52 protein-coding genes (2 of these 52 cut by a window edge) are annotated in these 57,671 nt (G+C 51.2%); 36 read left to right on the top strand and 16 right to left on the bottom strand.

Annotated elements, in window-relative coordinates:
* Both ACPW75_RS24910 and ACPW75_RS24905 read left to right on the top strand, forming a co-directional pair.
* On the top strand, positions 1–1,672 hold the 3' portion of the coding sequence (locus ACPW75_RS24910; RefSeq protein WP_210538279.1) for a hypothetical protein. It extends 302 nt beyond the left edge of the window; only the last 1,672 of its 1,974 coding nucleotides appear in the window; its start codon lies off the left edge, out of view; its stop codon occupies positions 1,670–1,672.
* 536 nt (positions 1,673–2,208) lie between these two features.
* Entirely contained in the window at positions 2,209–2,853 is a 645-nt protein-coding gene (locus tag ACPW75_RS24905; RefSeq protein WP_210538280.1) for a hypothetical protein, read from the top strand.
* A 3,072-nt stretch (positions 2,854–5,925) separates the two neighbouring features.
* Here the strand turns inward: ACPW75_RS24905 and ACPW75_RS24900 are convergent.
* The 5 genes from ACPW75_RS24900 to ACPW75_RS24880 all read right to left on the bottom strand — a co-directional run bounded on the left by ACPW75_RS24900 (position 5,926) and on the right by ACPW75_RS24880 (position 7,990).
* Complete coding sequence (locus ACPW75_RS24900) at positions 5,926–6,174, bottom strand: hypothetical protein (protein WP_210538478.1); 249 nt, start codon at positions 6,172–6,174, stop codon at positions 5,926–5,928.
* On the bottom strand, positions 6,167–6,361 hold the full coding sequence (locus ACPW75_RS24895) for a hypothetical protein (RefSeq protein ID WP_210538479.1): 195 nt from the start codon (positions 6,359–6,361) through the stop codon (positions 6,167–6,169). The genes ACPW75_RS24900 and ACPW75_RS24895 overlap by 8 nt, the downstream gene beginning before the upstream one ends.
* Positions 6,362–6,440: 79 nt before the next feature.
* A complete protein-coding gene (locus tag ACPW75_RS24890) occupies positions 6,441–6,842 on the bottom strand; it encodes a hypothetical protein (protein WP_210538480.1) in 402 nt (133 codons plus the stop codon).
* A gap of 47 nt (positions 6,843–6,889) precedes the next feature.
* On the bottom strand, positions 6,890–7,639 hold the full coding sequence (locus ACPW75_RS24885; RefSeq protein ID WP_210538481.1) for a hypothetical protein: 750 nt from the start codon (positions 7,637–7,639) through the stop codon (positions 6,890–6,892).
* Positions 7,640–7,657: 18 nt separating this feature from the next.
* On the bottom strand, positions 7,658–7,990 hold the full coding sequence (locus tag ACPW75_RS24880) for a hypothetical protein (protein ID WP_210538482.1): 333 nt from the start codon (positions 7,988–7,990) through the stop codon (positions 7,658–7,660).
* A gap of 311 nt (positions 7,991–8,301) precedes the next feature.
* Between ACPW75_RS24880 and ACPW75_RS24875 the strand changes: the two genes are divergently transcribed.
* From ACPW75_RS24875 to ACPW75_RS24865, 3 genes are all read left to right on the top strand, one after another.
* Positions 8,302–9,506, top strand: a protein-coding gene (locus tag ACPW75_RS24875) for an IS3 family transposase (RefSeq protein ID WP_102948393.1) whose coding sequence is annotated in 2 segments (ribosomal slippage) — positions 8,302–8,620 and positions 8,620–9,506 — 1,206 coding nt in all. Because the reading frame shifts where the segments join, the coding sequence is not laid out codon by codon here.
* Positions 9,507–9,760: 254 nt separating this feature from the next.
* Positions 9,761–10,990 (top strand): ParA family protein, encoded by a 1,230-nt coding sequence (locus tag ACPW75_RS24870; protein ID WP_210538483.1) that lies wholly within the window; start codon positions 9,761–9,763, stop codon positions 10,988–10,990.
* Positions 10,990–11,988 (top strand): ParB N-terminal domain-containing protein, encoded by a 999-nt coding sequence (locus tag ACPW75_RS24865; protein ID WP_210538484.1) that lies wholly within the window; start codon positions 10,990–10,992, stop codon positions 11,986–11,988. The genes ACPW75_RS24870 and ACPW75_RS24865 overlap by 1 nt, the downstream gene beginning before the upstream one ends.
* A gap of 107 nt (positions 11,989–12,095) precedes the next feature.
* On the opposite strand, the gene ACPW75_RS24860 is transcribed toward ACPW75_RS24865, so the two are convergent.
* From ACPW75_RS24860 to ACPW75_RS24820, 9 genes are all read right to left on the bottom strand, one after another.
* On the bottom strand, positions 12,096–12,845 hold the full coding sequence (locus tag ACPW75_RS24860) for a PRTRC system ThiF family protein (RefSeq protein WP_210538485.1): 750 nt from the start codon (positions 12,843–12,845) through the stop codon (positions 12,096–12,098).
* A gap of 41 nt (positions 12,846–12,886) precedes the next feature.
* Complete coding sequence (locus tag ACPW75_RS24855; protein ID WP_210538486.1) at positions 12,887–13,633, bottom strand: hypothetical protein; 747 nt, start codon at positions 13,631–13,633, stop codon at positions 12,887–12,889.
* Entirely contained in the window at positions 13,614–14,945 is a 1,332-nt protein-coding gene (locus ACPW75_RS24850; RefSeq protein WP_265216443.1) for a hypothetical protein, read from the bottom strand. Before ACPW75_RS24850 ends, ACPW75_RS24855 begins: the two co-directional genes overlap by 20 nt.
* 20 nt (positions 14,946–14,965) lie before the next feature.
* Positions 14,966–15,268 carry a hypothetical protein gene (locus ACPW75_RS24845; RefSeq protein WP_236748011.1) on the bottom strand — a complete coding sequence of 101 codons (303 nt, stop codon included), beginning with the start codon at positions 15,266–15,268 and terminating at the stop codon, positions 14,966–14,968.
* A gap of 188 nt (positions 15,269–15,456) precedes the next feature.
* On the bottom strand, positions 15,457–15,672 hold the full coding sequence (locus ACPW75_RS24840; RefSeq protein WP_210538489.1) for a hypothetical protein: 216 nt from the start codon (positions 15,670–15,672) through the stop codon (positions 15,457–15,459).
* Positions 15,673–15,683: 11 nt separating this feature from the next.
* Positions 15,684–16,160 (bottom strand): hypothetical protein, encoded by a 477-nt coding sequence (locus tag ACPW75_RS24835; protein ID WP_425904486.1) that lies wholly within the window; start codon positions 16,158–16,160, stop codon positions 15,684–15,686.
* A gap of 124 nt (positions 16,161–16,284) precedes the next feature.
* Positions 16,285–17,439 (bottom strand): DNA polymerase III subunit beta, encoded by a 1,155-nt coding sequence (locus ACPW75_RS24830; RefSeq protein WP_210538612.1) that lies wholly within the window; start codon positions 17,437–17,439, stop codon positions 16,285–16,287.
* A 287-nt stretch (positions 17,440–17,726) separates the two neighbouring features.
* Positions 17,727–19,481 carry a PRTRC system ParB family protein gene (locus ACPW75_RS24825; RefSeq protein WP_425904485.1) on the bottom strand — a complete coding sequence of 585 codons (1,755 nt, stop codon included), beginning with the start codon at positions 19,479–19,481 and terminating at the stop codon, positions 17,727–17,729.
* Positions 19,482–19,640: 159 nt separating this feature from the next.
* On the bottom strand, positions 19,641–24,647 hold the full coding sequence (locus tag ACPW75_RS24820) for a helicase-related protein (protein WP_210538610.1): 5,007 nt from the start codon (positions 24,645–24,647) through the stop codon (positions 19,641–19,643).
* Between the two features lie 2,518 nt (positions 24,648–27,165).
* Here ACPW75_RS24820 and ACPW75_RS24815 point away from each other — a divergent pair.
* The 27 genes from ACPW75_RS24815 (at position 27,166) to ACPW75_RS24685 (ending at position 52,385) form a co-directional block, all read left to right on the top strand.
* Complete coding sequence (locus ACPW75_RS24815) at positions 27,166–27,567, top strand: H-NS family nucleoid-associated regulatory protein (protein WP_210538364.1); 402 nt, start codon at positions 27,166–27,168, stop codon at positions 27,565–27,567.
* Between the two features lie 353 nt (positions 27,568–27,920).
* The gene (locus tag ACPW75_RS24810; protein ID WP_216945329.1) at positions 27,921–28,190 is read left to right on the top strand and encodes a hypothetical protein; all 270 of its coding nucleotides are present in this window, start codon (positions 27,921–27,923) and stop codon (positions 28,188–28,190) included.
* 313 nt (positions 28,191–28,503) lie between these two features.
* On the top strand, positions 28,504–28,830 hold the full coding sequence (locus ACPW75_RS24805) for a hypothetical protein (protein ID WP_210538363.1): 327 nt from the start codon (positions 28,504–28,506) through the stop codon (positions 28,828–28,830).
* Between the two features lie 145 nt (positions 28,831–28,975).
* Entirely contained in the window at positions 28,976–29,545 is a 570-nt protein-coding gene (locus ACPW75_RS24800; protein ID WP_210538362.1) for a hypothetical protein, read from the top strand.
* The gene (locus ACPW75_RS24795; RefSeq protein ID WP_210538361.1) at positions 29,536–30,441 is read left to right on the top strand and encodes a hypothetical protein; all 906 of its coding nucleotides are present in this window, start codon (positions 29,536–29,538) and stop codon (positions 30,439–30,441) included. The genes ACPW75_RS24800 and ACPW75_RS24795 overlap by 10 nt, the downstream gene beginning before the upstream one ends.
* Before the next feature lie 2 nt (positions 30,442–30,443).
* Positions 30,444–31,949, top strand: coding sequence for a hypothetical protein (locus tag ACPW75_RS24790; RefSeq protein WP_210538360.1), 1,506 nt, complete (start codon positions 30,444–30,446; stop codon positions 31,947–31,949).
* A 4-nt stretch (positions 31,950–31,953) separates the two neighbouring features.
* The gene (locus tag ACPW75_RS24785; RefSeq protein WP_210538359.1) at positions 31,954–33,078 is read left to right on the top strand and encodes a hypothetical protein; all 1,125 of its coding nucleotides are present in this window, start codon (positions 31,954–31,956) and stop codon (positions 33,076–33,078) included.
* Positions 33,075–33,803: a hypothetical protein gene (locus ACPW75_RS24780; RefSeq protein WP_210538358.1), complete on the top strand. Its 729-nt coding sequence runs from the start codon at positions 33,075–33,077 to the stop codon at positions 33,801–33,803. The genes ACPW75_RS24785 and ACPW75_RS24780 overlap by 4 nt, the downstream gene beginning before the upstream one ends.
* Positions 33,757–35,340 carry a GspE/PulE family protein gene (locus tag ACPW75_RS24775; RefSeq protein ID WP_270697776.1) on the top strand — a complete coding sequence of 528 codons (1,584 nt, stop codon included), beginning with the start codon at positions 33,757–33,759 and terminating at the stop codon, positions 35,338–35,340. The genes ACPW75_RS24780 and ACPW75_RS24775 overlap by 47 nt, the downstream gene beginning before the upstream one ends.
* Complete coding sequence (locus tag ACPW75_RS24770; protein ID WP_210538356.1) at positions 35,337–36,374, top strand: type II secretion system F family protein; 1,038 nt, start codon at positions 35,337–35,339, stop codon at positions 36,372–36,374. Before ACPW75_RS24775 ends, ACPW75_RS24770 begins: the two co-directional genes overlap by 4 nt.
* Before the next feature lie 14 nt (positions 36,375–36,388).
* Positions 36,389–36,907: a prepilin-type N-terminal cleavage/methylation domain-containing protein gene (locus ACPW75_RS24765; RefSeq protein ID WP_216945327.1), complete on the top strand. Its 519-nt coding sequence runs from the start codon at positions 36,389–36,391 to the stop codon at positions 36,905–36,907.
* Positions 36,908–36,970: 63 nt separating this feature from the next.
* Entirely contained in the window at positions 36,971–37,477 is a 507-nt protein-coding gene (locus ACPW75_RS24760) for a prepilin-type N-terminal cleavage/methylation domain-containing protein (RefSeq protein ID WP_210538354.1), read from the top strand.
* A complete protein-coding gene (locus ACPW75_RS24755; RefSeq protein WP_210538353.1) occupies positions 37,477–38,397 on the top strand; it encodes a type II secretion system protein in 921 nt (306 codons plus the stop codon). The genes ACPW75_RS24760 and ACPW75_RS24755 overlap by 1 nt, the downstream gene beginning before the upstream one ends.
* Positions 38,398–38,430: 33 nt before the next feature.
* Complete coding sequence (locus tag ACPW75_RS24750; RefSeq protein ID WP_210538352.1) at positions 38,431–38,919, top strand: hypothetical protein; 489 nt, start codon at positions 38,431–38,433, stop codon at positions 38,917–38,919.
* A gap of 1,878 nt (positions 38,920–40,797) precedes the next feature.
* The gene (locus tag ACPW75_RS24745) at positions 40,798–41,052 is read left to right on the top strand and encodes a hypothetical protein (RefSeq protein ID WP_210538636.1); all 255 of its coding nucleotides are present in this window, start codon (positions 40,798–40,800) and stop codon (positions 41,050–41,052) included.
* Position 41,053: 1 nt separating this feature from the next.
* Positions 41,054–42,073, top strand: a complete 1,020-nt coding sequence (locus ACPW75_RS24740) for a trypsin-like serine protease (protein ID WP_210538635.1) — start codon at positions 41,054–41,056, stop codon at positions 42,071–42,073.
* Positions 42,074–42,340: 267 nt separating this feature from the next.
* The gene (locus ACPW75_RS24735) at positions 42,341–42,718 is read left to right on the top strand and encodes an RAQPRD family integrative conjugative element protein (protein WP_210538634.1); all 378 of its coding nucleotides are present in this window, start codon (positions 42,341–42,343) and stop codon (positions 42,716–42,718) included.
* A 281-nt stretch (positions 42,719–42,999) separates the two neighbouring features.
* On the top strand, positions 43,000–43,374 hold the full coding sequence (locus ACPW75_RS24730; protein ID WP_210538633.1) for a DUF2976 domain-containing protein: 375 nt from the start codon (positions 43,000–43,002) through the stop codon (positions 43,372–43,374).
* A gap of 54 nt (positions 43,375–43,428) precedes the next feature.
* The gene (locus ACPW75_RS24725) at positions 43,429–43,770 is read left to right on the top strand and encodes a DUF2976 domain-containing protein (protein ID WP_216945323.1); all 342 of its coding nucleotides are present in this window, start codon (positions 43,429–43,431) and stop codon (positions 43,768–43,770) included.
* Positions 43,771–43,780: 10 nt separating this feature from the next.
* Positions 43,781–44,179, top strand: coding sequence for a DUF3487 family protein (locus tag ACPW75_RS24720; protein WP_210537813.1), 399 nt, complete (start codon positions 43,781–43,783; stop codon positions 44,177–44,179).
* Positions 44,180–44,181: 2 nt separating this feature from the next.
* On the top strand, positions 44,182–44,835 hold the full coding sequence (locus tag ACPW75_RS24715; protein ID WP_210537810.1) for a DUF2895 family protein: 654 nt from the start codon (positions 44,182–44,184) through the stop codon (positions 44,833–44,835).
* The gene (locus tag ACPW75_RS24710) at positions 44,835–45,767 is read left to right on the top strand and encodes a TIGR03749 family integrating conjugative element protein (RefSeq protein WP_210537808.1); all 933 of its coding nucleotides are present in this window, start codon (positions 44,835–44,837) and stop codon (positions 45,765–45,767) included. The genes ACPW75_RS24715 and ACPW75_RS24710 overlap by 1 nt, the downstream gene beginning before the upstream one ends.
* A complete protein-coding gene (locus tag ACPW75_RS24705; RefSeq protein WP_210537806.1) occupies positions 45,764–47,284 on the top strand; it encodes a TIGR03752 family integrating conjugative element protein in 1,521 nt (506 codons plus the stop codon). The genes ACPW75_RS24710 and ACPW75_RS24705 overlap by 4 nt, the downstream gene beginning before the upstream one ends.
* Positions 47,238–47,684 carry a hypothetical protein gene (locus tag ACPW75_RS24700; RefSeq protein ID WP_210537804.1) on the top strand — a complete coding sequence of 149 codons (447 nt, stop codon included), beginning with the start codon at positions 47,238–47,240 and terminating at the stop codon, positions 47,682–47,684. The genes ACPW75_RS24705 and ACPW75_RS24700 overlap by 47 nt, the downstream gene beginning before the upstream one ends.
* Before the next feature lie 9 nt (positions 47,685–47,693).
* A complete protein-coding gene (locus ACPW75_RS24695) occupies positions 47,694–50,663 on the top strand; it encodes a conjugative transfer ATPase (RefSeq protein WP_210537796.1) in 2,970 nt (989 codons plus the stop codon).
* The gene (locus ACPW75_RS24690; RefSeq protein ID WP_210537794.1) at positions 50,663–51,316 is read left to right on the top strand and encodes a DUF1525 domain-containing protein; all 654 of its coding nucleotides are present in this window, start codon (positions 50,663–50,665) and stop codon (positions 51,314–51,316) included. Before ACPW75_RS24695 ends, ACPW75_RS24690 begins: the two co-directional genes overlap by 1 nt.
* A 64-nt stretch (positions 51,317–51,380) precedes the next feature.
* Positions 51,381–52,385, top strand: coding sequence for a TraU family protein (locus tag ACPW75_RS24685; RefSeq protein ID WP_210537792.1), 1,005 nt, complete (start codon positions 51,381–51,383; stop codon positions 52,383–52,385).
* Between the two features lie 28 nt (positions 52,386–52,413).
* On the opposite strand, the gene ACPW75_RS24680 is transcribed toward ACPW75_RS24685, so the two are convergent.
* Together ACPW75_RS24680 and ACPW75_RS24675 are read right to left on the bottom strand one after the other, a co-directional pair.
* A complete protein-coding gene (locus ACPW75_RS24680; protein WP_216945321.1) occupies positions 52,414–52,698 on the bottom strand; it encodes a hypothetical protein in 285 nt (94 codons plus the stop codon).
* Complete coding sequence (locus ACPW75_RS24675; protein ID WP_210537788.1) at positions 52,695–53,012, bottom strand: hypothetical protein; 318 nt, start codon at positions 53,010–53,012, stop codon at positions 52,695–52,697. The genes ACPW75_RS24680 and ACPW75_RS24675 overlap by 4 nt, the downstream gene beginning before the upstream one ends.
* Before the next feature lie 146 nt (positions 53,013–53,158).
* Between ACPW75_RS24675 and ACPW75_RS24670 the strand changes: the two genes are divergently transcribed.
* The 4 genes in view from ACPW75_RS24670 to ACPW75_RS24655 are tightly spaced (at most 60 nt apart) and all read left to right on the top strand, a layout consistent with a single transcriptional unit that may run on beyond the window.
* A complete protein-coding gene (locus ACPW75_RS24670; RefSeq protein WP_210537786.1) occupies positions 53,159–54,499 on the top strand; it encodes a hypothetical protein in 1,341 nt (446 codons plus the stop codon).
* Between the two features lie 60 nt (positions 54,500–54,559).
* On the top strand, positions 54,560–54,847 hold the full coding sequence (locus ACPW75_RS24665; RefSeq protein WP_210537784.1) for a hypothetical protein: 288 nt from the start codon (positions 54,560–54,562) through the stop codon (positions 54,845–54,847).
* Complete coding sequence (locus ACPW75_RS24660) at positions 54,847–56,370, top strand: conjugal transfer protein TraG N-terminal domain-containing protein (RefSeq protein ID WP_210537782.1); 1,524 nt, start codon at positions 54,847–54,849, stop codon at positions 56,368–56,370. Before ACPW75_RS24665 ends, ACPW75_RS24660 begins: the two co-directional genes overlap by 1 nt.
* Positions 56,367–57,671: the 5' portion of a conjugal transfer protein TraG N-terminal domain-containing protein gene (locus ACPW75_RS24655; RefSeq protein WP_210537780.1), read on the top strand. It continues 165 nt past the right edge of the window; the window shows 1,305 of its 1,470 coding nt (coding positions 1–1,305); it begins with the start codon at positions 56,367–56,369; the stop codon falls past the right edge of the window. Before ACPW75_RS24660 ends, ACPW75_RS24655 begins: the two co-directional genes overlap by 4 nt.

The raw sequence follows: 57,671 nt of genomic DNA, 5'->3' as shown, positions 1-57,671 counted from the left end.
AAGAGCACCGGTTGTGATCGAACACGATACGGACTTCTTGGTTGAGTACGATAAGTTTCAAGCCCGTTCCTTGTACCCAGATCGAAGCCCTCCCCCGGAGAACATTGATTTGCACCTGGATATGACCTTGAAAACGGGGATGTTCCGAGTGTTAGCAAGCGGGAAGACGCCACCTGCATTGGATGAGCATAGAATTTACCACCTGACCACTCCGCTTAGCAGTGGTCACGCCTATATGTCTTTGAGGGGGCCAACGCTCAACACTCAGATGGATTTGGTCTCTTATATCTGCATCACGCATTGGTTGGGGCGTCTGTCTAAGGAGAGGTTTGAACAGGCCATCATCAAGCCTATTCGTATGACCATAGAGCGATTTTTTTCACCGATTCCTGAGGATATGCGGCCATCGGATTACCTGTTGGACAAAAAAATCGTGGACTCGCTTGCAAGACTCAAGAGCGTTGCCCTGCTCTTTTACCCAACGCTTGATGATGCCGATGAGACTACCCGTAAGAGATCGGTCATGATTGCGAATATCGTTGGTACTCTGAGGTTAGAACCTGATGGGACCATAGAGATATCTCCGACTCCAGAACTGCGGACCTTGTACCTGAGCACTAAAAAGCTCGTGCCAATAAACCGAAGCGCAGTCATTCAGTTGAACTCACAGATGGCCCGGCTGCTAGCGTTATGGATCGCAGCCAGGCCGGGCAAGCTAATTGGACGCCGGGTGTTTCTGAATCTACGGCCTATGACGGTTCTGGAGCTCCTGCGAGAGATTCATCCACGTGAGACCGGTCGACACAACCACAACGATCGCCGGCAACTCTCACTGGCCCTTAACGAGCTGCTGAGTGCGGGACTGATAGATGTAGATATTAATTATCGCAACGTAAAGTCAAAGGACAGCGACGAACGGCTCACTCTGGCTACGGAAGTTCACTTCAAATCGCATTCAATTGGGGATGCTCGGTCCGTAGCGAATACGGATCTTGCACTTCCAGTAATCGATGTGCCCAAAAAACGGGGCCGCGGTAAGGCGTATAGCACTGAGGTGGCGGAGGAACTGCAGGGGCTCAGTTTCACGGCATCAAGTACGAGTCCATCAGCCAGAACCAAGCCTAAAGAGTGGTTATCAACCAACTTGGATGTTGTTGAGCGGATAATGTCAGGATTGCGAAAGGCTGCCAAGAAGTCACCGGCCGGCGCTCGGCTCCTGCTCAAGGGGGGCGATGATCGCAAATTGACCAGCCTAGCTAAGGTGTTTGAGTCGGTGGAGCGTGATGCCGATGCCGCGCTGCTGCGTCAGATCGCGAGCCATGATCCACGTAAAAGCAAACAGTCAGAATTTGAAACGATACTCCGCTCTATACCGCTTAAACCGGCTCATCTTCGAGTCACTTTCTGGTATAGAGATAACGCAGAAACTATCGCCATCTTGAAAAAGATGCTCTCTTCTTCTCGATCGCCGCTTGAAGTTGCGGCTCAGATTCACAAGAGGGTGTATTTTTCGCGCTTGGTGACCCCCTTAATCGCTGTTGGTCGAATAGATGATGCCAACTTTTTCAGCGGAACATGGGAAGCAGGAAGGGAATCAATTGAGAGCAATAAGCGGGATGACTGGAACCGGGCGGCTGCGGGTAGTCGTAGGAAAAAGGTCATGAAGCTTTAGGGCCAAACATCGTTGTTCTAGGGGAGGTACAAGTGAGTCAAATGCGGTATGTTCCAGTTATCTTGTTGGCCGGAGGGTGTTGGCTATGGATGGCGATAGGGGTCATCCATTTAGGGGTGAAATGGCACTCTGTTGGCTTTGTTCGCCACAATGTTGAAGTCGTGCTTCCGAATGATATAACTCTTTCAGGTGACCTCTCTATTGACTGGGCTGGGGCTTATTTTCTGACTGATGCGGACGGAAAATCGACGAAATTCAAAAACTTCAAGATAATGTCTATTCCGCCGACGAGCATGGTTCCTAGCACCTACCCATATCGGACGGTGCTGCCCTTCCTACTCTACTGCCTGGGGTCCCTGGGAGCTTGTTATTACCTTCGGCTCAAATGCACTAGGCCTCGGGATAAAATAAGTCGGTGATTTGCCTGACATAGTTCGTTTTGGTCGTCCTGCCCCTCTTTGCGGGGCTTTGTCTATTCTTATGGAGAGTGGTAGAGTAGGCGTGAATCAAATATGAGCAATCAACTACGAGACGCTATGCCGCAACTCATTATCGATGCAAACAAGGTCACAGAAACATTCCGTGATCTGGAAGTGACCGCAACCAACGGGGCTATGTATCAAGCTCTGGTGGGGCATGAGCACATCCAGGAGATTGCGCCGGAGTTGGGGCTCGCTCTACCGCCCGGCTACCGCCTAGTCTGTGTGACTACTCGACTCGGTGGTGACAAGTTCGAGATCGCCTTGGTCAATGATCAGACGGCTGAGGTCGCCTATTACAACCAGGTGATCATCGTTCACTATGAAGACTTGAAATGTCGCCCAGCCACCCAGCAACGGGTTTGGCGCTCGTTCAATCAGCACCACAAGGCAGCTCTTCGAGACCTGCCGTCAGCGGTATTTTTCGGCTATATACTCGCCCGTTACGATGTGATCCTGAGTGATAACATGCAGACTGGGGAGGGTATGCACTTCTGGAAGGCCAGAATGTCCGAGGCGCTTTATCGTCGGCTGTACGTGTACCACTATCAACTGATGACCGGCGAACTGCACCAGATCCGTTCAGATGAAGAGTTGGCCTCATTGTCAGATCAGATATGGGGTAGCCCTCAGCACCATGAATGGCAGCTCGCAATCATCGCCTGTAAGCCGTTGCCGCGCCCAGTTAAGATCTCTACATAGACATATGACAGACGCAAGATCCAAACAGCCCCGCCTCGCGGGGCTTTTTGTTGATGGAATGTCGGAGATATCTTAGAGATAAGGGGCTACATCAGTAGTTTCTACCGCATTAGCCGCGTCAGTGTCGCAGCATTGATAGATTCGCCGGCTCTTGCCTATTACTTCGCGTTACTCTAATGCTTCCCTTCCCTTCCCTTCCCTTCCCTTCCCTTCCCTTCCCTTCCTCTGGTGGTGGCCAATACTTTTCGGTGGCCATCAGACTTGATATTCAATCACTGGATCCACGTTCGGCTAGATGATCATCAGCTTTGGATCCTTACTGACTATCCAGATTGGGAGTCCGTTATGGTTCGTAGCCCAAGACTGCGAGCACAGGTGCAGATGAGTTGGTGAGTGGCGGTAGGCGTAGCCGGCGCCGTGGGCCGCCCTGAGATGGGTTGGCGCTAACGGGCCTTAGCTGCTGTCGAACTCGAGGCCCAGGGCAGCCAGCTCCAACGGTTGTGCTCAGCTCGATGTCCTTGGTCGACACCGCTGGTGGTTTTGTTCGGGCCGCAGGACGGTTCGATATCCTGGGTGGCTTGCTCTTTGCCGGGGACCAGGTGTGCGGCGGGCCCCGGGCAGGTGCCGGGATGTGGTGCCCCGGGTCACCGCCGAGCTCGGGACTCATGGTGGCCACCGGCGGCGGTGCTGTGTCCAGCTGGCCGGTGCCGGTGATCCGGTGCGTAGTGGGCCCCAGGCCGCCGACGAGCTCGGGGCCCAGGGCGGCTACTGCCGGCCGCCAGGTTGGTGATCCGGTACTACAGGTGGCCAATGCCGGTGACCGGGCGGGTGATCCGGTGCTGCAGGTGGCCCCGGGCCGCCGACGAGCTCAGGGCCCAGGGTGGCCACCGGTGGCGGTGCCAGTACGCAGTGGGCCCCCGGGCCGGTGCCGGGATCTGGCCCCCCGGGTCACCGCCGAGCTCGGCGCTCAAGGTGGCCACTGCCGGCCGCTGGGTGGGTGATCCGGTGGGCCCCCGGCCGGCGCCGGGGAGCGGAGGGGCCTGGGTGGTGGTGGGGTTTTGTCGGTGTGCATGCTGAGTACGGGATCCCGGGTCGCCGCCGAGCTCGGCGCCCAGGCAGGTGAACCGGTGCTGCAGGTGGCCCCGGGCCGCCGACGAGCTCAGGGCCCAGGGTGGCTACTGCCGGTGGCCGGGCAGGTGAACCGGTGCTGCAGGTGGCCCCAGGCCGCCGACGAGCTCAGGGCCCAGGGTGGCCACTGCCGGTGGCCGGGCGGGTGAACCGGTGCTGCAGGTGGCCCCGGGCCGGTGCCGGGATCCGGTGTCCAAGGTGGCCCGCGGCGGCGGGTGGGTGATCTGGTGCGCGGTGGGCCCCGGACCGCCGCGGGCTCGGTGCCCAAGGTGACCAATGCCGGTGGCCGGGCGGAGGATCCGGTGCTGCAGGTGGCCCCCGGCCCGCCGACGAGCTCAGGGCCCAGGGTGGCCACTGCCGGTGGCCGGGCGGGTGAACCGGTGTTGCAGGTGGCCCCCGGGCGGGGGCGGGACCTGGTGCCCAGGGTCGCCGATGAGCTCGAGGCCTAGGGTGTCCGGTGCTGTAGATGTCCAGCTGGCCAGTGCCGGTGATCCGGTACGTAGTGGGCCCGCGGGCCGGTACCGGGACCTGGTGCCCCGGGTCACCGCCGAGCTCGGCGCTCAAGGTGGCCACTGCCGGCCGCTGGGTGGGTTATCCGGTGGGCCCCCGGCCGGCCCCGGGATCCGGTGCCCTGGGTCGTCGACGAGCTCGGGGCCAAAGGTGGCCACTGCCGGCGGTCAGGCAGGTGAACCGGTGCTGCAGGTGGCCCCCGGGCCGGTGCCGGGATCTGGTCCCCCGGGTCACCCCCGAGCTCGGCGCCCAAGGTGGCCACTGCCGGCGGTCAGGCAGGTGAACCGGTGCTGCAGGTGGCCCCCGGGCCGGTGCCGGGATCTGGTCCCCCGGGTCACCCCCGAGCTCGGCGCCCAAGGTGGCCACTGCCGGCGGTCAGGCAGGTGAACCGGTGCTGCAGGTGGCCCCCGGGCCGGTGCCGGGATCTGGTCCCCGGGTCACCCCCGAGCTCGGCGCCCAAGGTGGCTACTGCCGGCCGCCGGGTGGGTGTTCCGGTGGGCCCCGGCCGGCGCCGGGGGCGGAGGGGCCTGGGTGGTGGTGGGGTTTTGTCGGTGTGCATGCTGAGTACGGGATCCCGGTCGCCGCCGAGCTCGGCGCCCAGAATGGCCATTGCCGGCGGCCGGGCGGGTGATCCGGTGCTCCTCGGGCCGCCGACGAGCTCAGGGCCCAGGGTGGCCACTGCCGGTGGCCGGGCAGGTGAACCGGTGCTGCAGGTGGCCCCGGGCCGCCGCGGGTTCGGCGCCTAGGGTGGCCACCGGCGGTGGGTGGGTGATCCGGTGGGGAGGTGGACCTTCGGGCCGGCGCCGGGATCCGGTGCCCTGGGTCGTCGACGAGCTTGGGGCCCAGGGTGGCCACTGCCGGCCGCCGGGTGGGTGATCCGGTGGGCCCCCGGCCGGCGCCGGGGAGCGGAGGGGCCTGGGTGGTGGCGGGGTTTTGTCGGTGTGCATGCTGAGTAAGGGAGCCCGGGTCGCCGCCGAGCTCGGCGCCCAAGGTGGCCACCGGTGGCGGTACGGTGTCCAGCTGGCCGATGGCTGTGCCGGTACGCAGTGGGCCCCCGGGCCGGAGTGGGTTCGGTGTTATGGGAGGTCCGAGAGGTGAAGCGGGTCCGATGCGCAGTGGGGGCCCGCGGGTCGGTGCCGAGATCCGGTGCCCCGGGTCTCCGATGAGCTTGGCGCCTATGGTGGCTAACGGTGGTGGGTGGGTGATCCGGTTCTGCAGGTGGCCCCGGGCCCTCGGGCCGGGGCCGGGATCTGGTACCCTGGGTCACCGCCGAGCTCGGCGACCAGGGTGGCCACCGGTGGCGGAGCCGGTACGCAGTGGGCCCCCGGGCCGGCACCGGGATCTGGTGCCCCGGGTCGCCGCTGAGCTCGGGGCCCTGGGTGGTCAGCGGCGGCGGGCGGGTGATCTGGTGCCCTCATGGTCCCGTTTTTCCTCTTACTCAGAATCGAGTGACTTGACCAGGGAGCGGGACGGGCACCACATTTGTTTTCCCGCTGATGCCCCGGTTGTCCGCTCCACGACCCAGCCCTCACCTTCTCGCTCAATAAGGCGGACGGTATTGCCGCTCTTGGCAAAAATTCTCACATCACCCGTTTTCAGATCATCCATGGCCATCACAAACTTCCCTTTACTTGCTGATCTCTCGAACCCGCGCTTCCATGTCGATTTTTCTCTATTATCCATTCAGGATCTTGTCCCATGTTTTTTGGCGCTTTGTGAGCTGATCGGCGATCTCTACTGTGGTTTTTCCGCTCCCCTTGCAAATTGAGCAGGTATCCAGCGAGAAACTACCTCGCTGTTCTGTAGTGGGGTTGAGAAACACCACTTCCTTTCCTCTACCCTTACAAGATGGGCATTCAACTTGGGCCATGCTGTGGTACTCCTTACATTCTGATCCCCGCCGATAAGTGCGATGGATAAGGCCGCACAATCACTGTGCGGCCTTCTAATCATTTCGCCATTATTCCAAGCAAGTACCCTGTAATGCCAGAGCTGATTATGGCTATCAGCCAGGGGGTGCATGAAACGACATTCAGTTTACTTTCCCTCACCTTCAATTCAGAGCGAGCTATGAATTCGAGTTCACTCCTCATCGCATCGAGAGTGGAACGATGCAAACGAATAAATCGTTCATTCTCTTCATCTAGTCGCCCTAGCATGACCCCGAAGCGTGTTGCTGCATCATGGATCTCTTGCCTCTCGCGGGACAGCCACCTTAATAGCGACTCAATCCTTCCAAACAGTTCATGGTTACGCTCCACCTCCCCTTGCAGGCGGCTGGCTGCTTGAATCGCTTCGTACACATCACCAAGCATTGATGCAAAGATTGCCTGGTAATGTTCTGCCGGCAACACGCCCCCCTTCAGCGATAGGGCCTCCGGTTGTCCGGGGGGAGTCATTAAGCAGCCCGCTTGAGACGCAAATCTCTCCAGACAACGTTGAGCTTTTCAAGGAGTGGAATACAGCACATACGAAGAGTGTGCATGGAAGTAAGCTCTTCTATCTTGCCGGTATCGAGCTCCCCCCCCTCGGCACGCGCCTTCATAACAAGCTCCTTCGCCTCACCCTTATAATCCCGAGTATCAGCAACCACAGTAGCGAGGCTCAGCCCTTGACGCGAGAGCATTTCAAACGCAGGGTTTTCTTCGACTGCCCACTTGAAGTCAGTTTCCACTTTGGTGTGCTTCTTCATGTATGACACGAAGCCCGAGAACTGCTCGAAGGAGAAGAATGTGGCCGGGATTTTGTTGAAAATAGGGCGAATCCGAGCCGGATCTACTCCAATTTCCAACAGTGTGTTGATGGTTTCTGCCGCCTCTTCCTGGCAACGCTTCTCCGGTGTGAGGGGGACAAAGTAGTAGTCGAACTCTTGGCAAGAGTTACTGAACTTGCGAAGTCCATCGATGAAGAACCGGACGTTGCTCATACCCACATCGATGATGGCTTCATCCTCTACCATGATGCAATTCATCAGATTAGAGAATTGGCCACCGTTCATTGTGGTTACGTCAACACCAAGTGCATCAGCTGCCTGGTTCATATCCTCAATCGAGAAGAGCTGTGCGGCGGGCATCATGGTTTTCAACCAGTGGGCAGACAGAACGGTTTTACCCACAAATCCTGTTTTAGATACTACAACGATTTTCATTATGTTATTCCTTAATATTCAGAGTGTTACCTTTCCAGCCCACACATCAACAACAGCCGGCGATTCCGCCTTATCGGTTGTGGAAGAAGGTTGTTGCTCGGCTACATGGCTACGCTGTACGGCGGCAGGAGCCTTAATGGGTTCGAGAGGGGCTTGTGGCATCGAATTACGGTTTGCCAATCCTTTCTGTCGACGTTTTACGAAGGCGTTAATTGCAGACCTTGTTATCTCAATGTTGTACTTCTCCTCTAGGTACTCACGGATCACCTCAAGCGAATGCTTTCCCCTCAGCTCCAGGATTTCGACTGTGTAGGGCTCGAGTTTCGATGCGCCTTTTCTGCTTGGTAACATAAGGTCCTCGCTAAGAGATGCTGTCTAAGTGCCAAGGGTAGGTTGCATTTGTGCTCATTTTTGCGCTTACCCGTTGTCAACGCTTTGCATCATAAACGAATCACATTTGATGCAAGTCGTATCACCGTTGAGCTACCTGCGTAGCGCCTTTGAACTACTGTCGTAGTCGCTTTGTATCACCCGTGGGTCGAAAAATGACCGTGTTTGGCCACGATGCTGATAGATTGGCCCCTTGAAGATCCAGACACTTCGCCCCTCTTAACTTAAGAGGTAGTCTTGGAGCTATGTTCAGTACTAGTCACAACGAGAAGATGGTCGAAGTGTTAACAGGGGCCGAGCGCCGTCGACGCCGGACTCCACAAGAAAAGATCGCCATCGTGCAGCAGACCTTTGAGCCCGGGATGACCGTCTCTCATGTTGCTCGCTTGCACGACGTCAACGCAAACCAGCTTTTCAAATGGCGTAAGCAATTCCAAGAAGGGTCTCTCACGGCGATCACCGCCGGTGAGGATGTTGTTCCTGCTTCCGAGTTGGCTGCTGCCATCAAGCAGATCCGAGAGCTTCAGCGTCTGCTCGGGAAGAAGACCATGGAGAACGAGATCCTCAAAGAAGCCGTGGAGTATGGTCGAGCAAAAAAATGGATTGCGCATGCGCCCTTGTTGCCGGGGGACGACGATTAAGTGCTGTGAGCCAGGCTCTTAATGTATCGCGTGCGCAGCTATCCGTTCGTGTTCATCGAAAACCGGGTTGGCAAGATGGTCGTCATCATCGCCAGCGTGATGATGCAGCCTTACTTGGCCGTATCATGGAGGCGATGGCAGAGCTTCCCTCCTATGGCTATCGCCGGGTCTGGGCGCTGTTACGGCGTCAGTCTGAGGCAACAGAACAACCTGTGGTAAACGCTAAGCGGGTATATCGCGTCATGCGCGAACATGGCTTGCTGCTGGAAAGAAAACCAGCTGCACCATTGGCCCAGCAGGCACATAAGGGGCGTGTTGCCGTCAAGGAGAGCAATCGACGGTGGTGCTCAGATGGCTTCGAGTTTCGCTGCGATAACGGTGAAAAACTACGTGTCACGTTCGCCATGGATTGCTGCGATAGGGAAGCGTTGGACTGGGCGGCCAGTACTGGGGGTTACGATAGTGACACTGTGCAAGATGTCATGCTGAGGTCTGTCGAACATCGCTTTGGGGATTCGTTGCCGGCATCACCGGTGGAGTGGCTGACTGATAATGGCTCGGCGTATCGAGCCCATGAGACCCGCGCGTTTGCACGAGAAATCGGGTTGGAGCCCAGAACGACAGCAGTGAGAAGCCCACAGAGTAACGGTATAGCGGAGAGCTTCGTGAAGACGATGAAGCGAGACTATATCGAGATGATGCCAAAACCGGATAGCCGAACAGCGGTAGGCAATTTGGCTATCGCGTTTGAGCATTATAACGAGCACCACCCGCACAGCGCCTTGGGATACCGTTCACCACGGGAATTTCTGCGCAGTCGGGTATCACAACCCTAAGCGGGAAAAAGTGTCTGGACCTATGGGGTCAAATCCAGCTGATTTGCTGATGCAGCTATTTCTGCCGATTAATCATGCCGCTGATGAAAGAATGTGATCGGCTATCTGATGTGCATTTAGCTTTGGTTGGCCGGATATCGCTGAGGGAAGAACTAGCGCCTTCAGTTGCGCCTGGAGCCAAAAAATAGACAAACCCATAATTCCTGAATTATCATCCAAAAATCTAAAAACATGGAATTGAGGGGGATTGTTGAATGAGCAGTGTATTGGCAAGGCAGCAACGCCTGGTTGGCTTCGAAAAACTCCGCGGCCAAGCAAGAATGCTGTTGGGTTACATAGCCGATGTGAAGCAAGACCGCCGGGACACTTCCATTGAGGACGGGTATCAAAGTGCGGTTTACACAATGTACCAGGTGCAACGTTTACCTGAAATGACTCGAGCCAGGGTTGAAGGGGCTATCAAGGTGTTGCGGGAAGGTGGTCGAGAGTTCAGCCGGCTACCCGCAGAGAAAAACGCACTCCAACCACACACATTTTCTCATGCCGATGTTCGGGCGATTTATAAGGCTGCAGGTCAGCGTTCGTTTGCCGAGATCAAGTCCACTCTAGGCTCCGATACTCTCGCCAAGGTTGTTGCTTGCCTCAACCTCAAGGGAGGGGTCGGCAAAACCACATCGACTGTCACCATCGCGACCGGTTTGGTTCATCATCGCAACCTGATCCGCCATCAATTGCGGGTAGCGGTCATCGACATGGATCCTCAGGGGTCAACTTCCGTGGCTTTTGGATTCGCCGGGCTTGGTAAAGAGCCACAACATTCTGCAATCGAAGCCATTGCCACCAGGGCTACACCTGAAACGGTAAGGTCCTGGATGCTGCCTACTTCTAGCGATGGGCTATTTGTCATGCCAGCGGGAACTGCAGATGGATTCTTTTCACTGCAGGCATACCAACACGCCGCAGATACCGGCATCAACATGACCGAATTGCTGACAAAATATGTCATAGATCCGATTCGTGATCACTACGACCTCATCTTACTTGATGCGGGACCTCACCTTGATGCGGCCTTGATTAACACCTTGCAAGCGAGTGACAGCTTGTTTGTTGCTATTGGCCTCGACCCGCTGGAGTTTGACTCGAGCTTGAAATTCCTCGAGTCCATTCATGGGTTGTTGGCGAACATTCCCTCCCCAAACCTTGATCCCGCATCCGTGTGGCTTCTGGGCAGTAAATTTGACGGCACCAATCCACAGCATCTGGATAACTACATGATGCTCAAGAACCTTGAACCTGCGAAGTTGTTTGTCAACAGGATGGAGCAACTGAGGCCATTCTCTTCTGTCACTGAAGATGGCCGCACCGTATTCACCATCCAACCGAAACATTATGCAGGAGATACCAGGTCACTCAGACGCGCCCAGAACGTTGCGGAGAACGTTGTGGCTGAGTTTTTCTCTAACATTCTTGAGGTAGCAAACTGATGAATAAAAAGCGCACGCCAATGAGCGAAGGCCTAGCGGCCCACATTGCTACATCAGCAGCCGCGCAGTCCATATCAAGCGGTGTGTTCAGCATGCCTGAGGATGTGGCTGGGGGATTTCAGGATGCAGAAGAAGCATTGGCCAGTAAGATTCGTTCGACCGGTGCTTTCCGGGTTATACGCCTGAAAAGCGGGCGCCTCGTGCGGCTGACGTCTGTCTATATCCCCTCTGCACATGTTGAGGAGCTAACCTACATCCACGAAGCGAACATTCGCTCCAAGTCGGGAGTGACTGAAGATACTGTAGATGACCTGATCGGCTCAGTTCGCTCTGGTGGTGTCGTAATGGAGGTGTTGGCAGTACGAGGGGCAGATACCAGGTACGGGATATTTGACGGTCAGCGTCGCCGATACTGTGCGTTGTTGGCGGAAAAAGGCTTGCCCATAGCTTACACCGACGAAACAGAGGATCTGAGCATGGCTGAGCTACGCGAGCTCAGTCGAATTGCTAACCTCACTCGACCCAACTCGCTTTATGATAAAGGGCTGCATTATGCCCGGGTGATGAAAGATGAAGGGCTGGATGTACTCAAGGTAGCATCGTTATTCGGGGTGCATGAGTCAGAAGTCCGCGCTTCACAGTGGGCACTTGAGATTCCGCTGCCACTCTATGAACTGCTACCGGATGGAACTGGCACTGGACGCCCAACAATACTGAATCTGCGCAGAACCCTAAAGCTACTCACGAAGGGACAAGTTGAAGCCCTGATATTATGGGCCCAGGGTAAAGAACCATACCCCTCAGCACCGAAAGCACTGGCCGACATTGCCGCACAAGCTACAGAACTTGCGGGTGAAAAGCCGGAAAAGCGTACCAATGTGAATGTGATTGCCGGGATCGCGGTGAAGCAAAAAAAGGGTAATACTTTCGAGTTGACCCTACCAGACGAGATCTCCAGTCAGCAACTGTTCGATCTCCTTGCCATGCTCAAAATGTGAGGATCAAGCTGGGCATGGGAGCAACAGCATCAATAGGGTTTCACCAACATGCCAGAAAATAAAAACCGCCTGAAGGCGGTTTTTATTTGTTGTTGTGTTCATGGAATTCAGAGACTCTGCGGAGAGTATCCGAATGATGACCACACTTTTTCGTCAATGGGCATGGGGTCAACTGATAACCGGTGAACGTCGAAAAACGCTCCGTGGGAATCAAGGCCGCCATGCCGGAACATGTTCCACATGAGTTGGCCCACAACCCGGGCAGCCGTTGAGTTAACCCCGAAATCTTGTTTGGCGACGGCCTCCGCTGATGAGCAGCTCTTGGATAGGTCATCCACCATCACCTCATACTGCCCCGCAAACAAGTCGTAGGCTGTCGGCAACCCAGCCCCCCCTAAAACTACCTGCCCCGTCTTGTTATCGTTGCCAGCATCAATCCAGAGGCGGTTTGATTTGCTCAATGTTGCAAACTTCGACCCGAATTGTACACGAAAACTAGGCTTGTCCACTGCTGTGATAAATACGGTTGGACGGCGGCGATTAAGGAGTTCCTGACCCACCTCATAGTCTCCCCTAGCCTCCCAAGCGAAACCGTTATAGCAACGCTCCGCATCGACTAAGGCTTGTGCTTTGGGGAGCCCCAGGTCTGCCGCATGGAACCTCTGGCGACCTAAATTAGCTTCACGAACTGGAGAGCCATCATAGGCAGTCACACTGATACCGGGATGACCAAGACGGGTCAAGAGATCATGTAACATTGACAGCTCGCCCATGACAAAACTGCCAGTCCCTCCACACCCAATTAGCACAACATCCACTTCCTGAGACAAATACTCGATGGGGGTTTTCCACTTCATCGCCCTGCTCCTTTTCTCAACTTTCGCAATTATCCCCTTCTTTATCGTGATGCAACCTGTTCAATCCAATCACCGAGATAGCCTATTCTCGTCATCTGGGATGCAGTTATTGTTGGGATTACGCCGGTCTTTCTCCGCTCTACGTCCATCCCGACCCAAAACGCGGTTGGTGTAGAGCCATCGGCTACCGCTTGGGAGTTGTTACTGTGAGTTTTAAGTGCGTCGTACATGCAAGCCTCAATCTCCGGCAAGGTCGAGAAATCAATTTCTCGGGGCAACGTTGCACTTCCAAGGCAAAACCCTCCTCCGTGGTAGCAGTTGGGCATAGGAACATCGTAGACATGGTTCTCGGGTGTAGGGCGTTCGTCGGTGTCCAAAGCGGCTACAGATAGCCGTGCCGACCCTTTCTGGACATTGAACACTAGAGCTGGCCAAAGGATCTTGAAACCGCAACGCTCACCACCCACCTGTAACCATAACATCCCTTCCCGCGAGGGCTGATACCATGTAATCGCGCTTGGGCTACTGAGTAGCACGTTAGAGGGGATGAATTGGTAGTTGCCCTTCGTGTTACCCTGGGAGCGATCCAGAGAGCCTGTGAGGTCTGCCAACAGCTCATGAATAGTCTGCATTGACAGGGGTTCACCTAACCCGAGTTTGTCGTCAACGATGGCGTGTCGTGTAATGCCGGTTAGGTCTGCCATCTGCTCACTAGAGCTGGAAAATACGAGCGCAAGGCGGGGTAAAGTCTGTTTCTTCTGACAGGTATTATTTCTGACCACTTGCATGACCAGCTTCCTCTTTAACGTTGTTTCCTGCGACGTACACAGCGGCCATAATTGCAATGCTTCGCTGCCACGATTCCATGGCCATCAAAGTATCATCATTGATGTGGACGCAAACGCTAGAGGTACATAGATCCCCGTTCATGGCAAAGTCGTTGTGAGTGTTGTAGGCATCATCTGCAAGCTCCCTGCGCGGAAGTGCCTTTGTCTCAAAGGGGATTTTAAAGTCAATGGATATGTCAGACTCGTCTTGGTAGTCGAAAACCTCTTTCGAGACCCTATAGGTCGCCATTTCCCTTTCAATGATCGTCTGAGCCCCCAATAGGAAGGCACTCAGAGAGGTGTTATCTTCCACCTCGCGCAAGCGGCCAAACACAGCCGCAAGTCCCCCTTCAGCAGTTATCTCCTTTACTGACTGCTCGATTTCAGCCCAGCCAGCTTTCTGATGGCAATAATCAAAACAGCTCCACATGGCTGAGTATCCATCACCACCGAGTTCATCACTGGCATCATTTACCTTCATAAGAACAGATGTTGCCTCTGCTTTGCCACCGACCAGAAGCGCGAGTTTATCGAAAAAGTCGGGGGCTTCTGTTTCGAATCTGGGAGCTGAGTCTATCTTGGATAATTCACTTTCTGCCCGCTCCAGAACGCCGATGAACTCGTGAATTTGGGTGGCCTCCAAAGTCTCGGGTAACTCAAGATCGTAACACTCAGTCATCCAGTCGAGAGTGTATTCAAAGAAGGCATTGCTTGGGATGAACCCTACCAGTGGGAGTTGCGAGAACATGAGGTTTTGAAATGCTGCGAGGTAGTCGCTGGATACTGACGATGGAAATACCATGAATTCTAGATCTGAAAACAGCCGGAATCTTAATTGCTCGCTGGACTGACCGAACTCATTACCGTTTCGGTCGTTAACAAGGCCAAAACTAAAATCAAGAATCTGCTTACACGTTGAATAGCTATCGTCAAACTCTCCGGCCAATATTTCCCCACCCACGTTTATCAGTATCTCCCGCAGTTCGCGGGCACATGCCTCCCCTGCTCGCTCAGCTCGCGTAGATAGCTCTTGGCATACCACATGCGCAAGATCCTCAAAACGACTCAGGCGCTCTGCTAGAGTTTGTGCTGCCACCAAATAGGTCAGTTCCGTGGCCCCCCATCCGTTCTTGTGAGCCAACGTAACAACAGACTTCAACAGTGGTGCAATTTCCCCCAGAGAGTGAATAGATGATTGGAATCCATCTGTAGTCGAAAGCCCCGGTCTTGGTATCACAGCCCCACGCAGACGCAAGGATGGGGGTACTTGCAAACGTGCGCGATCCTGCCCTGTCAGCGAGGCCGGAACGCCCAACCGGATTGCAAATCCCGCTCGGTTGGTGCTCTCGCAACTTTCTGAGCAAACTGCACCCATTTCATTTTCTCCTTGGCAAATGCTTCTAGGTAATTTTGATCGGAAACTGGCTCTAACGGCTGTTCTGGTTCAGCCTCAATTACATCCAGCCATGCGGCTAGTTCATCATGAGTCGGCATGAAGGCACCTCCTATGCAGCCAGTATCTCTTAGATTGTTCAGACGCAAGATCAGCTCAAGCTCCCAAAAATACAGTGTATTTTTGTTGCTCTCTTGCGCCATCAATAACAAGTTGGAAACATAAATACACTGTATTTTTCGGCTGTCAGCTCACCGACGATAGCCCCCCATCAACTGTGATGGGTCACTCAAACCACCCCTAGAGGACTGATAGCTGGCGACTGAAATCTATGCACCAAAATGATAAAACCGCCTTGCGGCGGTTTTTGATCCCCTCCCCCCTCCAACATCTAACCGTTGGTTTTAACTGGGGGTATTAGAAATTCGTATTGCAATGTATTCCCAACCAGAAGGCCATCTGTCTCGTACAAGGTTGTCCAGCGCACCTGTGGGTAGGTGGCTGATAGGATCTGTTGTGCCGTTTCGAGTGGCAGGCCAGGAACAGGGTCATCTACGATAGCAGAGCCAATTTTAAAGGTTCGACGCAGTAAGTTGATGGTTTGCATATGGACTCCCCTTAGATACCCAAAGAGGACAAAATGTCTTGGTCAAAAAGTGCTTGGGTATCAACCTTCTCCTGAACTGCCCCTGCCCCTGCTGGAATAGCATCATCAGTGACTGGCTTTGTGGCTTCCCCCTTTTTCTTCTTCGGCTCAACTCCCTTGACCGCCGCTTGAGATACAGCTTTCTGCAATTGCTCAGTGATGCTGGGCTGGCGCAATGTCCCAGAGAGAGCTTGAGCATACTCGTCAAGGATCTCAGCTAAGCGAGTATCAATGTTACTTAGAGGTGCGGAAACGATAACCGGAGTTGTCAGGGCTGCACGATAGGCTTGTCCTCCCTCCTGATAGCCTGCCCCGGTAACATTGGCCGCAGGAGCCGAGAGAACGGGGATGATGATCACCTGTGTTAACTCTGCCGAGCCGGACACTTGAAGGTTGAACTGACTCACCCCGAGGCGAGTGGAAAGGCATTCAATCAGGGGCTGGAACATGGATATTTCTCCGGTCTGGTTCTTGATTCAGTGGACTTAGGTTAACCCGATACCGGCTGATGCAAGGGGCATAGCGATTAGCTTGCCCCCCAATAGAACGACATAATCAAGCTGTTAGATAACATCAAGCCTTTACTTGGGCTAACACCTGCAATGCAGTGATGTCAGTTTCAGAGCGCATGAGAACCGCACTATTCTGCTCCGAGGTGTCGATGGTCAGATTGACTATTGCGCCGGACAATCCGCGCAGAGCATCGACGAGATAACCGACATTGAAAATGGCCGATACTCTGTCTAAGCCTGACGGCATCTTACAGGGGACGATCTCGGTTGCCCCCTCGTCGCTCCCTTCGTTCTTCGAGCTGATAGTGATCTCCCCAGCTTGAACTTGGAAACGTACAGTTTGCTTGCGACCATCAGCAAGAATCTTGGCTCTCTCAAGGCATGAAATGAAATATTCCCTATCTACCCCTAGATCAGCCCAACCATGACCAGAGGGACTCGGGATAACACGCTGCCAGTTGGGGTACTTTCCTTCTAATAGGCTGAATTGTAGCCTCCAACCATATACCGGACAGATGATGGCAAGGCGTGAAGTATCAAAGAGAACTACCAGCTCACACCCCAATTTTGTCATTGAAATTATCTGCTGCACTTGTTGTTTAGGGATCAACAGCTGACGCCCCCGCACATCACCGCTAATACTGCTGATAGGGATCTCTCCTTTAGCCAGCCGCATTCCATCGGATGCCACAACTACGGCCCTCGTTTCGTCCAGCTCAACGCAAATGGAATTGAGCGTGTGTCGACAATCATTAGCCGGAACCATACGGTTTAGACGGGTCAGGGTGGGAATCAGATCGCTGCTTTGGATGGAAAAACGAGAGGTGTTATTACAAATCTCTGGCTGTGGGAACTCGTCGGCTGACAAGCACACTAACTGGAATCGACTACGCCCTGCTTGAACAACGCCAGATAATTTATTGCCGTCAGAGCAAAACTTGACAGTTGCGATTGCATCAACGGGCATCGAGTGAACGATGGCATTGAATTTTGCCGCATCAACGCAGATAGAACCAGTGCCGTTGAACGAATCCATTCTCGTCATGCGGGTCGCAAAGAAACCACCATTTGTGGCTTGAACTGACAGAACACCGCTCTCTGCTATTTGCAGGAGAAGGTATTTATGAATCGGTGCAATGCTCCCTTTAGCATGAGCTGCAACGAAGGTGATTGCGTCGGTAAAAGATGAACTGGATTTAAAGGTAAATTCCATCATAACGGTTGTCTCCTTGGTGCGTGGAGTCAACTTACGCCGTAACTTGATAATGCAAGTGCCCATCAGGTAGGTCACCTTGCAAAAGTCCTCTGATGGGTTGGAGTAAGGGAAGAAAGAAAAACCTGAAATTGTACCGACTGGATGAACTGAGCATGTTGTCACCCTTGCGCATCCTAGCGGAGTACAACCCCGCTAGATGGCTCCCAGGAACAGGACATATTGTGAAATCCCCACAGGGGATCCTAAAGGGGTGTCCCCCGCCTGCTAGGCGGGGGAGGGGAGAGGGACTATTCGAACCCCTTAAGGTAAAAGCTGGGGGCGTAGCCTGACCAATCGAACGCAAAGGCTCCGACAGTCTTGATAAGGTCGCCTTTGCTCATACCGATAAGTTTTTTCAGTGCTTTGGAATCGTGGGCAGCTTCATAGGCAGTCAAGTAGCCGGACTCCTTCAAGATGAAGGTGATTGTATCTGTTGTGTAACTTTTCAGTCGCTCGGGTGTGGGAACCCATTGGGCTATAGCCTTCTCCTTAGCGTTAGGTGCGTGGGGGAGTGTTGCCATCATAACGTCCACCATGGGGCAGTAGCCGGTGCCGTCTAATCGCTCGACGATAAAGCTCATGGTACTGGCAATCTCGCTTCGCAACGCCTCAATAATTTTACTGCTATCAGCGATGGTATCCGGCAGGGCGCGTCCAAAGGTTGCTTTGCCAGCAACGGACAAAAGGCTCGACAAAACAACTGATAGTTGAAAACGCTGTGAAGCCTCAGCGTCGCTTCCCCACGCCTCAACGGCTGCGCGTCTAAGCATTATCTTGTGGTCTGCAACCACCGAACTACTCAAAGAGGTAGTGGGATCACTATCGGCAGCCTTTCTTTTAGGCACATTGGGAGCCTGCGTATTCCCTTCATCCTTTTGCAAGGGTTGGGCTGCGTTGGTGAGGGTGGGATCAATCCCTGCCGCCCAGTTCGCCTTTTCAGTGATTTCTGCAGCTTCCGCCACTGCATCACGGTGCTTAGAAACACACGTTTTGAAGCAATCTGGGTCGGTACATCGATCTTCGAGCACATCACCCGCGGTATCAATGCGGTCATCGAGCAATGCAACGCGCTTCGAGCAAGGTAAACAGCCATCAAACATCTGCTCTGCGCCAACCGTGTCATGGCTTACATGGTTAATCGAACCTTGGGATACTTCGGATAGTACAATGATGGTGCCGTAACGCTCGGCGAGTTCGTCCTTGCGGGCCGCAACCATAGCAGCAGTCTTTTGTTTAAAGCACACAAGATTCCGGCAAACAGCCCCGTCTACAACAGCGAACTCATTAAACAGGCTGGATTGTTGCTGACTGTTGTGAACGCAGGAGGCGCAATCTCCAACATCAAAACGCGCGGAGGAAATCGGTGCCGAAGCTTTACCAAGCAAGGCTTTGAGCGCATCTACGCTAAGGTTTTTCTCAGTAATTGAGGGCAACAGAGCGTTCTGCGCCTCAGCACTGATACCTGCGAGCAAATCGGCATGACGAAGTGAAACCAATTTTGCTGAGATTGCATCAAGCACTGCCGGAGTGCAGCGAGTAAGATGCAGTCGCTGTTTGAGGCGACCCAGTGACCAACCGAGTTGCTTGCGGGCTTCTTCGTAATCACCATTGCATAGAGCTAGTGCCGTTTGTGCTGCGTGGGCTTCATCAACCGGCCCCATGTCTTCCCGCTGCAGGTTCTCCATCATGCCAATGGCAACGCCTTCTGAGTCACTGCAATTGACGACAAGGGCGGGGATAGGGCAACCCACAATTTTAGCGGCATCCCAACGGCCATATCCTGCTAACAGCTCGAAAATACCTGCCATTTCTGGATGGGGGCGAACCGTCACCGATTGGATGATCCCGCGCAGCCTCACATCAGCGAGAAATTCCGTCCACTTGGCATTATTGCGGTTTCCGCGACGGACGTTGCCCCAGGGGGCTGCGACCACCTGATCAACAGTGAGCATCACCAAAGAATCATCCGTGCGATTGGAAGCGCCTTGTTTCAATGCGTTCATGTTCATAACCCTATTTTGGTTTCAATGGGGTTATGATCCCACGGCATCGGTCAATGCAAGGGAGGGCAAACCAATATTCAGAAGTTGGGGCTATCAAATAACAGACGAATGTCTTTCGTCAACGAACCCCCCACCTGTCAGCAGGGGCTACATCATTCCTCAAGCGGCCACTTGATGTGCTGAATGTATGGCAGAATCTGCCAACTCCTTTTCAAGTTGCCGCAAAAATGGGATCAGTTCATCAAGCTCTGCTTGGGCGCTGAATGGCTTCGCAGCCTCAATACGATAGTCGGTAGCGTTCTTTGTCCAAGTAGCCATTTGGGCTGTGGCTATGTTTGGTAAGCGCGGCAAGTTATCGACGAGCGCGACGAAGGCCGCCATCACAGCGTTAATGCTATTGCGCTCTACATTTCTCAGCTCGTAGTGATGACCGGAGGGGCCGCGAACTGTGAACTCGGTGGCGAAGCACAGTTTGGCGAAATATGGCTTTTCATAGACCAGAGTAGCCCCCCGGTAAGTAGCCATGTCGTGTTGACTGCCAATATCTGCACGGTAGTTCAGTCTGCTATATTTTGAACCGACAGCCGGGGCGGCGGTGGTTATGTTTAGACGATCTGTAGCCGTCGAATCCACCCCCATTTTTTCATATGTCACACCATCCACGGTAATCAACAACTCATCCGCGGTGGCCGCAATGTTTGCTGCATCGGCTCGAATCATCTGCATTTTGGCCGCCAAGGTTGCGACTCTTTGCTCAAGGGATTGTGCTTGGTCGTCCAATCTGACGTGATTCCGGAACCAGTTATTCCGGGCTGCCTCAAGCTTTCGCAGCTTTGCTTTGCCTTTGACATGAGCCAGGATTCGCGGGTCATCGGCTACGATGGCGCTTAACTCGGCATAATCAATCGCTTCATTTTGCTCTGTGTAGTGCCGGACGGAGCTATCGAGTTGACGGAACCGGCTGATAAAACGCTGCTTGGTGTTGAGTAATCCCAGTTGCCAAGCATCAAGACAGCGACGGGTGATTGGCACGACAATATCAATGGTGAACTCGGGATCATTCGCCCATAACAGGTTGCCTTGGCGCTCAATGCGGCCAGCTCGTTGAGCCAAATCACCGGGTCGATATGGGAGATCGAAGTGAACCAACGAAACCAAACGCCGGTTGATATTGAGCCCAGAGCCTGCCAATTCGGTAGAGCCTAGCAAAATTCGGATCTGCCCCTCATTCATCATGTCACGCAACGCTTCCTTTCTCGCGTCTGTCCGGTAATCGTGGATAACTGCGATCTCGTTGCGGGGGATGCCGCCCACAACCAATTTTTCTACCAGCTCATCGTAGAGGCTGAATGAACTGCCGACCATGGCGGTAAGTTCGAGTTCGTCTAGGCCTTCAATACGCTCTAACGCTTCTTCATCACCCTGTCTGGCAAGGTTGAAAATTGCCGCCCACTCTTTCGAAGCTCCGGCACGATGGCGAGCGGGAATGCTACGATCCATGAAGACCATCTGAGTACCGCGAACGCTAGTTGTACTTTGATATTTATCGAGCAGATAGCGCACTACGGTATTGATTTTGCTGTCCTGGTAGTCCGGTGCGTCTGGGTACACAAGCCGAGCATCGAGAGAGAGCATTCGCCCACGGTTGAGCAATTTTAGGGGGTTGTTCTCCCGGTTATCGACTCGAGAATATGCACTGACGATTTCAGCGAAGCCGTTTTCCTGGTGCTCATTGGGTTCAATCACCAATTCGATGATCTTGCCCCCCGTGAGGGGAGGGATAGCACTGCGGCCATCAGCTAGTTTTGGCAAGACATTTGGCAACTGCTCAGAAGTAACTACATCAGCGAAGCTTGAGTAGATAGCTTGAAGCTCTGTCAAATTTGTGAATGTACTAATGCGAGTTCTCATCTTGTAGCCACGCCCGGACGCCGCCAATTCATAATCTGTCACTGGCTGAGCGAAGACTGCACTGAATGCGTCAAAGTGGGTCAGCTTTGCTGACTGAGCAAAATCTTGGGACATCACTCGCAGATGTCGATGTGCTTCCACCACAGAGTTGAGGATTGGTGTTCCGGTAGCCTCAACATAACGACCACCGGCTCGCAGAACAGCACGGCTTTTGACAAATAGATCAAAGGCTCGCTTACTGCCTGATGCCTGGCCCATTCCGGCAACGCTTTGCAGGGATGAAGAATAGCTAAGGTTCTTACCGAATTGGCTCTCATCAATGATCAGAGTTGTGACCCTCAGGTCCGCAAAGTCGAGCATTTCATCAGTGTGTTTGTTCACAAGTTCTGCAAGGTCAGCTTCTTTGCGCTGGATCCGCGTCTGCATCCGGCGTACAGATAACCGCTCATGTTTCAGCTCCGACAAACACCGGTGAAGATCATCGATCTCTGCTTCCAACATTTCGACCAAGAGATCGTGAGGGGCTGGGATTAGCCCGAACACACTCAACGGAATGATGCATAGATCGAAGTCTGTCATTGCAAGGCGGGCTAAGGCTGTGCGGCGGGTGGTCGGGGTCATCATAGTTTTATCGAGCACAAAGATATTCATGCCTGGAAAAATGAACTGTGCGGCGGTGGCATGCTGCGCGACGAGGTGATTGGGAGCGACCAGCACTACACGCTCACATTTGTTAATGCGTCTTAGTTCGCTTGCCGCACCAATCATTGTGAACGTTTTTCCGGCGCCGACAGCGTGATCAATCAAAGTGCACGACTCATGAATGATCCGAGCAATGGCGTTTCTCTGTGTGTGATATAGGTCAACTGCACTACCAGCTAAAGGCAAGTGTGAGCCATTGTATTTCGGGGCAACAAAGCCGTTGAAATGTGCGTTGTAAGCAAGCTCAATATCGTTGCGGCGTTCGGCATCATCCAGCACCCACGACTCCCAAGCCGCCTTAATTTCCTCTGCTTTGTGCTGGGCGGCCATTGTTTCGTCCGGGTTCGGAACAGTCGTATTAGATATGCTCGGATGTGGATCGCGTACCTCAATGGTGCGATTGTTCAAAAGCGCAATGATCAAGGAGGTCATGTCGCGGCGCTGCGTACCCCATTCAGAAGTTAAGACGGTCTGAGGGAGAGAGTCATGCGAAACATGATACTCGTTGTCGATAAGGGTAACTTGTGCTTTCAATTTTGGATGACCGACCAGATGGCGGATAAAATCGGCGTGGAAATGGTTAGGCAGCCAACGGGAGTTCATCGGTGCAAAAATGTCTACCGCCTTGATGGGTGAGGGCATTACTCGCTGCAGGTTGGCAACATTGATAGCAAACAGAGGGTCGGATTCGGCCGCCCCTTGTGCAGCCTCAATCTTGCTGGGGATGTAACCTGAAAGGTACTTTGCCGCAATGACCAGCTTGCCACTTTCGGGGTCGGCAAATGCCAGAGATTGTTCGGCCAACTGATGCAAAAGTTCTCGATCTGTTCCTTTAAAGCGGACCAGATCCCGAACGTATGAAAGATCGACCTCACCCTTGTAGCTCACGGAGATTAGAACGGCGTCGGCAAGGTTCGCGGCATGGCTGGGAGTGATCAATGGGGTGATTGCGCGGCGGGTGAACAAATTCCCCTTACTCCATTGCTCTTTACGCTCTGCGATGCCCTCTTTTTCGGCAACCGTGGCACTGATCGGCGCGATGTAGTCCAACTCGAGAGCTCGCAAGCGGTAATACCAGGGATCTTCCCCAAGAACGGATTTGTTCTTGGAAGCGTGGAACGGACCGAAGTCGGCAGTAAAGCGGTCATAGGTCGCATTGAGATCAGCCCTAAGAGCTCGCAAGTTGGCGTCTGGCTGATTGCCCTGCTCTGCGTTGATGAGTGATGCCAACACCCTCTTAACTCTCAGCATGGCCGTTACACGTAGCCTATCTTTGGCTGATTTAAACTCGCACTGTTGGAACGTGGGCATCTTAACCCCGTTTTCATCAACATGATCTGCCACTCGACGCATCAGCTCACCCGCCGGAGTTTGGCAAAATTCATATGGTCCAACATCGTCCATACCTGCGGGGGCAGAAACGACACCTTTCCTTGCAACCGGAGCAGTAGACTTACGGAAAAACAAAGGGTTGGAGGTCTGGATATCGAGGATTTCAGTTACAACACTCGCAAGATCACGGCCAGGATCTGCAACGTTGCAAGACACATTGAAGGTGCCAGGTGCTGAGATTTTGCCGGCGACGAGTTCAGGACGATCCACAAACAAGCGATTCACACGATATACCGAGCCTGCTTCGTCGTGGACCTCTACGGTGTCGATCCATGAAGGGTTTTCTTCCGGATGCTGGCAGGCTTGAAAGACCAGAATATCGGTAACAACGTTGGCCCCTTCACCCTTGAACACCGAATTTGGCAGACGACAGGCTGCAACCAAATTTCCCCGGGCCGAGAGAGATAGCCGCGCATCGCTATCTTTGGAGTCCATTACCCAGCTTGATACGACAACAGCCATAAGCCCGCCGTGGTGCAGTTCGCTCAACCCTCTAATCAGAAAGTAGGAATGTAGTGGGAGTGTGCCAAATGCTCTATCCCTGGCAGGAACAGAGCTGTATGGCGGGTTCCCAATAACTAAGGAAAAGTCGCCACTATACGGGAGCTTTACGTGCTCGAACGGCTGGTTGACATAGATCTTGGCTGCAGGATTCAATAAGCGGGCGATAGTCCCTGTCAGGCCATCCAGCTCAACAGCAAAGGATTTCATCGCTGAAAGAGTCGCCGGGCGACTCGCCAAGAAGTGACCGGACCCTGTAGCAAAATCGAGCAATGGACCGTCCTGCACACCAAGGCGTGCGACGGAACGATACATGGCATCGATAATCCATTCGGAGGTGTAATAGGAGGTCAATACAGATGCTTCCAACGCCGTGAATTCTGCTTGAGTGACAAGAGATTTCAATTCGGCATGCTGGGGGTGTTCTGGCTCAAAGAGTCCTGATAGTTGACCCCATCCGGCATACTGAGTAAGGACATCGCGCTCGACGTCAGATACAGCCAGCGAGCCATCAGCCAAACACCGCTTTACAATTTTGATCGCTTCAAGATTGTTCCTGATTTTTTGTGACACCGTTTTTGCGATGACGGTGGTTTTGTGCCCAGGAAGGGGAGGGCAAAACAAGTAATCAAGAAAAGCTGTTGCGTTCAAAAAGGACATTTATAGCACCCGTAGACGATTTTTTGCTTACGTCGATCATCCCTCAGATCTTCACAATGCAACTGGAGCCATGAGAGGACTGATGGCCTAATCCATTCCGTTAGCAAGTAGATCCAGGTTTGCAGGTATTCACAGGCGAGCCCGCCAGCCATGACCTCCTGAACACACGCCGAATACCGGCACTGAGTTGCCCCCAGTCCCAACCGATGTGTGGGTCACTGAGTTGGCCTGCACCATCGATGTGCTCGCGGCATCGTTCTGCAGAGCGGCGGCGCGGTGCTGCAAGTGGCCAGGATGTTCCCGCTGGTGCGCTGGGTCGAAGCTTTTGTCTGTGTGCATGCTGAATTGCGGTTCCGATTCTCCGGTGACGCTCAGGGCGGCCAGTGCCGGTGTGGGTGATCCGGTGCTGCGCCTGGCGGGCCGGTGCTGCAGGTGGCCCTCGGGCCGCCGACGAACTCGGGGGCCATGGTGGCCAGCGGCGGCGGGCGGGTGATCTGGTGCGGTGTCCGGCGGACCGGTACGCAGTTGGTCTCCGGGCCGGTGCCGGGATCTGGTGCCCTGGGTCGTCGAGGAGCTCGGCGCCCAGGGTGTCCAGCTGGCTGGTGCTGCAGTGGCCCCCGGGCCGCCGACGAACTCGGGGCCCATGGTGGCCACTGCCGCCACTGCCGAGGGGGATCTGATGCATTGTCCAGGTGGCCGGCGGACCGCTGCCGGGATCCGGTGCCCCGGGTCGGGTCGCTGCCGAGCTCGGCGCCCAGGGTGGCCAGCGGCGGCGAGTGGGTGATCTGGTGCGCGGTGGGTCCCCGGGCCGGTGTCGGGATCTGGTGCCTCGGGTCGCCGATGAGCTCGGCGCCCAGGGTGGCCAGCGGCGGCGGATGGGTGATCTGGTGCGCGGTGGGCCCTCGGGCCGGTGTCGGGACCTGGTGCCCCGGATCGCCGATGAGCTCGGCGCCCAGGGTGGCCAGCGGCGGCGGGTGGGTGATCCGGTGCCTCGGGTCGCCGATGAGCTCGGCGCCCAGGGTGGCCACCGGCGGCGGTTGGGTGATCTGGTGCGCAGTGGGCCCCCGGACCGGTGCCGGGATCCGGTGCCTCGGGTCGCCGATGAGCTCGGCGCCCAGGGTGGCCAGCGGCGGCGGGTGGGTGATCTGGTGCGCGGTGGGCCCCGGGCTGGTGTCGGGATCTGGTGCCTCGGGTCGCCGATGAGCTCGGCGCCCAGGGTGGCCACCGGCAGCGGGTGGGTGATCTGGTGCACGGTGGGCCCCCGGCCGGCGCCGGGGAGCGGAGGGGCCTGGGTGGTGGTGGGGTTTTGTCGGTGTGCATGCTGAGTACGGGATCCCGGGTCGCCGATGAGCTCGGCGCCCAGGGTGGCCACCGGCGGAGGTTGGGTGATCTGGTGCGCAGTGGGCCCCCGGACCGGTGCCGGGATCCGGTACGCAGTGAGCCCCCGAGGCCGCCGCGGGTTCGGCGCCTAGGGTGGCCACTGCCGGCGGCCAGGCGGGTGAACCGGTGCTGCAGGTGGCCCCCGGGCCGCCGCGTACTCGGCGCCCAGGATGGCCATTGCCGGCGGCCGGGCGGGTGAACCGGTGCTGCAGGTGGCCCCCTGGCCGGTGTCGGGACCTGGTGCCCCGGGTCGCCGATGAGCTCGGCACCCAGGGTGGCCAGCGGCGGCGAGGTGGTGATTTAGCAGCAGACCATGGACAAAAAGGAAGAGGATGAAATGGGGTAACGGATGGAGGATAATCAAGTCGGTGGTCTGGCTAGATGTTGTGTAGCTATGTCCACTGACTGAAGGACAACATTTTATTCTCACCGGAAGGAAAGATGAGATATTTTCTGAGAGTAATTAGGTATCTCGTGACTGGGAGATTAACAATCCGGAATGCCTTATATGTATTGCGTGTAAAACCAATAGCGGTTGTGAGCAAAGGTGTGACTTGGATTGTCGACCCAGATTTCATAGTGTGAGGGATACATGGGAATACTGATTATCAATTCCGGCGATCCAATGGTGTTGCCGCGGATTTCCTCAAATGCATTCGGTGATGAGAGCTGGAGTGGAGCTCAAGTGAATCAACTTTCCTGCGAGCAAATCGAGCAGATTTCCCGGTATTGCCGAACAGAAGGGCGCAGGCAGGGATGGAACGATTCAAATGGTCGGCGTCTTGGAGAACAAAGAGAAGGACCATTTCATCCAGAATTGCTCGGGGGTGAACCATATAGGGTGTGGCAAGAGAGCTATGACGATGGGGTTGAGGAGCAGAGACACGCCACACACGCACCCAGAGTCCCTGACCCGGAGGAATATTGGGGTGATCTGTGAGACTGACGAAGTGTTGAGATGCCCCTCCGCCATGTTAGAAATATCGCGTTTATTTTAACGGTGATAACGATATGATTGAAAACTGAAGCGAAAAGCTCATCTTCAGGGCTTCGGCTTTATTGGGTTTACAGAGAACGATCGAAACCATGAACTAATAGCTGGCAATTTCCAGTTAGTTCTTTTGAGTAGGACTGTTGCATGCAAGAATTTTTTAAAACTCTGTTGAATATTCGAAGCCTCCGGGCTGCTCTTCGTGACCTGCCGTTTGAACAAGTACAAGAGGCCCACGAGAAATTCGAGTTGGTGTACTTGGAACGTAAGACTCAGGCAGACAAAGAAATAGCTGCTCAATCAGAACGAAAGAGCAAGTTGGCCGAGTTCCAGGAGTTGCTTGCCCAGGCCGGCATCGATCCCAAAGAGCTTCTTGGGGATACTGCAGGTGTGGATACTAGCTCCAAGAAAAAGCGCACTCCGAGACCACCCAAGTATCGCTATGTCGTCGATGGAATCGAACAAACTTGGACAGGGCAGGGGCGCACCCCGAAGTACCTGGCCGAAGAGATTGCTAAAGGGCGATCACTGGACGACTTCCTCATCTGAAGGTGATGGCCATGCCAAAATTGGCATGGCCATCAACTTTTGAATCTGTACCTGATTGCCAGATATTGGCCCTCTAGGTTACTCTGTATTAGTCCTCGGTGCCCTCGTGGGGACAGGCCATCCTCGGCCAGGTACCAACATCAATCCCCCAGCCCTGCGCCGGCATTCCCACCCGTGATCTATCACCCAGGCCCTCGTTGGCTGATTCTGCATGTCCGTTCACCGGTATTTCGCCGGCGTCAGCGCACATGCAGAAACAGCCCAAGGCTGTCTCTATGGCACTCGGTCTGCAATGTGCCACTCGTGACCAACACCAACTCGGGCGCAAATCCCCAACTCAACGAGGCTAAATCATGTTCGAAGTAACAAATACTGGAAAACTCATATCTAATGGCCAGCTTGTAAGGCTGGGGAACTCTAACCTCTATGCAAGTGTGAGCCCAGGTGAAGGAAGCAATTTCATAAAAACTGTTGTAAGGACGCCGGCCGCAGACATAGACCTACTTAATTCAACTTTCACATCTAGCGTGTTAGATGCTGATCAAGTCATAAATGCACTGAACGGTGTTGATCCTACATGGCCCTTGCTGCTTGCCAACGCGCTAGCAGAGAAGGTGGCTTAACAATTCAAGCCACAAGGGCACAGAATCAGGAGCTCAATATGTTCAAGTTAGGAATGTGTACTGCAACTCTACCCGCTTTGGAAGCCTTGAAACGGCTAGGGATAGCATCATCTGATTTGCTGGATTCACATAGAGAGGGGTTACTGTGGAACCATACACAGGGACTGCAAAACCTTGATGCAATCAGGACTGGGGAGCGAGTCCTATCAAGCCTGCCAGCAGGGCAAAGCCAATGTTTCATATGGGTAATCACGGAGGGTGATCGTCGGAATACAACAATCATCTTGAGTGATGAATACTAAGGGAGGACACCATGGAAAGCGTAAGTATCACGGTGGCCTTGATTTCCGGGTTCTTCGCAGTAATCGCTGTCGCGATCCCTTGCATTTTTGAGATGCGAAATCGCAAGGCGAAAATGCAAGAAGAACGACAGAAAGCCTTACTCAAACTTGCTATGAAGGATCTCGAGTTCCTGTACTCTGTTGAGAGTCGATTACTTGCGACGATCCAAGACATGAGTGGTGAGAGCATGAAGGTCAGGATACGGCAAGAGGTCACGATAGACACAGGACTAGTATGGTCGGGTCAGTTCACGCCAAGCCGAATCCATCAGCGACAACGCCAGATGGAAAACACATAAACCCAGAACCCGCCTAAGTAATTGGCGGGTTTTTTTTCACTCGGATCTCTAGACCGCTCAGAAAACCCCCCCCATTTTTGCTGTGCAATTATTCCCGCTTGAGTGCGGTATAACGCCACCTAGGATTTTCTATACGGTGGCGTCTATGAGAAAAAGTATTTTGGCATTCAGTGTCGTTGCCCTGCTGGGGATACCGCAGGTGCAGGCTTCGCCAGGCGACTCTCGACCTGAGAGAAGAACTCTGCCAATGACGGAGATGGCACGAGATACTTATGGCGACAAGACGCTCATAGAGCTCAACACTGAAATCGAACTGTTACAGAACGACCTGGCCCTTTTGCGTGATGAGTATGCCAAGCATAACGCTCGGATCACCGGCCAGATCACTCGTCTACGACACATCATCAATGACCGTCAGCAGGCGATCAATTTTATTCGTCGGGACCGCGAACAACGTTACTTCAGCGTGCATCCGGGATCGCTACGTGGGCAGTTGGAGAGCCTCCGCTTTGCGTTGGGGTTGCAGGCAATCCGTTGGTCTAAGACCGTCCCGGCTCACTGCGACTGGCAGTTTGATGCCGGATTCGAGGTCGATAAAAGAGAGCCGATAAAGGCTCTTGAAGCGTTCCTGGCTGGACTGCCGCTTCTGCCACAGATTCATGAAAGGGATCGATCTGCGACAATCACAGCGACGGAGATCATCAAGTGCGACTGAAGCTCCTGTCGGTGGCGGTAGCCGCAGCCTTGGTGGGAGGGTGCAGCCCGAGCAACGTGTATAAAGATCACAGCGCCCCACAGATCGTGTCGACACGCAACCAAACCAACACCGTCGCACAAAACCCTGTTGGAGCTGGGCAAAATGACTTGGCTGCTGCTGTTCAACAAAAGGTTGAGAAAGCAACAACTAGGCACGAATGGGCTTCTGTTGCGACTGCAAGTAGTACCATGAAGCCGATGCTTGAATCAGCAACGAACCCCATAGTAAACACGCCCACAGTGTTGATGAAATCCCAGGCACCTATTGTGACGAGTGGGAAGGTATTCGTTCCCATTAATAAAACAAAACCGATTGTCGTCACAGTAGAAAAAACGTCATTGATTGTTCGAGCCGGTGAAACTTGGGAGCGTGCATTCTCGAGATGGTTCAGAGATAACGGTTATCAAACAGTTCTCTATTATTTTCCCGGTGGAGTGCCTACTGGTTTTACATCCATTCCAAAGAAAACGCATTTCTCCGCGAATGATTTCCAAGGGGCAATATCCGCAGCACAGATTTCGTTTGGCAATGAAACAAATGGAAAGTTCATTGTTAGTTATGACGCTATGAATAAAAGTGCAGTAATTCATGTTCCGGGGGTGTTGGTGCAGACATTTAATGTCGCTGCCGGCAGCCTAAAAGCAAATGCAATTCGACTAACAGAGTCCTATGGATGGAATACGACAGCACAAGACTGGCGCCCTCAGGATGATTACTACGTTCCGTCAAGCTGGCCAATCGTCACGGAACGAGGGGATATAGCATCAGCACTTAATGCGTTGATCGAATCATACCCAGTGCAACCACAGCTACTGAAGTCAACACAACACGTTTATTTTGTGCAGGGGAACTGATTATGAAAACGCGTAGCGCTATAGCAATGGCTGTCATCATCGCTCTTTCAGGGTGTGGTGCTATGGACCATTTGGAGCAGAAAGATGCTGCTAACGATACACTTGGCCAAATCAAGGCATATGAGGGTAAACAAGAATCCTCTAAAAGCATCTACATCGATAAGCCCCCTTTGGACTTGAACCCGACAATTGGGGAGGGGGCTCCTTGGTGGGTCAGAAAGCCCGCCGCAATTCAAGGGCAAGATATACCGCTTAGCTTTGCAGTAAGGAACCTGCTGCAATCGGCAAATCAGAAAATTGCAGTAAACTATGGACCTGATGTGGTCCAGGACAAAATTATTTCAGTAGACTATCAGGGAGATATCAATGGGGCACTGAACGAGATAGCAGCAAAGGCTGATATCTCAGTAAGTGTTCATGGGAACAAAATAAATTTTGAACGATATGTAACCAAAGTATTCGAGTTAAATTCACTTTTGGGTAAAAGTTCATTCCTATTTGGACGAAAAGCCAACTCAGTTAATAATAGCGGTGAGGGATTGGCAAACCGAACTGTTACAAGCTCCCTTGGTAATTCGGATACTTACGCAACCACCGAAGTGGTAGACATAAATCCCTTTGATGACTATTTGGCGGCTATAAAGTCAATTCTGAGTCGTGACGGTGTAAGTAAGGACGATAAGAACCCATTGGAAGGGAATGTAATTGTAACATCCTCGACTGCTTCAATTCTGGTTAGAACAACTCCGCATCGGATGAGTTTGGTTGAGAGCTATATTTCATCAAGAAAACAGGCAATAGCACGGCAGGTAATGATTGAAGTCAAGGTGCTTCAATTCAAAGGGAGTAAAGGATCTGAATTTGGCATTGACTGGAATGTTATTCGCAATGTTTCAGAAGGAAAGCTGCAGTTTGCTGGTCCGTCACTGCCAACCCTGGGCGATACAGGGAATTATGGATTTTCATTTACTTCGACAAATCCAAAATGGGATGGTACGACCGTTCTGATGAAGTCGCTACAAACTCAAGGGCATGTTGGTGTCGAATATGAGCCGAGAACTGTTGCAAGAAATAACAGAGTTGCATCCATCGATAACTCTGAAAAGCTGACATATATTGCGAGAGTGACAGTTACGCCGAATGAAAATGCTGATGCAAGCGTTGAAGTAGAAGATGCTGTAGTTAGTGATGGCCTCACCATGTCAGTTATGCCAAATATTTCAGATGACATGGTAAACCTTCAAATTTCTGGAGTTCTATCCAAGGTTATCAATTGGGAAGATACAGAAGTGAGTGGCGTCACTATTCGTGCACCACAGGTGCAAGAAATAAAATTCGATCAAGATGTTGGTCTTAAATATGGTGAGACTCTCGTGCTCAATGGATACAAGCAGAAGTCGAATAAATCAGATGAGACATCTGTACTCAAGAATCCGTTCTTGGGCGGGAATTCAGGCGCAAGCAGCATGACAGAAACTATTGTTCTGATCACCCCTAAGCGGATATAAAGTTATGGGAACTATCAGAACAACGCTGCCGCATGGCAGCAAGCCAAAGGAAGTCCTGAAGCGGTGGCGAGTCGAGTACCCGGCTAAGTTTGAGCGGATATTCGAGAATGGGGACCTGATCACGCGGGTCGCTTCCGATGAAGCTGATATAGCTTGGGGCGAGTGTATTGCCGAGGCTCTCATTGAAGAAGTGAAAGACACCCCTAGGAAGTGGGTGTGCATAATTGCTTCTGACCGTGCCTATCGCTGCGTGCTCTGGGAGGCCGGGGAAATTCGCCGTGATGAAGTTGTCGATGCAACGGAACTGTCTGAATGGTTACAGGTACATCCATCTGAGCGCATATTTTCTACAACTGAATTGCCTGTTCGGGGTGTAGAGACAACGATAATTGAGGCTTTAAATCTAAAGCCTGATGACTTTGAACTCATAGAGTTTCGTGGGTCTGCATTGTCAAGAATGGTTAAGCCATCTCTTGTCTGTTTAGCAGGTATTGCGGCAGCTACATGGTTTCTATGGCCTGAACCGCCGCCGCCGCCTCCGCCGGAAGTGATGGATCCCTGGTATGCCTATCGCGCAGCATGGACAGATGTGCAGCTTGCTGGAGATGTGGTTAGTGAGTTAGGTGTGACGTGCGCGAAATTTGGAACTATCCCTGTAGTCACGGATTTACCTGTGGGGACAATCGAGCCAGGCAGCATTAATATGGTATTGCCTGACGTTGTGATCGATAGAAATGTGTTAAATGCATGGGCGGAAAAAAATATCCTAGCTATGTCTTTCAGTGGGTCATCACCATTTATTCGCGTGCCTGTCCCTCTGAGTTCCTATTGGAGTTCACATCACACCAGTTTCAAGGCGCTTGATGACAAAGTTTTTGAGATATTTTCAAAGCTTTCACTAATTTCGGCTTTGAAAGCTAGCTATGAACCCATTGAAACTAATGGAGTATGGGCAAGCAGAAAGGCCAGTCTGACCATCGCGAAAGCAAATCCTTGGTTCATTAACGAGCTTGGTAATGCCCTGAAAGGAATGCCAATTAAGTTAGAATCAGCGACATTTAGCATTAGCAAGGAAGGGGAATGCACCCTAAATAATGCGGTAATTCAGTTTGGAGGTGGCGCACAATGAACGAACAAAATAAAAAAATTAGCACTAAAAAATTGGTGACCTATTTAGGGCTGCTTTCTGTAGCATGTGCAAGTGCGGTTTATTTATATCAGGCTCAAGAAAATAGACAGGCTAAACGAAATGAGCGACTTAATGCGCTTATCGCACAGTCAGAGCAGCGTTCCCAGGCATCAACTCCGGTTGATTCAGGGAGCAATGTCTCAAGCCAAAACGTGATTGAACCCCCGTCAGCAGTAAGGCTGCCGAATTTACCGGAAAACATCCAGGAGCTGATGCGCCTCGGTGAAAGAAGGGCTAAGGCTGAGGCTTTACTGGCAACAAGCACGGTGGAAGAGTTGGTTGAGAGTAACGCCGCCAAGAAAAAAATTGCATCCGAGAAGCCTGCCAAAAGCTCCCCCCCTCCTGGGGCCTTCTTGCTACAGGACGAATTGCCTGTAGGCGCAACCGTGTCACCAAGTGCTCCAATGCCTGTTGGAACGGGGATCGCATTTAATGAGCCCAAGGTGATGGATTCCCCCGGTAGCAAACTTGACAGACTCACTCTGCGATATGCGGCCCGCGTAGATGGGATATTGACCGCGTATGTATCAATTGGTGAGTCTGGAAGAATGACCCCTGCTCAGATAGGTAAGACAATCGACGGGATCAAGATTACTTCCCTGAATGACAGGCAGTTATGTGCAAGCCAAGGAAAATTGGCTCGCTGCATTAATATGGCCTATTGACGGTTGGGGTATTTATATGAATATGGCAATTAAAAGCACAGTGTCTTTAATTGATGATGATGAAATCCTAGCTCTTTGCCGGGAGGACAAAAGTTGCTTTGTTGATGAGAACTGGGTCGTTTACACCTCAGATCCAAAGAGCGACAACTTAAATACAATAATTGCTAAGGTTAAGGTTCTGCTGCATGGCAAGGAACCTAAGATTAATCTGGCCGACAGCGAAGTAGTATTGAATGCCTTACAGGTTGGCTCAACTCTAAGTGTCGAGTCCACCCACCAGAGCACTAAGCACGCCACTGATGTTGCACCAACCCAAGTTGAAGACCGCTTGATGGGATTGCTGGCTAGATGCATCAAAATGGGTGGCTCTGATATACACATTTTAGTGAAAGGACAGAAAACACTAATAAAGTGCCGTATTGATGGGCGCCTAGTTGACATATCTGCGCCACAGACAAAGGAATATGGTGCAGAACTGACGGCTTATGTGTTCAATGGTCACAGTGGCTCAGAGGAAAGCTATTCAGCATTAATCCCAAATGCAGGAAGCTTTAGCAAGATCATAGCTGTGAATAATGTTCAGAAGGCATGGGACTGGCGGACATCAATGCTACCAGTTAGCAGCAGTAGCGATGACAAAGATTGTACCAAAACCGTACTGAGATTGTTGACTCCCATTCGAGATGATATTCCTTCGTTCGCAGATATGGGGATGGATGATGATCATGTCAAAATCATCGAGCTTGCATTTAAACAGCCTCAAGGGGCCATTCTATTTTCTGGGCCTACCGGTTCAGGTAAAACCACTGTTGCTATGGCTGGATTATCAACAATTGAGGATGGCCGAAACATTAATACCCTTGAAGACCCTCCCGAATGGACTCTTGACGGGGTATCTCAAACGCGAATCGATTATGGTCTTACGAAGAAAGGTAAAGAACGAGACTTTGCGTATTACGGGAAGGTTATGCTCAGGCAAGATCCTGATGTGATTTACTTTGGCGAGGTGCGTGACCAGAAAAGTGCTGCGGAATTTACTCACCTTTCTGAATCCGGGCACTTGTTAATCGGAACAACACATACGTCAAGTGCGACCGGTATTGCAACAAAACTGGTAGAGCACTTACGTGTTCCATCAGTTATTGCAAGTAGCCCTGATGTATTTTCAGTTTTCTCGCATCAGCGGTTAATAAGAGTTCTTTGCCCGCATTGCTCAATACCACATGAAAAGGCAACTGAGGAGCAGCAGACCACCTTACGCAAAGCACTAGGCGATGACCTGGGCCACGCTAGAGTGAAAAATAGCAGTGGCTGCGGCAAATGTGTCTCAGGTGAAAAGGGAAGAACATTGGTAATGGAGGTCATTGTATTAACTGATGATGACCGCCAATTTATAGCTAAAGGTGATGCGTTGGCATGGAAGATTCATTTAATACAAAACGGGTGGAAAAACATCCGGCACTATGCTCTTAAGAAAGTAAGGGATGGTATTTGCGATATTCATTCTGCTGCCGAGCAAGTTAAGGAGCTGCTGTGAATTTTGACACTATTTCAAAGAAGTGGCTCCAGTTGGTTTTTTTTAAAACCAACCAAATTGAATTCCTCGAGGATTTTAGGGAGCTAATAAACTCTGGCATTGATGAAAAGGATATATGCATCAACTTGGTTGAGTTCGGTTCTGCATCAGCCAAGGCGCTCGCAGGTGACATGCTGATGGCTATCAGAAATGGTCGGCCGGTTACATCTGGAATGCAAGGGTGGTTCTCTCCAATAATAATATCTACAATTTCAGCCGGTCAAGAAACCGGTGACATAGACATGGGGCTTGATGTTGGAATCAACACCATCAGAGATGCATCTGGATTAACTTTAGATATTTTAAATGCAGTAAAGTATCCAGCATTAATGATTGTCGGGCTGTTGATAGTGGCGGGTGGTCCGTCCTATGAATATATGCTGGACATGCAAAATAGACTACCGCTCTACAAATGGGGTGGTATATCACAAGTGGCATGGGGCCTTGCTGAATTCAGTCACAACTGGATGTTCTCGATGTTATGTATGAGCATCACAGGCCTCATAGGATTGATGTGGATGTTACCTAATGTTTCTAACAGAGAGTCACTTGATAACTCCATTGTATTTAAGCAGTATAGGGATCTGAATGCGATAGCTGTATTAGCTAGCGTGTCCAGTCTTATGAGGGCCGGGGTCGGCATTAATGATTGCTTGAGCATTATTGGGCATGGCTCAAGTCGTTGGCTGCGAGCAAAAATTCAGAAGATAAAGTTGAAGATTGCATCAGGGAAGAAAAACTATGGTGATGTTTTTGATGTGGGATTGCTTGGTCAAGCTGAAATTCAAAGGATTAAGATTTTAAGTAATAGTGAAGACATTCCATCGGTGCTAATGCAAAGCTCGATGAGACAGCGAAGGAGGCTTAAAAAACAGATTATTAGTTTGGGAAAGTTGGCAAACTTGCTGACTATGATGGCTGCAGGTTGCGGTATGGCTGTATTGGCCGGTGGTATATATCTCGTAGTGGCGCAGTCCGCTAGAGTTACTTATTAATATATAAGGGTTGAATGATGAACTACGTAAGTCAGAACAATAAAAAAATGGTTTCAAAAAAACAAGGCGGCTTCACATTGATCGAGTTTTCCATTGTGGTAGCTATTGCGGCCGTCCTCTTGGTGGTCGTTCTTCAAGTTGCTGAAGGTGTCAAATATCAAACTAAGCAAGAGTCTCTCATAAAGCAGATGCAGCAAATTACAACAGCAACGGAGCGTTGGAAAAAAGGAAGACCGAATAAAAACGGTGTGAGCATGAGCGTCCTATGTGCGACTGGCTCTAAACTGCTTGATGCCAGCGTCTGTGGTACAGCCAAAGATGGTAAGGCGGCAAATGCTTTTGGTGGTGATATCACGGTTGTAGCTAATACCACTAACCCCAGTCTGGTTGATATCACTATGGCGGGCCTGCCGGCAGATTACATTACCGATCTTGCAGACACCTTGGCCCCTATGACTACTGGGCGTTGTCAGACGGCTACAGGCTGCACAACCATTACCGTCACTGGTAGTAGTGTTAAGGGAACGATGTAAATTATCTTTGCTATGGAGGTGGCATTGCCGCCTCCATGTTTTTTGAACATGACAGGTCAATTTATGAAAAAATATAGTGGTTTCACGTTGATTGAGTTTTCGGTGGCTATAGCTGTTTTTGTCACTATCTCATTTGGCGTGGCTGCTATTAGGTATAACGCTGACATCGTTGAGCAATCTATAAAGGTTCATGGTATTGCCTCTGATGTGAATTCGGGAATTAACACTACCCTGCGACTTAAGGTGTCAAGTGGTTGCCTGACTAGCATTAGCATTTCCCATACTGATTTAATTACAACAGGTGTGCCACAAACGTCTGTATATCCTGCGCCATGGGTGACAAGTTTCGCTTTTGGATATCGTGGGGGTGAACCTGTTTCTGTTATCGTTTCAATAGATGTAAGAAATGCTGCTCTTGCCGGTGAGCTATATACTGACTCAGGTGCTGACTATATTTCAGCTAGCACATTATCATATCAGTTTCCTATTAAGTCTCCGAGACTATCTTCGTTTGGAGAGATGTATAGGAGTTCAACAAATTGCTGGGCACATGGCATTGGAGATAAATAATGCGTAGGAGCCAGAGTGGATTTACGCTCATTGAACTTTCAATAGTTCTTCCAGTTTTAATTTTTGTCGGCATGATCATTTTCAATGAGCTGAGACAACAAAGAATTGAATCTGCTGCTGTGCAGCAAGGCAATCGCATTACTGAGCTGTTTTCAAAAGCGGCTGAAAGGTATCAGGTCTTGGCAAAAAGTAATAACACTGTCACGCCGACCAACTTTCCATCCTCTATCCAGGTACTAATTAATGAAGGGTACATTAGGAACTGTACTGCAAGTGACGCGAGTGCGGGTAACTGCCGGCCAATGACAGAGACTCTTTGGGGGGATGCTATATCTGTTAGAACTTATGGGGTTGCTGGGAATCCAACAATTCCACGGTTCGAATTGACCATTCCACTCGCAAAGGTCCCAGCTGACCACCGAAATGATGTTGCCGCTGGATTACTGTCATCTCTGCCTTTTGCTACAGTATCTGGCACAAATATTGTTGCCGAAATTGGTCGGCCAGGCACCGAAGTTTCTCACGATAACTTTTATATGCTGGATGGATCAAGGGCGCTAAAAGGGGACATGAATGCAGCTGGTTATGCTATCGAGAACGTAAAGGATCTTTCAATCACAGGTCTAACAAACCGTACCGTACTTTCCGGGCTGGCATGGGGGAATGTTCAACAAAACAACCAAGTTGTTTCACTTGTCTCTTGTCCAGCAAATCGTGGAACTCGAAAAGTAAATGTGATCCCTCTGTCATATAGCAAAAACGGTTTCCCGTTTAACAACATGGGGGCTGTGGAAGGGCGGTTTGATGGGACCAGGGCATATGTCCGAATATGGGAGACTGACCAGAATGGAACTCAGGCATGGTTTATTCCTGCTCCTGCAAATGCATCCGTCTTGGTCCAACAACAATGCAGCAAATAACTGGCTATAAATACACCAATAAAGGAGATCTGAATGAAGCTTCGTAACGATAATGACCCTTCTCGATATAGCTTGGCAATTATTGCGATAACGTTGTTATTTTGTGGCAAAGCGTACTCTGGCGTCGATGAAGTTTGGGCGGCCTCGCCGGCAACTTATGATACCCAGTGGGCTCAAGCCTATGCTGCCGCAGTCAATCCCTCGTTTTCTGGAACGGGCGGTCGAGTTGACCTCTATAGCGGATCCTCCACGGCAGTGAGTATCACTGTGCCTTCCACCGTCAATGTGCTCTATGTCAGTTTTGACTTAGATGGTCGGGGAATCACTCAGTTGATGTTCGACCTTCAAGAAGCCGTCACTAGAGGGGATGTGCGAATCTACAACCGGGGAGGTGAAAACGCTGATAGGCCCTATGACGCTCTCATCAAAGTGAGCCGGTCTGGTGTGGGGGTGACGCTGCAGGGGCAAGGCGTTTGGACTGGCGCTCCAGTAATAAAACGTGTTGTAGGATACAGTCTATAGCAGGGCTTGTAGCTGGCCCCCACAAGCCCATTTTCATCACCAGGGGGCGAGCAGCTTGGCAATCATGTAGCCAACCTAGGAGCCCCAAGTCGTATTTGATGGGACGAGAACCACACTGGTTGGAGAGGTAGTGTGGTTCATAATGACCGATAGTTATCGATAGCGGGCATCTAATACCAGCGTATCGTTGAGTGGATTACCTCAGAAGGAGTCTTATTGATCCTATAACTTGCTCCAGGCGGAATCATTACCGTGCCACTCGAGACCCAATTTCCGCCAGCACCATCCCCCCTTCCGAACGACGCTCCACGTACACCGTTCACATAGAGATCAATTGCCCAAGGAATATCCTTTCCGATAGAACCTCGGACCGTCATCAACATCGGTTTGCCAGTCGTGTTGGTGTATGAAACACCACTATTTATCGAAGAATCGTCAGTTGTACTGAAGGTAATCAGGGACATGCTATTCGCAGGATTAACAGGCTTGGCATACTGCTGCGCCCACAAAATGTCCTGGGTCGCCGGCGAGGTGGCCCAAATATCATCCACGCTTGCTGTCACGGCCCCACCGTAACAAGCCAGCAACGCTACTGTTAACATGTTGCTTGTGTAGCGAGAAGGGTCATTATCGCGCTACTCATTTTTCTACATGACACTGTTGCAAAGCGGATCCTGAAACTAGGGGGTGGAGTCAACCCTGGTTTGATTGCCAACAATTCAACCAGCTAATGTCAGTGACCAGGATGATGGGAGCAAACGAGCATAGGGCACATGAACGGGCGCATGGCTAAGGGAAGGACATATAAGCTTTGGCTCATCGGTGCCTGTCGCTGGTCGGTTGGAGCCCTGGATAGGACTTGTGCCCGCCGGCTGCGGTGCTGCCTCTGTTCTGGCCGGTGGTCACCCGGACGGCAGGAATAGGCCTTGGGCTCGATGGCCGCGGTAGGGCCCCTGGTGCCGGCCTGTGGCCACCCGGGCGGCAGGAATAGGCCTTGGGCTCGCCGGCCGCGGTGATGCCTCTGTTCTGGCCGGTGGTCACCCGGACGGCAGGAATAGGCCTTGGGCTCGATGGCCGCGGTAGGGCCCCTGGTGCCGGCCGGTGGCCACCCGGGCGGCAGGGATAGGCCTTGGGCTCGCCGGCCGCGGTGATGCCTCTGTTCTGGCCGGTGGTCACCCGGACGGCAGGAATAGGCCTTGGGCTCGATGGCCGCGGTAGGGCCCCTGGTGCCGGCCGGTGGCCACCCGGGCGGCAGGGATAGGCCTTGGGCTCGCCGGCCGCGGTGATGCCTCTGTTCTGGCCGGTGGTCACCCGGACGGCAGGAATAGGCCTTGGGCTCGATGGCCGCGGTAGGGCCCCTGGTGCCGGCCGGTGGCCACCCGGGCGGCAGGGATAGGCCTTGGGCTCGCCGGCCGCGGTGATGCCTCTGTTCTGGCCGGTGGTCACCCGGACGGCAGGAATAGGCCTTGGGCTCGATGGCCGCGGTAGGGCCCCTGGTGCCGGCCGGTGGCCACCCGGGCGGCAGGGATAGGCCTTGGGCTCGCCGGCCGCGGTGATGCCCCATGTTCTGGACGGTGGCCACCCGGAAGCTTGAGATAGGCCTTGTGTTCTCCGGCGGCGTAAAGGACCTTTGTGCCGAGCAGCTGGTAGAGGCCACTAGCGCGGATCTCACCAGACACCGAGTGGCAGGGTGCTTATAGACTGCCGAGGAAGCCACACCATGGGCAATCGGCGAATAGCCTATGGGCATCTTGGCAGTCAGGGTTCATCAGTAATTCAGAGGGAGCAAATGAAGCCAAAAACTGAAATTAAATGTTGACTATGTATGATGATAGTCATATTCTATTTCTGCGGATCAAAATCTAGGAGTGGGGCAAAGTGAAAAAGCTACTGCTAATGGATGAAAAATATATTCGTTTGTTGATTGAAAACACTAAGAGTACAAACCCAGCGGTTGCTGATGCGCTGGTAGATCATTTACTTTATGGTCTTGCACAAGAGCAAACAGCTAAGAAATACGGCCTTTCCTCTCAATCACAAGTGTCAAGGCTAAAAGGAAGTGTAATAAAACTGGATAATCTAATTAGAACGTCACTGGCAATGAAAGATAAATTTGAACAAAATAAGGGATGATATGAAAAAGACTGTTGTTGCCGCGCTGCTTATGTCTGCAATTACGCCTGCTCACGCCATTTTCAATGGCGCAGAAATTAACTCACCTGAGTTTGTGCGGGTGGGTGGGACTTGCTCTGGGACCGTAATCGCTGGGAAATGGGTTGTAACAGCGGCCCACTGTGGTGATCTGACAGGCCAGACTGTCAGTAACATCGATGTAAGTGTGGCGAATATTAAGCGCACAGTAATTCATCCTATGCATGATGGCAGCGTGCCGCGTGTATATGATGTTTCATTGCTGGAGCTGGATAAAAAAATGCCGGCAACAGCAAAAGTTATTAACACAGAACCAGCGGTCGGCTCTACCCAGTTAATTGCTGGCTGGTCTAGCCTCTCTGGTGGAAAACTGAAAGGTGCTTCAAATGTGACTGTAGGTAAAGCAGACGCAAGATGGTCACCAGATGCTTACGAACTGAAATATGACACCGTAAACGGGATTGGTACTGGCACCTCGCAGCCCGGTGACTCCGGCGGTCCTTGCTATAACGAAGCTGGGGTTTGGGGGGTAATTCAAGGTTCTGCTGGTCAAGGTGATGGAACTTTCATTCAATCGTGCCAAGCGTTCTATAAAGCAGAAACCACTGCATGGATGCTTGAAACAATCGCTGCATGGTCTTATCCGGTCGAGGTGAAGGGCGAGGGGAGTGTTACGATCAAGGTGCAGTCCTTCCACAAGGACCCGGAAGTTTTCGCCCCTTATACCGAAGGGGATCTCGCAATCGAATCGAATACCTGCAAAAGCGGGACGGCCGCCCCTCTTGAGGAGTGCACAGTTGTTGTGAAGGGAAGCGGCAAGTTGTTCATTACAGGTAACGATCCGGTTGAGGTGAATAAAAAGACAACGCCTGTCACTCCGACTCCGGAGCCTACAGAAAATGGTGGTGGTGGTGGTGGTTCAACCGGCCCAGTTGGCCTGATAGGGCTGGCACTGGTAGCAATGGCACGTCGTTTCATAGCTAAGCAAGCCGCAAGTAGTTGATACCTACTGGTAAAAATGGCAATTTGCAATGAGGGAGGCTAAGGCCTCCCTTTTTTATTGATAGATCTTTAAGATGCGAAGCATCGAAGGCTCTTGCCACCCCAGCCAGAAAACCCCCTCATTTTTAAGCGCTCATTTTATCCCAAGGCCCCGAGTTAGAATCCCATTGTGGATAGTTGACTGACAAACATGCCACGCCTCAAAGACCGCACCACTGGGACCTAGCACTTTACGGTGTCACGGATCCAAGCAAATGGAGAGTGTTGAGTGAGATTGTTGAAGACGGTGATCAGCGTTGGGGTGTTAGCCCTTTTTTCCACAGCATCGGTAGCTGATGCCTGGCAAGAGCGTGAGATCCTGAGCCGTGTCCGAGAGCAGTTGATTCGGGTAAACAAGTTGCTCGACGAAGCTGAGAACGCGGGCATGAATAACCAAAGTCGGCTACGTATGGAGTATGGAAGCATTCGTGCCGACCTAAGCACCGTCGAAGACGGGATCTTGCAATACCTGTCTGCACCCATGGATCCGGCAGCCATAGTCCCCCTGGATGGTGGCTACACGGATTACCAAAGAGCGCATGCGTTACCCCGGCCGGACGCAAATTTGTCTCGCGAACGCGCATTACCAATGGGGTATAAGAAATGAGCGCATCTTGTTCAGGTGGAAATGTATCTCAATGCATGGCTGCTGTCGGAGCTAATTCCACATTCAGCCAAACATCAATTTTGCTTCAAGGTAGTATGTACGCGGCTGCATTCATATTTATTCTGTTCGTAGCCTATGCCTGTTATCAAGGATTGGGGACTGACAAGGTAACATATTATGGAATGTTCAAGGCTGTTATTACCGCCGTAGTTTTGAGCGCATTGATATTGCTGGTTGTTCAAGCAATTGTGCATTAATAAATTTAAGTGAGGAGTATAGGGATGCCAATGAAAAAGGTTAGTAATAGACTGAGGGGGGCGTGTCTTATGGTTGCTCTCATGGCCAGCGAGGCTAATGCGGTTGGCCTACCCACGATAAATGCCCCAGGAGGCTCAGCTAGTAATGATCCATTCACATTGATAGTAAACCTCTTTAAGTGGGGGCTTACAGTCATTGCTTTTCTACTGGTAGCGCTCATGTTTATTACCGTCGTAAAAAACGGTTGGCAAAAATACCACCAACTGGGGGAGGAGAACAGTAAGGTGACTTGGCGTGACTTGGCGAGCAACCTGGTTGCCGGGGCGTTGCTGATCTGTCTTGGTGTTGCAATGGCCAATTATGCGGTTGGTGTGTTCGGCGCGAGTGCTATTAGCTAATTCGAAAATATATAATAGGCAGGTATTACCTGCCTATTAAATGGGGATAAGTGAATGAAAAGGCTTTGTACGCAGGCTTGTAGCCTTGCAGTGATTTCCTTCCCTGCTGGTGCTGTGGGTATACCAACAATAACTCCTCCTAATGGAAATGGCGCCGGTGAAAATCCACATAATCTTGTTATCAGTCTTGTCTTGTTGGGTGTGAACCTTTTAGTCATGCTGCTCATCGTAGCTCTTCTGTTAACTGTTGCGAAGAACGCATGGCAAAAGTATCACCAGATCGGCGAGCAAGGTAGCAAGGTTACATGGCGTGATCTGGTAAGCAATATCGTGGCTGGTGCACTTTTGGTTGCGCTCGGGATATCACTGGGCGTGATGGCACTTAATATATTATAGGGCTGTGAAAATGGGGCGAGAGCACACTATACAGACTACCTTAGAGCGGCTTGATAAAAAGCCAGCTCTATGGAAAGGGTTAACAATAGATGAGTTGCTAATTGTTACATGCACAGCAATTGTGATCTGTTGTAGTACAAGTGCAATTGTTTTTTCACTGTTAATTAGCGAAGGGCTAATAGGATTTGTTATTGGGATGATTGTAAGCCTTGGCGTAATCCCCCTTGTAGCAGGGAAGATAGAATCAGCCAAAAAGAGGCATGGTCCCTTGATGTGGCTCAAGTTAAAACGATACACCCAAAAACGTGGCTGGATGAAATTTGACGGGATGATGACAGATAAAATCAAGTGGGACACTCGTCTGTCAAAGAGTAAAAATATTAACTACATTGGCCCGGTAAGGAAGTAATAATGAACAATGTGTTTGGTCGTAATAAAGGTAGGGCGAGAAATGCATTGGATAGAAGCGATGCTAGGGTTAAGGACTGGCAGCTCATATCAGGAGTTTTACTATTGATCCTGATAGCTCAGATAGTCTTAAGTGCACTCCGCCAGAATGATATTACTGTGCACATTCCCCCTGATTTATCGGCCGGCGCACAGTTTGATAGCAACACCATCCCCAAGCCCAATGTATACCTTTTCGCAAGTGAAGTTGTGAGGTCTATAAACTATTGGAAAAAAAATGGCGACAAGGAAATGCCAGAGAATCTGAACCGTTATGCTTGCTATATTTCTGAGAGCGTGAAAAGCGAACAACTCGCTTTGCACGCTCTCCGTGTTAGCGATGGTCAGTCTGCAAATAGAACTCGACGATTAAGCGAAATTACAGATCTAAAGGATGTTGAAGGATCAGTGTCTTTTGTTGGCGCGGGAATTTGGGATGTTGATTTGGACTTGCGTCTGATCGAATCGTTAGAGGGAACCCCAGTAAAGGATCACGCTCTTCGTTACCGTGTCCGTGTTGCTGCTGACAACTCTGGATCTGTGTGCAACCCATTCAACATGCGAATCACTGCCATTAATCAACCTCTTCGAATTGAGTTTGAGGGGGGAGCGCAGTGATGAAAATAAGTATCCTTGCGTCAAGCTTAGCGCTAGTTATGTCCTGCTCCGTATTTGCAGTAGAGCCAATTGAATGGCGTAGCAAGCCGATCAAGATCCCACTGCAAGTTGGAGAACAACGCCTCATACATTTCCCGGACCACGTTGTATTTGGACGACCTCGATCGCTAGCAGACAAACTCGATGCGGACAGTATGCAGGGAACCCTCTACTTAACAGCCCAGGATGAGTTTGCTCCGACCCAGGTGAAGGTGAAGTTGAATGACTCAGGAGACATTGTATTGCTCGAGCTCGTTGCAGTGCCAAAGGCTGGTGCTCCGCTCGATGAAGTGCTGATCTCCGTGCCAGGGTCCGAGGCCGGTACCGGTGCGGCTGCGGAGGCCATCTCGGGGACAGGTACCGGCTCTCAGAAGTCGGCACCTGTTGATGACAATCCCCTTGCAGGTACACCATTCGACACATCTGGAGATGCCGCAATTTCTCCAGAGGAAATGATCCAGTTTGCAGCTAGGGAGTTTTATGCCCCACCTCGTTTACGAACCAACGACCAAAGATTAAATCGAACAGCACTTAATAGTGCGGAAGATATGAGAGATCTATTTATCGATACCTCATATGGTATTTTCGATGCAACTCCAATAGCAGCTTGGCAAAGCACTTCCGGTCAGTATTTGACTGCTATAAAATTGGTTAACCGTAAATCGTCCCCGGTCAAAGTAAATCCCTTTCATTTGAATATGCAATATTCCTATGCTGCCGCACAACATATCCAGCTGAATCAGAATAACGTACCTGGAGACACTACCATGCTTTATGTAATCTCCGACCGCCCCTTTAGTGACTCCCGGTATGAAAGCCCTGCTCCATGGGCTCCTGTGGCGTCATCACAACCAGCTGTGAATCAGTATCACCGCCAGGGGAGCAATAAATGAGTGGTGTAATGGTAGGGGAAAACCCAATGCTCAAGATTGGCGCTGGAGCGGTGTTAGTGGGCGCCATCGTAGCTGGATACGCGGCCTTCACCGCTCCAGAGAATAACCATGCTGACACTATTAAAGCGGAGCAGGGGGAGGGGGAGGGAAAGGTTACCATTGACCGCAGGCACACACGCCTTGGTGCTGACGCGGATACGCCAGAAACATCTGTTGAAGCACTAGCTAAAGCAGTAACAGACTTGAGCTCTCGCTTAGTACAGGTTGAAGAAGGGAAGAATACTTCAAGGAATTCACCGCCTCCAGTTGCACCGCCCATGGAGGCCGATAGCCCGACTGTTTTAGCGCTGAAGCAAAAGATCGAAGAGCTGGAGATGAAGCTGTCGACCAAAGAGAATTCAGAACCACAGCAGCCGGCGGCGACTGAAACGGTCGTGGACCCTTATCCAGAGCGAACCCAACCAGGGAAAGATTTCGGGTTGGAACAAGATGAAACGCCTGCAGGTAATGGAAGAAAAACCATTGACTTGCCTACGGTGCCAAACCTATTTAACCCAAATGGGAGCGGATCACAATCTGTTGGCCCTATATCACTGCCTGCTGATGGAGACGAGAGTTTGGAGTGGATTGTACCATCAGATGCTCAGCGAGTCGTTGATGAACAGACTGGGAAAGACGTACTCAAATACCCTAAGTTCAAAGGCTCCGGTTATCGGAATCTGCACACATCAAAGGGTACCAACTCAAACCTTATGACACTCTCTGATGATGAGAAAAAGGATAGCTTGATACCAATTTATACAATTCCAGAAAACTCCAGTTTTCTCGGTTCTGTAGGCGCTACAGCATTGATAGGTCGAGTTCCACTTAATAATCAAGTAACTGATCCATTCCCATTCAAAGTTGTAGTAGGCCAAAAAAACCTGGCTACCAACGGTATCAAAATCCCAAACCTTCAAGGGATGGTAGTATCCGGCTTAGCAAGAGGAGACTATACCTTAAAGTGTTTATATGGACAGATTAACAGCGTCACCTACACCTTTACTGATGGGACCATTCGCACTGTTTCTAGCAAAGGTAAGGAAGAAGGAGGGATAGGATATTTAGCTGATTACCAAGGTGTACCTTGCATATCTGGTAAGTACATTACTAACTTACCCTCCTATCTAGCTCAGACAATGGGCATTAATACATTCGCCGGGGCGGCTGAAGCATTTGCGAATGGGCAAGCGGAGATTACAAAGAATACTGATGGTAGTTCAAGTTCGTCAATAGTCGGCGAAAGTAACAGCATAAATTACATGCTTGGGAAAGGAATTGGAAAGGGGGTCCAATCAGGGTCTGAAGCACTTGCTGAACGTCAGCAAGGGGCATATGACGCTGTTTACGTACCTCCTGGAACCAGAGTAGAAATTCACCTTACCAGCCAAATAGACATTGATTATGATAAAAAAGGACGCAAGGTATCCCATGTTCAACAAACGAATCACTACAGCAACAATCGTGGTTTTGATTAACGCCGTCCTTGCTGGTTGTGCTAGTAAGGACGATGTAATTCCAAAATCTGACATCACCGCTGAAATGGTTTTTGATCAGACCATGGGGGGTGGCGCAAGTGCGCGTGATTATCGCATTATGACAACCCCTCAAATGGTTGGCGTCCAACCTGACATTGATGTGTATGAGTTGCATAACTCACCAAAACCACGTTATCAGGTGCTCCCGAATCCAACGCTTTATATTTTTGTACCTGCACATCTCACGGGAAAGGGGCGATCCCCGATCCCGGCGTACATCACTGAAACAAAAATGTTTGAACGTGACGAGTATGCTCTTCCTGGTGAACTCTATCCGTTAATGGATGCTCGGTATGATCAGAGTAAAGTTGCGGCAGATAATCAGCAATATCAAGACTAAGGTGAACTCGTGAGCTTATTTCAGGAAATTAAAGATATATTTATTCCGCAAGCAAAAAAATCATCTGCTCAGCAAAACCTGAAACACTGCAGTGTACAAACAGAAGTGGATCATGAAACCAAAGAAGTATCTTATGTTGATGAGTCCCGTAAGCCATCATTTGCAAGAAAGCTTGGGCCGGTTACACAAAAACTGGTCCAGTCACATTATCGACGCAACCCTAATAGCTTTGCCGATAGGCTTTCAATCACCGAATACCTAGAAGAAAGTAAAACCTTTATGCTTGAGGACTGTTATTCTCAAGCAGTAGTGTTCGCTGCATCTCCAATCGCAACAGAGGGGCGCTCCAAAGACCAAATTGCTGAACTTAGGAATACTCTTCAAGCTGCATTTAAGCAAGCATTCGGAATAGCTCATGGAGGATCTGATTGGGTTCTTCAGATATATTCATGGAAGGATGATGACCTTTATAGATATGTTGATGATATATATGCATCTATTCATGAGGAAGTTCGTGATACTGAATTCACAGAACAGTTCCTTGATGTTCTTGAGGATCATTTTCGTGGCATTAACCAGGCCGAAGGTATTTTTAAGGATGTTCAGGTCACTGGCAAACAATGGCGTGGCCAAATGCGGAGAACTTATTGTGTAATCTACAGGCGCTGCACGAAGATAGAAATGGAGTCGGCAAGTTTTGACCCGATAAATGATATTAATGAGGTTGCGGATCGTTTTTCTCATCTATTGTCATCTTCTGGCGTAAAGATTCGCCGCTTAGATGGCGAGACTGTATTTCGGTGGTTAACGGATTGGTTTAATCCCAACCCACCGATTACTAATGGTGATCGTGAGGCACTTTATCGACTGGTAGGCTACCCTAAGCGGAAAAAGGATAAGCCTTTTGGATTTAATCTGGCTGAGAGTGTTTTGTTTTCCGAGCCTATATCTGACCCTGACAATGGATGTTGGTGGTTTGATGATATGCCACATACATTCATGCGTTTTAAGGGATTAACTCAGGCTCCGGATATGGGGCAATTGACTGGTGAGGTTTCTAAAGGTACAGGGAAAAATCAACGATCGAGTTGCCTCATGGATTCTGTACCAGCCGGTGCAATGCTTGTTCAGACTATTATTTTTGTCAGCCCAACGAAAATTGATTCGCACCTCATGAGCTTGAGTTCGGCCCAAAAGGGGGAGACCCAGGAGGCGCAGCGGGCCCAGCAGGCACTCAATGAAGTTGAACTCCAACGTCAGAATGATCAGGACGTTTTCTATGCTTCGCAGGGCGTATACGTGCGCGGCGAAAATTTGGTTGATCTGCAGGACCGGTGCAAGTCACTCAAAAACAACCTCCTCTCTAACGGAGTCATGGCGCTCGACGCATCCACAGACCCCTTGATCACTGAATCTTACCCGCTGCACCTACCTGGTTGTTTCCAGCCAGAGTTGGATACGAAGCGCCAGTACATGCAGCTCTACTACTCCCAGCATTTGGCCAACATGTGTCCGATCTTTGGTCGCGAACAGGGAACAGGGAATCCAGGGCTTGTGGTATGGAATCGAGGGGGTGAGCCCCTTACGTTTGACATGTTTGGCAAAGACCGGGTTCGGGCTGCTCATGGGGTGGTTATCGGACCCCAAGGCTCAGGTAAGTCAGCCTCGTTGAACTATATGGCCGCCTCGGTGATGGCTGTGCATAGGCCACGGCTTTTCATCCTGGATAAAGGTGGGTCGTTTGAGCTGTTGAGTGAATATTTCGCCCAGCATGGCCTGACGGTTAACTACATGCGGATCAACAAGTCTGCCAAGTTTTCGCTATGCCCATTCCTCGATGCCGGCGAAGTTGTGAAGCAAATCGAAGAAGCCAAGGCGAAAGCTAAGGCGGCAGCCATGACAGCACAGCATGAGACGCCGGCTGATGATGAGGATGAAGATGAAGATGAAGATGATGCACCACGGGATCCCTTGGGTGAAATGGAGCAGTCCCTCTATATCATGGTGACAGGCGGCAATATGGAAGCATACGCCCGGATCACTCAGCTGGATAAAGCACTTATGCGTGCAGCCATTTTAGCTGCAGGGATTAAGAGTTACCGTGATGGAAAGAAAACACTGACCCAGGATGTTCGAGAAGCAATGCTCGAGATCGCGGAACGGGAGGCCAAGCTGGAACCTGACCAGCGTACCCGGTTAAAAGAGCTAGCGGCCTCGCTCGAAATGTACTGCACTGGCGAGCTGGATGCTCGAATGTTCAATACTGTTGGTGAACCCTGGCCTGATGCGGATGTAACAGTGCTTGATGTTGGCGTCTACGGTTCGGACCGATATCCAGCTCAGCTTGCTCTTGCTTACATTGGCTACATGCAGAGAGTAATTAACAAGGCGGAAGAAACACAGAACCAACGTCGTGATGTCGTGAATATTGTGGATGAAGCTCACCTCTACACCGGTAACCCCCTTCTTGGGTACCAAATAGCATTTGCTGTAAAAGTTGCCCGTAAGATAGGCCTTTGGATGTTGTTGGCCACTCAGAACGTAGAAGACTTCTCCAAAGGTGACGACATCAAGAAGGTGCTTGGTCTATTCGAGTGGTGGTTCTTGCTGAATATGGAATTCAAGGAGGTGGAGGATCTTAGCAAGTACCGAAATTTGACCCCTGAACAGAAAGTCATGATCTTGAGCTGCTCTAAGCAGCAACGGGCCTACACAGAGGGAGTTGTGATGGGTAACCCCAAGACTGTTGGCGAAATGTTGGTTCGTCAGGTGCCACCATCAATATTCTTGACTCTCGCCATGACAGACCCGAACGAAAAGAGCGAACGGCGTGCCCTGATGGAACAGTATGGGTTGTCTTCCCAGTACCAAGCCGCAGAGATGATGGCTCAAGAACTGAACCGCAAGCGGGGGCTAAAGATCAGGGCTCGCAGCTCGGACGCCGTGAGCCGCTCTCAACGCCTACAGGAGGCTTCCTGATGATGCTGGCAAGATGGCCCTGGACCGCATGGAAGAAAGCCTGGATGAAGCGCACAAACACTCTGAACCGAGGGCCTGATACTGATATCCCATATCAGCAGCCTGCAGCACTTGAGCTTAACGCAATGGTCCTGTTCGGGGATGGCCGGAATGGCATGGTTGAACGGCAGATGATTAGACATAGCTTGACGGTTTTCGTCATCCTGATCCCGCTCTTGAGCTCGCAAGTTAAAGCTACTGAAGTGCAGGTTACTCAAGTAGATGTGTTTACCGTGGATGGCCTTCGATATGACGTGGAAGGTGCTCAACTAGCTAAAAAGTTGATCGTACCAGTGCACATCCGGCAGATAGATGAAATCTACAAGCTTGAGATGGAATTGAGTGCCGGACTTCCCGCCTCTGAAGCGGAGGCTGCAGCAATCGCCACCAAACGGTTCGCAAAGCTGAGTAAAAAGAGTGTCCTTGATAAATATGCTACTACAGCAGAGTCATTGACGATGGCTCGGTCTCTAAATGTTGAGAAGGTACCTGCAGTTGTGTTTAATAAAAAATGGATTGTGTATGGCCTCGATCCGCTACAGGCCTACTCGGTCTTTGAAATGATGCGAAGCCGTGGAGAGTTGAACGGCTCGACAAGGGGGAATGGTGAATAAACTATCTCTAGGCGCGCGGATTGCAATTTTGTGCCTCATGGTCATAAGTGGAAAGGCGATGGCCATGGACGCCAATAACACTCTTCCTCATGGTGATAAGAAGGTCGAAATATTCGATCTAATAACGGACACAATGGACCTTTCATGTGTCGACTACAAAATCAAAGGAGTATGCTTCTGGCTTCACTGTGCCGGCCCATATTGTAGGGTCAGAACATCTAGTGTGGTCAGTCATTACAACCCAGATGTCATAGTCGAGACAGTATCAAATAGGGAGGCCTACCCACTCACCTGGTTGACGAAACCAATGTCACAAGTAACAGATCCACTAGCAAGGGGTCTGAATCATGGGTTCGATGTCGGGACTGGCGTCCGCGGATCGCCTACTGGTACTGCAACGAATAAGAACTTCTTCGATACGAATGTCTATGGAAACCCTGCCTTACTCGGTTTCAGGGATCTCGTGGGAAGCATGTTGAGTTTGTCTGGATTTTGTAATAGTGATGTCATGCCGTTCAACCCTTACTTCGTTTCGACTCTTGATCCGGAGTGGCGGATGGGACTTCTGGAAGCCCCATTATTGGTACTTCCATCCAACTTCAATCGCAAGATCTTTGCAAAGAGCGGAGATGCACTTAGCGGGGCTGTAGGAAGCGCACTCGGCGGGTATGGCGACATAGTTCAGTCGAGTGAACGCTTCGGGCACATATTCCCCAGAATTGGTTCCATCGTTAATCCGAACAGATATACCGGTTCAACAGTAATTGCCCAGCGGGCCGCTGATATTGTCACATCATTGAATGCACACATATATCAGAAATTACCAGACACTGCTGGTTCTGCCAAAGTATGGGCTCCAGTCCCTCCCCGTGAAGGAGATGATGAAACGGCCAAATGGCAAAGAAACTATCCACGCGGTAAGACTGGATGTAAGGCATTCCCTGCAGATTCGAGCGAGGAGTACAAGTACAGCGAGGATGACTTTTCTCCAACCCATAATTACCTCTACACACTTTGGCGACGGTATGAGTGCTGTGCCAGGAGAGGAACTTTCCTATATCGTATTTAATGAAGAGGGCCCATAATGGGCCCTTATATTATCGGGAACCTGATATCAAGGGGCCTATCGATACTTGCCAACCTGTTGTAGACAAAAGATCGTAAATATCGGTCAGCATGCGCGTAGATGAAGTGTGCCGAGCCGACATGAATTTTTCGATCAGGGCAACGGCATCTGGTTCATCAATAAAGGGGGTAACACGAGCAACAATCATTTCAAGATTACTCGATGCAAGCACCTCGTTGCTCTCTCGTAACTTGATATATGTACCAATTGTGGAGATGACAGCCTCACGATCCAATCTGGGTTCAGGTTTTTTCACTTTTTGAATGCACCTCTCTGAACATGCCGCTGCTTAGCCTGGTTATCCCCTGGTTGCTTTTGATTGATGAGCGCGATCAGCTCCATCATGCAATACAACCCTTCAACCTGTGCAGATGCTTCGGCTGAATCAAGATCTAGTGCCTGCAATTGCCCTTGAATCGCTTTCGCCATCTCTGGGTAGCTCATGTCCCAATTCATCGGCACTTGGTAATGATCTGCCGCCAATACAAGGTAGCTGAACATTTCGTGCCCGGTGTCTGCATGCTTCAGATCATCGTAGTAGACAGGCTTTGGAAGCTTGACTTGACCCATAAAACAACTCCTTCAATTACCAGGGGCCACGTTATCACGGTCTTGAAGCAATGCAACTTCTGGCAAGAAGGATAATCCACGTCCATTTATGCACCCCATTTCTCTGAGTCAAGCAAGTTAAAGTAGGCTGTTTCATGAACTTGGGGATGACGATGCAAAAACGAATTTTATCAGTGGCTTGTCTACTAGCCTTGGTTAGTGGGGCAACTTGGGCTGCTCAGTTTGATGAGCGAGCTGTAATAAATCAGCGGATTGGTGGTGGCCGACCCATCGATGCACCATCATCGACCGAACCATTCAGCAAAGCATCCGCCGGTTGGAATGCAGATCTATCGTGTTCTGCTATGAGCTTGAACAGTGAATTGCTTGGCAGCTTTAACTCCGGCTCCTTCAAACAGCTGCAATCATCACTGGTTGGTCAACTGATGGCTGCAGTGAATCCCACTAGCCTCATCGGGATGGCAATTCAGAGAGCGAATCCTGATCTCTATGACAGTTTGATGTCAGGGAGTATGACGGCTACAGATGCTTTCAATACCAACGTAATGACCTGCCAGGAGATGCAGCAGGGGGTTTTCGATGCATTGCCGGCTGGGGCTCTCAAGAATCTAACAGTGAGTGAGGAATATGCGGAGGCCATCAAGAAGCACGCGAACGGAAACTATCAGTTAAAGGATCTCGTCTTTAAGGATGGTTCGGCCGGGCGGAGTTATGACGATGGCAAGAAAGGCGTTGAGTTCGGTGTTGAGAAGAGAGGAATGATTGGTAAACCTATCAAGGTAACCGAACACACGTCATATGCTGGGTTCAATGCGTTAGCAGGCCGTGCTGCGACCGATAGCTCACCCTTACCTACATCAGCCACTAACGCTATGGGGATGGGGGCCGTATTCAAGTCACCCCGGGAGGCCAACAGCTTCATCTCGGATGTTGTGGGTGAAACCAGGATGTATACCGACAGTGACGCTTCCCCTCGTGAAGAGGATAGAGGCATAGGTGCGAAAGCGGCATATGCCAAGGAGTTTGAAGCAACCAATGCCAAGCTTCTCGATCTTGCAAGGCGACCTAGTTCTAACATCACCACCAAGGATCTCGAGAGCGCATCGACATCGAGTATTAAGGTGACCCGGGACCTGTTGCTTGCGATTAAGCAAATTCATCCAACAGAACAGGCGGCCTATGTATCGGCACTGGCGACCGATATCTCAATGGCCAACACTTACGAAAAACTTCTTCACTCTGTACGGATCATGGATGCTGGTTTGAGGGATGAAAGCGTGACTAACAACGAAGCGGTTCGGTCTGAAGCACTCCACAAAAGAGCCCTGCTCATCCAGGAGATGGACCTACTTGAGCGTGAACTTCGCTTCAAGAAGGAGCTCGCCGGCAGCGCACAGATAGACATTTTGCGCAGAGCAAATCTGGAGAACAAACCGGGCTCGTTCAGAACACCAACTAATGAATTACCTGTTGGCACTGCAAATTAATATCTTTCAGTAGAAAGCAATGGTTATCCATTGCTTTCTCTATAAACCCCTGGAGCTGAAATGAGAAAATACCTCCTTTTTGTTATTTATATACTTGCGGTGTTATTTTGTTCGATATTGTTGATACTTCTTGTCGACACTGATAGTGAGGCTTGGCAGCAATTTGCCCGTTGTGCCACAGTGGCAAAATGGATCATTGTGCCAATTCTAATAATTGCACTCCCGAAAATAATAGAGCGTGCAACAAAAAAGGAATTAACCAAAGATGGGAGGAAATTATTGTGGCAAAGCCAAATCCTTATGGCTGTGGCATTCACTGCGGTTGAAATAATGCATGGGGCACTCTGATGATTGTAAATGAGTGGATTGAACCGTACACGCTTATGATGGGTGTGCACTCAATGGGTGTGATCACAGAAATTCTTTGCTCCAGTGGATTGGTTTATGCACCATTTTTTGTTGCGATCGTTAAATCAATTGTTGAGGCAATGACTCAGGGCGTGGATGAGGGTAATGCCGGTGAATTAGCGGTGAAATTTCTTCGCAAAGAGCTATTGATCATTTTTCCAGTGTTTATTCTAGCCTTCGTTCCAATGGCGAACAGCCAGATGAGATTTGATGTCAACATTAGCAACTATTCTTGTGATGGAGATCAGCGAATCCAGGCACCTCCAACAACTAACCAGCAAATGATGATGGGGAATTTTCAAGGGGGTTACACCAAAGTGCCGGTTTGGTGGCTCGCGGTTCATGACTATTCTTCGACATTTACAAACACAGTTATTGCCAATACACCTTGTGCAGCTGACTTGCAGATGGCTTCTGTGAATATTCAGGCAGCAAATCTCGAAAATAGCTATGACCAGACGATCGCTGATAGTTGGCAACGAGCATGCCTCAGTCCGGCAGTTGGTGATGCAACCCGTAGAGGAAGTCTTGACGACTCTACCTGGGCTGGCTCCCAGTCACTGCGTGAATTTTATAAGAAGGAACAAAATACGGTTTTAATAAGCAGGGAGTCCGCTATCGCAGCTGGCTTGCCGGTTGGGCTATCTGAAGGCGGTGAGGTGAGGCTAAATTGCGATGTCGCATACCAGCATATAGAGGCTGCAGCAGTTTCGGCTGCAAGAAGCCAGTCGCAAGGGTCACTGGAAATATTGATAAACGCTTCACAAGACTCAGAGACAGAGAAGAAGTTGGCGATGTCGAAGGTAGCCAAAGTGCAACCACAAGCAAGCGCCCAACTCACTAATCTATTCGCAGGCGAAACAGACCACACTGTTGCACCAGACAGCGCTTCTGGTTACATGAAGGAGATGATTGGGTGGCTAGGAACTGCGGTGGGAAATTTGCTAAAGGCGCCGGGCACGATTGTGTTGAAGAATACAACACCGATCCAAATCTGTGTTATGCAGATGGCTCTTATTATGGCCACGCCAATTTTGCTGGTATTCTCTGGTTTCAATATAAAAACCGCTCTTGCTATCAGTGCTACATACTTTGGGCTTGAATTCACGTTGGTCTTTGTAAATCTGGCCACCTGGATGGATAACACCCTCAATCTATTCTTCTACTCAAGTATAAACGGTGGGGTTGGGGCGGGCTCTGCAACATTCGTGTCTGGGCTGCAAGAAAGCATCTTGACCAGAGTTGGTTACACCTCATATGACTTGCTACCAAAGTTGTGGATGGCCCTTATGGCATATGTCGGCATTAAGGGTGGTAGCCAGATGATAGGAAGTGCCTCTCAAGGAGTGGAGCAGAACGTAAGCTCTGGGCTCAATACAGGCGCTCGCATCCAGCAACAAGCGGGAAGCATGGCGAACTCCGCCGGCAAGTCATTCATGAAGTCGGGCGGAAAATCATCATGATCGCGAACCATTGGATTGATCCGTACACCCTCTTGATGGGGGTACACATGATGGATGTTGTAGTTGAAGCATTGTGTGTAAGCGGCCTAGTCTATGCTCCATTCTTTGTGGCTATAGTTCAGTCTATAGTTGAGGCCATGACCCAGGGGGATGATGAAGGGAATGCCGGAGAGCTAGCCGTTAAATTCCTGAGGAAGCGCTTACTCGGCATATTTACTGTATTTATTCTGGCCTTTATTCCTGTGGTGGATGTGACAAGCAATATCACAACACGGCCTGCAAATTCGTGTGTTGATCCTGGTGCACCAAATCCAACAAACTCTGTTATCAGTATGGTCGGAAATTTCAATAGCTCGAGTACCAAGGCGCCATTGTTTTGGGCTGCCGTGCATGACTTCTCAAGTATCACCACAAACGTGGTTATCTCGACAACACCATGCGCTGAGGACATCGCAGCAATAAATTCAAACGTAAATACCGCAAATTTCACTAACCCACAAGATCGAGAACTAGCCCAACAATGGGGCAAGAGTTGTCTCGCACCCGCTTCCGGCAAAGTGTCCCAGGGTTCGAAGTTTGATGGTGCCTGGTGGATAGGCCATCCTGATTTCATCGCTCAGTACAAGAAGGAAGGGAGTGTTGTTCTCGTTAATAGTGAGGTTGCCGCCGGCCTGGGTATGACCGGTGATAGTTCTGGCGGACAAACAATACTGGGGTGCAATCAAGCCTTTGTTCATTTGATGGATAGTAGCTTGCAGCGCCTAAATCAAACCGATGGCTTTCCTGTCATGCTGAAGCAGATGGCCGAAAAACATAATCTCTCAGAGCAAGAGATCGCGTATCGGCTTGCTGGTGAGATGATTGGTAGTACCAAAAGAGCTATTGGTGATGCCTTCCAATTACCAGGCGGTAAGATAGTCGTTGAAGATAGTGTGGGTACCAGATCCAACAATGAGGATAGTGAAATTGCTCAGATGATCGCCGCATTCACAACATCGGTTGCGAATGCTGTCAACGCTCCAGACGCAATTGTGTTCCGCCAGTCTATCCCGATTCAGATGGCTGTTGCGCAAATGATTCTTCTGTTGGTTATACCCATCATCTTGGTATTTAGAGGCTTCGACATCAAAGTTACCCTGCTGCTTGCGGGTCTCTATTTCGGGGTTGAGTTCACTGCTGCGATCGTGGCGTTGGCAACCTGGGTAGGAAGTTTGGTTGATGTTATATTTGCTACCGTTTCCACGAATGGAACATATGCTCGTGCCGCAGCTCTTCAGCTCTACACCTATTTGCCATGGGTC

This window comes from Aeromonas sp. FL131, assembly GCF_049860615.1.
Lineage (GTDB): Bacteria > Pseudomonadota > Gammaproteobacteria > Enterobacterales > Aeromonadaceae > Aeromonas > Aeromonas hydrophila.
Note: the sequence above shows the minus strand (reverse complement) of the source record. Positions and strands in the feature narration are given on the sequence as shown.

Excerpts from the sequence above, each read along its gene's own strand:
- ACPW75_RS24905 (WP_210538280.1), top strand. The coding sequence starts at position 2,209 with ATGCCGCAACTCATTATCGATGCAAACAAGGTCACAGAAACATTCCGT.
- ACPW75_RS24900 (WP_210538478.1), bottom strand. The coding sequence starts at position 6,174 with ATGGATAATAGAGAAAAATCGACATGGAAGCGCGGGTTCGAGAGATCA.
- ACPW75_RS24895 (WP_210538479.1), bottom strand. The coding sequence starts at position 6,361 with ATGGCCCAAGTTGAATGCCCATCTTGTAAGGGTAGAGGAAAGGAAGTG.
- ACPW75_RS24885 (WP_210538481.1), bottom strand. The coding sequence starts at position 7,639 with ATGAAAATCGTTGTAGTATCTAAAACAGGATTTGTGGGTAAAACCGTT.
- ACPW75_RS24880 (WP_210538482.1), bottom strand. The coding sequence starts at position 7,990 with ATGTTACCAAGCAGAAAAGGCGCATCGAAACTCGAGCCCTACACAGTC.
- ACPW75_RS24870 (WP_210538483.1), top strand. The coding sequence starts at position 9,761 with ATGAGCAGTGTATTGGCAAGGCAGCAACGCCTGGTTGGCTTCGAAAAA.
- ACPW75_RS24865 (WP_210538484.1), top strand. The coding sequence starts at position 10,990 with ATGAATAAAAAGCGCACGCCAATGAGCGAAGGCCTAGCGGCCCACATT.
- ACPW75_RS24860 (WP_210538485.1), bottom strand. The coding sequence starts at position 12,845 with ATGAAGTGGAAAACCCCCATCGAGTATTTGTCTCAGGAAGTGGATGTT.
- ACPW75_RS24855 (WP_210538486.1), bottom strand. The coding sequence starts at position 13,633 with ATGCAAGTGGTCAGAAATAATACCTGTCAGAAGAAACAGACTTTACCC.
- ACPW75_RS24845 (WP_236748011.1), bottom strand. The coding sequence starts at position 15,268 with ATGGCGCAAGAGAGCAACAAAAATACACTGTATTTTTGGGAGCTTGAG.
- ACPW75_RS24840 (WP_210538489.1), bottom strand. The coding sequence starts at position 15,672 with ATGCAAACCATCAACTTACTGCGTCGAACCTTTAAAATTGGCTCTGCT.
- ACPW75_RS24835 (WP_425904486.1), bottom strand. The coding sequence starts at position 16,160 with ATGTTCCAGCCCCTGATTGAATGCCTTTCCACTCGCCTCGGGGTGAGT.
- ACPW75_RS24830 (WP_210538612.1), bottom strand. The coding sequence starts at position 17,439 with ATGATGGAATTTACCTTTAAATCCAGTTCATCTTTTACCGACGCAATC.
- ACPW75_RS24825 (WP_425904485.1), bottom strand. The coding sequence starts at position 19,481 with ATGAACGCATTGAAACAAGGCGCTTCCAATCGCACGGATGATTCTTTG.
- ACPW75_RS24820 (WP_210538610.1), bottom strand. The coding sequence starts at position 24,647 with ATGTCCTTTTTGAACGCAACAGCTTTTCTTGATTACTTGTTTTGCCCT.
- ACPW75_RS24815 (WP_210538364.1), top strand. The coding sequence starts at position 27,166 with ATGCAAGAATTTTTTAAAACTCTGTTGAATATTCGAAGCCTCCGGGCT.
- ACPW75_RS24810 (WP_216945329.1), top strand. The coding sequence starts at position 27,921 with ATGTTCGAAGTAACAAATACTGGAAAACTCATATCTAATGGCCAGCTT.
- ACPW75_RS24805 (WP_210538363.1), top strand. The coding sequence starts at position 28,504 with ATGGAAAGCGTAAGTATCACGGTGGCCTTGATTTCCGGGTTCTTCGCA.
- ACPW75_RS24800 (WP_210538362.1), top strand. The coding sequence starts at position 28,976 with ATGAGAAAAAGTATTTTGGCATTCAGTGTCGTTGCCCTGCTGGGGATA.
- ACPW75_RS24790 (WP_210538360.1), top strand. The coding sequence starts at position 30,444 with ATGAAAACGCGTAGCGCTATAGCAATGGCTGTCATCATCGCTCTTTCA.
- ACPW75_RS24785 (WP_210538359.1), top strand. The coding sequence starts at position 31,954 with ATGGGAACTATCAGAACAACGCTGCCGCATGGCAGCAAGCCAAAGGAA.
- ACPW75_RS24780 (WP_210538358.1), top strand. The coding sequence starts at position 33,075 with ATGAACGAACAAAATAAAAAAATTAGCACTAAAAAATTGGTGACCTAT.
- ACPW75_RS24765 (WP_216945327.1), top strand. The coding sequence starts at position 36,389 with ATGATGAACTACGTAAGTCAGAACAATAAAAAAATGGTTTCAAAAAAA.
- ACPW75_RS24760 (WP_210538354.1), top strand. The coding sequence starts at position 36,971 with ATGAAAAAATATAGTGGTTTCACGTTGATTGAGTTTTCGGTGGCTATA.
- ACPW75_RS24755 (WP_210538353.1), top strand. The coding sequence starts at position 37,477 with ATGCGTAGGAGCCAGAGTGGATTTACGCTCATTGAACTTTCAATAGTT.
- ACPW75_RS24750 (WP_210538352.1), top strand. The coding sequence starts at position 38,431 with ATGAAGCTTCGTAACGATAATGACCCTTCTCGATATAGCTTGGCAATT.
- ACPW75_RS24740 (WP_210538635.1), top strand. The coding sequence starts at position 41,054 with ATGAAAAAGACTGTTGTTGCCGCGCTGCTTATGTCTGCAATTACGCCT.
- ACPW75_RS24730 (WP_210538633.1), top strand. The coding sequence starts at position 43,000 with ATGCCAATGAAAAAGGTTAGTAATAGACTGAGGGGGGCGTGTCTTATG.
- ACPW75_RS24725 (WP_216945323.1), top strand. The coding sequence starts at position 43,429 with ATGAAAAGGCTTTGTACGCAGGCTTGTAGCCTTGCAGTGATTTCCTTC.
- ACPW75_RS24720 (WP_210537813.1), top strand. The coding sequence starts at position 43,781 with ATGGGGCGAGAGCACACTATACAGACTACCTTAGAGCGGCTTGATAAA.
- ACPW75_RS24715 (WP_210537810.1), top strand. The coding sequence starts at position 44,182 with ATGAACAATGTGTTTGGTCGTAATAAAGGTAGGGCGAGAAATGCATTG.
- ACPW75_RS24710 (WP_210537808.1), top strand. The coding sequence starts at position 44,835 with ATGAAAATAAGTATCCTTGCGTCAAGCTTAGCGCTAGTTATGTCCTGC.
- ACPW75_RS24705 (WP_210537806.1), top strand. The coding sequence starts at position 45,764 with ATGAGTGGTGTAATGGTAGGGGAAAACCCAATGCTCAAGATTGGCGCT.
- ACPW75_RS24700 (WP_210537804.1), top strand. The coding sequence starts at position 47,238 with ATGTTCAACAAACGAATCACTACAGCAACAATCGTGGTTTTGATTAAC.
- ACPW75_RS24690 (WP_210537794.1), top strand. The coding sequence starts at position 50,663 with ATGATGCTGGCAAGATGGCCCTGGACCGCATGGAAGAAAGCCTGGATG.
- ACPW75_RS24685 (WP_210537792.1), top strand. The coding sequence starts at position 51,381 with ATGGACGCCAATAACACTCTTCCTCATGGTGATAAGAAGGTCGAAATA.
- ACPW75_RS24675 (WP_210537788.1), bottom strand. The coding sequence starts at position 53,012 with ATGGGTCAAGTCAAGCTTCCAAAGCCTGTCTACTACGATGATCTGAAG.
- ACPW75_RS24670 (WP_210537786.1), top strand. The coding sequence starts at position 53,159 with ATGACGATGCAAAAACGAATTTTATCAGTGGCTTGTCTACTAGCCTTG.
- ACPW75_RS24665 (WP_210537784.1), top strand. The coding sequence starts at position 54,560 with ATGAGAAAATACCTCCTTTTTGTTATTTATATACTTGCGGTGTTATTT.
- ACPW75_RS24660 (WP_210537782.1), top strand. The coding sequence starts at position 54,847 with ATGATTGTAAATGAGTGGATTGAACCGTACACGCTTATGATGGGTGTG.